We start from the raw sequence: 48,218 nt of genomic DNA on the forward strand, positions 1-48,218 counted from the left end.
GACGATCTGGCCGCGCACCGGCTGGCCGCCGAGAACGGGCTGGCGACGGCGACGGTCGCCGTCACCGGGGCGTCGGGATTCCACTTCCGCTCGTCGTCCCCTCCGGCGGGGCGGCGGACCAACCGGATGACGCGATGGCCGCCGGTGCTCAGAAACGCCGTCAACGCCGAACCGACCAGGCCCGACGCCCCGGTGACGGCGACCGTCGCCGTCGCCAGCCCGTTCTCGGCGGCCAGCCGGTGCGCGGCCAGATCGTCGGCCAGCTGGCGGTGCCGGTAGGTGAACATGGGGCGCAGTAACGCGGCCGGTACCGGCGTTTCCACCCGGTCGATGACCCTGGTGCGGCCGCCACCGACGTCCTCGAAATCGTGGGTGTGCCGCCAGCGCACCGCGGTTCGCGCCGGCAGCGCGGCCAGCCCGTCACCACCGATGGCGTCGACGAAGCGCCGCGGCGGGTCGTAGCCGTCCGGCTGGTGCACGGCGACCCAGCGCAGGCCGCCCGGTAGCGCCAACGTGGCCCGGCCGTCCCTGAGCGAGGTGGCCTCGGTGACCAGCCGCATGGGCTGCCACGGCGGCGAGAGTCGGGTAAACGCGCCCGGTCTGGCGTGCCAGGCGAAGACGTCGGCGATCGGCGCGTCGACCACGCTCGAGTATTCCAGCCCCATACTGCAGGTTAGCGGTTCGGCAGGGCGTGTTCGACGATGGGCATGCGCGCGTGCGGCTGGCGCTCGGCGCGCTTGGCGGCCAGATACACCTGCGCCGTCTCCTGCGCCACGGTCTTCCAGTCGAAGGCCGAGGTGAGCCGCTCGCGGGCGGCGTGGGCGCGTCGCTGCGCGGCCTCCGGATCATCGAGCACGGACCGCACGGCCGCGGCCAGCCCGGCGACGTCGCGGGGCGCGCACGACACCCCGGTCCGGCCGTTGATCACCGCCTCGCCCAGGCCGCCGATGTTGGAGGTCACCAGCGGGGTGCCCGCCGCGGCGGCCTCCAGCGCGACGATCCCGAACGGCTCGTAGTGGCTGGGCAGCACCGCGGCGTCGGCCCGATGCAACACCGGGAGCAGCGCCGCGTGGTCGAGGTGTCCGGCGAACCGGATTGCCTTGAGCACCCGATGCTTTCGGGCCTGCTCGATGAGCCACTCCTGCTGGGTGCCCTCCCCGGCGATGGTCAGAGTGGTCCCGGGATGGGTGCGCCGGATCCGTGGCAGGGCGGCGATGACGTCGTGCACGCCCTTCTCGTACTCGAGCCGCCCGAGGTACAGCAGCTCGGCGGGCCCGGTGCGCGGCCGACGCTCGGCGAAGGGCCAGCGCGCGGCGTCGATACCGTTGCGGATGACCGTGATTCCGGCCAGGCCGGGACCGAACAGTTCGGTGATCTCGTCGGCCATCGACGCCGAACACGTGATCAGCGAATCGGATTCGCGCACCAGCCACGACTCGACGGCGTGCACCTGCCGGCTGATCGCGCCGGACACCCAGCCGGAGTGCCGCCCGGCCTCGGTGGCGTGGACGGTGGAAACCATTGGCACGTCGTAGAACTGGGCGAGGGCGATCGCGGGATGCGCCACCAGCCAGTCGTGCGCATGCACTACGTCGGGGCGCCACGGCCGTGTACTGCCGCGCTTCTTCAGCGACAGCCCGGCCCGGATCATGGAATGACCCATCGCCAGTGTCCACGCCATCATGTCGGCGCCGAAGGAGAACTCGTGCGGGTCTTGCGCGGCCGCGACAACCCGGACACCGTCGACCACCTCGTCGGACGACGGGTGCGTGCTGGGATCGGTGCCCGACGGGCGGCGGGACAGCACGACGACCTCGTGACCGGCCGCGGCCAGCGCGGTCGACAGGTGGTGCACGTGCCGGCCGAGGCCGCCGATCACCACCGGTGGGTATTCCCACGACACCATCAGGATCTTCACGCGGCCCACCACCTCATCGGGGCAGCCTGCGCGCGTCCAGCGCGCCGAACAGGCCGTCGGCGCGGTTCCAGCCCTCGGCCAGCCGGCCGGCGGTGTCCCGCCGCCCGGACGCCAGCGCCCCGGCGATCTCGCGGGTGGCGTGGGCGTGCAGATGCGCACGGTAGCGCGCGTAGTCGGCGGCCGAATCCTTGCTCACCATGAACGGCCAGTCGCTGGAGACCGTGAGCAGGGTCTCGCGCAGGATCTGATCGGCCACGTGGTCGCGGGGGAGCGGCCCGTCCAGCGACGCCCGCTGCGACAACGCCTTGTCCACTGTGCTGAGCGCCATGTCCACCACTTCGGCGTTGAGCTGGACCAGGTCGGCCACCTTGTCGCCGGCCCACACCTGCCAGTCCTTGCCGGAGCCCCACGAACTGGGCGGCAATGCCACTGCGCGCCCGACGAATCCGTCGGTGATGGCGTCGCTCAGCGTGCCCACCCGCACGCCGGCGGCGGGCAGGGCGCGCAGCACCCGCGCCAGCCACGTCGGGCCCTCGTACCACCAATGGCCGAACAGTTCGGTGTCAAAGGCGGCCACCACGTGGGCCGGCCGCCCGATCCGTTCGGATTCGCTCGCCAGCCGGTTGCGGACCACGTCGACGAAGTCGGCGACATGGACGTCGACCGCATGATCGGCGCGCTCGGGGTCGTAGGGCGCCTTCGCCTCCGACGGCACGTTGCGGCCGGTCACCCGCGCCGGTTTCAGCCCGGTGAGGTGGTCGTAGGTGTGGAAATCGCGGTAGGCGGCGTGCCCCGGGTAGCCCGATTTCGGCGACCAGACCCGGTAGCTGACCTGCAGGTCGCGCCCGAACGCGACCACGTCGGTGTCGCCGACCGGCCGGCCCAGGGCGGTGTCGCCGTGCAGTGACGGGCCGTCGACCATGAAGTGGGTGACACCCGCGGCCGCATAACCGTCCTCCAGACCGGGGGCGTACGCGCATTCGGGCGCCCAGATGCCGCTCGGGCGGTGCGCCATCCGCTGGACAGGGTCGGCCAGCCCCTCGCTCAGGGCGAACTCGCGAAGCCGCGGCGCGAGCAGCGGCTGGAACGGGTGGGCCAGCGGTCCGCCGAGCAACTCCACCGTGCCGGCGTCGATCAGGGCGCGCAACAGCGGGCTGCCGCCGTGCCGCCATTGGGTGGCGAACTCGTCGAGCGCCCGATCTGCTTCGGCGCATTCGCGAATACCCAAGGTGCGCAACGCTTCCGGCGTGCAGGACTGGAAACCGGCCGACTTCGACCGGGGCGCGGACCGCACGCTGGCGGCCTCGGCCGCCCGCAGCCGCCAGTTGGCCAGCCAGTGGTGCATTCCGTCGAGGCAGTACGGATCGTCGAGCTGCGCGTTCACCACCGGAGTGACGCCGAGGGTCACCACCCCGCGGCGATCCTCGTCGGCCAGCGCGGTCAGCACCCGCATCAGCGGCAGGTAGGCCGCCGCCCACGACTGGTAGAGCCACTCCTCGCCGACCGGCCACCGCCCGTGATGGGCCAGCCACGGCAGGTGGGTGTGCAGGACCAGGGTGAACATGCCGGGCACCGGGTCGAGCGAATCGCTCACGGCGCAACCGCGATTGCGATCAGGTCCAGGCTGTCGTCGATGTCACGGCGGCCGTCCTCGACGATGTCGAAGTCGTCGGTGGTCACCGCGGCGACGTCGGCAGCCAGCTCGGGCGGCCAGGGCTTGCCGGCCATCGCGAGCTCGATCTGCGCGTCGATGATGGAGCCGCCGTGGCGGGCGTCCAACTCCCGCAGCCGCGGACCGTGAAACACCCCGGAGACCGCTACGTCGCGAAAGCCGGCGTCGACCAACAACTGGGTCAGCTCACCGGCGTTGAGTTCGCGGGTGTGGAACGGGTTGATCGGGGTGTCGCGGCCCGGGGAGAACGTGATCCGGTTCGGTGTGGACACCATCAGCAGCCCGTCGCGACGCAGCACCCGCGCGCATTCGGCCACGAATTGTGCCTGATCCCACAGATGCTCGATGACTTGGAAGTTGACCACAATATCCACCGACGCGTCGGGCAGCGGAAGCTCGGCCAGGTTCGCCCGCATGACCTCCACCCGCGGGTAGCGGGCGCGCACGTGCGCCACGGCCGCCTCGTCGTAATCCACGGCCACGACCCGGCGGGCGACGCCGGCGATCAGGTCGGCGCCATACCCCTCGCCACAGCCGGCCTCGAGCACCTCGCGGCCCGCGCACAGCCCGCCCAGTCGCTGGTAAACCACCTGATGGCGGCGGAACCAGTAGTTTTCGACGTCCAGGTCCGGAATGGTGCGCTCGCCGGTCAACATCAGGACGGGGTCAGCCGCCGGCGTCGGATCGCCGAGGCTGTGCCGGGGTACGTCGGGGACGGTTGCGCTCATCGCATAGGCAGGCTAACGCGAAGTGTCGGATTCGCGAACCGGGAACGAGGCGCCCCCGGTCGCCGACGGTAGACACGCCGCAAGAACGTGCAGTACGACCCGCTATGGTGTGACTGCAGGCTGCACAAAGTTACCCGGTAGTAACACGACCGTGCGCTGCTAAACGCGTACTGAAAGTCTCGTGGTCGACTGCTGCGAGACTCCTTCGAGGAGGACGAACCACACTCATGACGAACATCGTGGTCCTGATCAAGCAGGTCCCAGACACCTGGTCGGAACGCAAGCTGAACGACGGCGACTACACGCTGGACCGCGAGGCCGCCGACGCGGTACTGGACGAGATCAACGAGCGCGCCGTCGAAGAGGCCTTGCAGATCCGTGAGCGGGAAGGCGGCGAGGGGTCGGTGACCGTGCTGACCGCGGGCCCCGAACGCGCCACCGAGGCGATCCGCAAGGCGCTGTCGATGGGCGCCGACAAGGCCGTCCACCTCAAGGACGACGGCATGCGCGGTTCCTGCGTGGTGCAAACCGCCTGGGCGCTGGCGCGCGCGCTGGGCACCATCGAGGGCACCGAGCTCGTCATCGCCGGTAACGAGTCCACCGACGGCTCGGGCGGTGCGGTGCCGGCGATCATCGCCGAGTACCTGGGCCTTCCGCAGCTGACCCACCTGCGCAAGCTGTCGATCGAGGGCGGCAAGGTCACCGGCGAGCGCGAGACCGACGACGGCGTCTTCAGCCTCGAGGCCACCCTGCCCGCGGTGGTGAGCGTGACCGAGAAGATCAACGAGCCGCGCTTCCCGTCCTTCAAGGGCATCATGGCCGCGAAGAAGAAAGAGGTGACGGTGCTGACCCTCGCCGAGATCGGGGTCGAAAGCGACGAGGTCGGCCTCGAGAACGCCGGCTCGAAGGTGCTGTCGTCGACGCCCAAGCCGCCGAAGACCGCGGGTGAGAAGGTCACCGACGAGGGCGAGGGCGGTAACCAGATCTCCCAGTACCTGGTCGCCCAGAAGATCATCTAGTCGAGCACCCATCCCACAGACGAGAAGAGCGAAGAAACCATGGCTGAAGTTTTGGTGCTCGTTGAGCACGCCGAAGGCGCCCTGAAGAAGGTCACCTCCGAATTGATCACCGCCGCCCGCCCGCTGGGCGAGCCGGCCGCCGTCGTCGTCGGCAAGCCCGGCACGGCCGCGCCCCTGATCGACGGTTTGAAGGAGGCGGGCGCCGCCAAGATCTACGTCGCCGAGTCCGACGACGCCGAGAACTACTTGATCACCCCGGTGGTCGACGTGCTGGCCTCGCTCGCCGAGTCGAACGCTCCGGCGGCCGTGCTGCTGGCCGCCAACGCCGACGGCAAAGAGGTCGCGGGCCGGCTCGCCGCCCGGATCGGATCCGGCCTGCTGGTCGACGTGGTCGGCGTCCAGGAGGGCAACAAGGCGGTGCACTCCATCTTTGGTGGCGCGTTCACCGTCGAGTCGCAGGCCAACGGCGACACCCCGGTCATCACGGTCCGCGGCGGCGCCATCGACGCCGAGCCGCAGGCCGGTGCCGGCGAGCAGGTCACCGTCGAGGTACCGGCGCCCGCCGAGAACGCCACCAAGATCACGGCCCGTGAGCCGGCGGTCGCCGGTGACCGGCCGGAGCTCACCGAGGCCTCGATCGTGGTGTCCGGTGGCCGCGGCGTGGGCAGCGCGGAGAACTTCAGCGTGGTCGAGGCGCTGGCCGACTCGCTGGGCGCCGCCGTCGGTGCGTCGCGCGCCGCGGTCGACTCCGGTTACTACCCGGGCCAGTTCCAGGTCGGTCAGACCGGCAAGACGGTGTCGCCCCAGCTCTACATCGCGTTGGGGATTTCCGGGGCCATCCAGCACCGCGCGGGCATGCAGACCTCGAAGACCATCGTCGCGGTCAACAAGGACGAAGAGGCGCCCATCTTCGAGATCGCCGACTACGGCGTGGTGGGCGACCTGTTCAAGGTCGCCCCGCAGCTGACCGACGCCATCAAGGCACGCAAGGGCTGAGTTCCTCGGCTTGGGAGCCCCCGGCGCCGCGGCGCCGGGGGCTCTTGCGTCTCGAGGCTTGGGACTGTGTCCGCAGCGGGTACTGGCTGCTGGAATTTGATAGCGCGGGCGCTATCAAATTCCAGAGTCGGGAAGTGGTCCTGAAGCCGACTACCGCGCCCGGTCAGCGTCGCGTCGATGCGAGGTCACACCCCAGGCCGGTTCGGTGAACCCGAAATGTCTTCCGCCCGAGGGCATCCGGACCGCAGAGTTGGAAAGCCGTTCAATCGGACGTCGGTCGCCGACGCGCAGCCCGCTCGCCGGGACCCTGGCTGCCGCTCGAGAGCGCCAGTGCCGCACGGGTTTTCGATGCCGAGCGTCGCGCATCCTGGGCGCGTTGCCGGACGACGCGGGCCGATTCGCGCGTTTCTCGTGCCTGCGCGATGACGTTTCCCAGCGGGGGCGGGGTCACCGCTTGGTCGGCGGCGCGGCGCCGGACGCGGGCGCGGTGCGATTTCTGCCGGCACGCCCCGCTGCAATAGCGCGCGTCGGCCCGGCCATGAAACGCCGTGCCACATTCCCAGCAGTGCAACCGGCCAGCGACCATAACGGCATGTTACGCCTAACTGTAACGCTCAGCAACATCTGCGCCGTGACGGCTTTGCGCTGGTAAGGTGACCTCTACCGGCAGATCAAGGCTGAACCCCAACGGTAATTCCGCTCGTCAGCAAACATTTTCGCATCCGGGGTTCGCCTCCACTACCTGGCACCGGGCATCGGTCTGAAGAAAGTCGGGAGATGCGCGAAGACGAGTGTGGATCGGCTTTTGGGCTCCGCCGCCCGGACTTTCTGAGCCGGATGCATGAGCAGCTCGACGAATTGGCCGCCGAACGCCAGCAGATGGCGCAGCTGCTCCAGGTAGCGATCGAGATCGGCTCCGATCTCGAGCTCGACGCGATACTGCACCGCATCGTGGCCGCCGCGATAGGCATGACCGGTGCCCGCTACGGCGCCATCGGGGTGTGGGGGCCCGAGGGAACTCTGGCGTCCTTCGTACACAGTGGGATGGCCGCGGATACCGTGCGGCGGGTCGGTCATCTGCCGGTGGGCAAAGGGCTGCTTGGTGCCCTGCGCGACCGTACAGAGCCGTTGCGCGTGGCCGAGCTGTCCGACCATTCGACGGCCGTGGGGTTCCCGGAGCACCACCCGCCGATGCGGGCGTTCCTCGGCATGCCCATCATCATCCGCGGCGTGGTGTTCGGCAGCCTCTACGTCACCGACGACCGGCCCGGCCGCTGCTTCTGCGAGGCCGACGAGGTCACCGTCCGGGCGCTCGCGTCGGCGGCATCGGTGGCCATCGACAATGCCCGCTTGTTCGACCGGGTCCGCGCGGGCGCCCGGTGGACCGACGCCAGCCGCGAGATCAGCAACGCCCTGCTGTCCGAGTCGGGCCCCGGCGTGCAACCTCTGCAACTGATCGTCGAGCGCGCCGCCGAGCTGACGGACGCCGAGCAGGCGATCGTCCTCGTTCCGACCGACCCCGACCGGCCCAACGACGACCGCCTCGTCGTGTCCGCGGCGGTCGGCCTGCACGCGGATCAGGTTCTGGGGCAAGAGATCCCGATCGACGGGTCCACCACCGGCGAGGTGTTTCGGGCCGGCTGGCCGCTGCTCACCGAGACATTTCGGCGTCCCATCCCGGCGTTCACCGACGTAGGCGAGCGACCCGCGATCCTGATGCCGCTCAGATCCGACCAGCAGACGTTGGGCGTGATCGTGGTGGCCCGTAACACCGATGCGGAGCCCTTCGACGAAACGCATCTCGACCTGGTTCGCGACTTCGCCGACCACGCGGCGATCGCCCTCACGCTGGCGACCGAACGGCGGAACGCGCGGGAGTTGAGCGTGCTGGTCGACCGGGAACGCATCGCCCGCGATCTGCACGACCAGGTGATCAGCCGCGTCTTCACCGTCGGGATGGACCTGCAGGGCGTCGTGGCCCGGCTTCGTTCACCGCAACTCGCTTCGCGGCTGACCAGATCCGTCAACGAGTTGCAGAACGTCATCGACGACATCCGGCGCACCGTCTTCGATCTCCAGCGCCCGCAGGCCCGGCGGCGCACGCTCGCCGAGCGCGTCCAAGACGCGATCGCGCGCCTCGCCGACGACGACAATCAGGGGACGACGCTGCGCATGGCGGGGACGATGACCGCGGTGAGCGACGAACTCGCCGAACACGCCGAAGCCGTCGTCAACGAGGCGCTCAGCAACGCTGTGCGGCACTCGGGGGCCGGGGCCATCGCCGTCGAGGTCACCCTCACCGACGAGCTGCTGCTCGAGATCACCGACGACGGGTGCGGGATTCCCGCCAATGGCCACCGCGCCGATGGTCTGGACGACATCGCCCGCCGTGCCAAAGACCTCGGCGGTGACTGCGCGATCACCAGTCCGCCCGGCGGCGGCACACGCGTCCGCTGGAGCGCGCCACTGCGGACTTCCTGACCCGGGCTCTGGAGGGGGAGCCCGGGTCAGCCCGCTCTCGCGACCACATTTCGTCACCTGACGTGCACGGACACGTCACAGCCACGATGCCGACTCGCTCATCGGCTACGCAACGTTGGTTGACATGAGCATTGCTTCTGTCCTGATTCCCAGCGACAAGGCCGAAGGCGCGACGGCGGCGTCGGCCGCCGGGCCGCACTACTCGCTCCTGCTGTCCACCGACGCCAGCATGATCGAGGCGGCGCAGCGGCTACGGTATGAAGTCTTTTCCACCACGCCCGGCTTTGCACTGCCGACGAACGACGGCGAACGACGGGATGTCGACAGGTTCGACGAGCACTGCGACCACCTCCTGGTCCGCGACGACAGCACCGGCGAACTGGTGGGTTGCTACCGGATGCTGGCGCCGGCGGGCGCGATCGCGGCCGGGGGCCTCTACACCGCGACGGAGTTCGACATCCGCGCTTTCGACCCGATCAGGCCGTCGCTGGTGGAGATGGGACGCGCGGTGGTGCGCGAGGGCCACCGCAACGGCGGCGTCGTGCTGCTCATGTGGGCCGGCATCCTGGCCTACCTCGACCGCTACGGCTACGACTACGTGACCGGCTGCGTGTCGGTGCCGGTCTGCGGGGACGCCGACGACCCGGAGAATCGGGTTCCGGGCCGCCAGCTGCGGGGCGTCCGCGACTTCATCCTGGACCGCCACGCCGCACCGGCGCAGTACCGGGTGCGCCCGCACCGGCCGGTGGTCGTGGACGGCAAGGCGCTCGACGACATCCCGGCGCCCGCTCGCCCGTCGGTCCCGGCGCTGATGCGCGGTTACCTGCGGCTGGGCGCGCAGGTGTGCGGTGAGCCCGCGCACGACCCCGCCTTCGGGGTTGGCGATTTCTGCGTCCTGCTCGACAAAGGGCGCGCCGATACCCGATATCTCAAGCGGCTGCGGTCGGTGTCGGCGGCCTCGCAGATGGCCGGCGGCGACCGATGAACGCGCCCGCCCGCACCGGGCACCCCTGGCTGCCGCGCGCGACGTGTGACGCCGGTTGTGTGGGTCTCTGCGACGTGACCGCGTCATCGAGGCTTCTGGTGGCGCTGCGGGTCACGCTTCGCGTCATGCTGGCCCTGCTGCTGGCGCCGGGGGTGGCGCTGCTGGCGGTGCCGCTGCCCGGCCGCACGCGCGTGCAGCGCATCTACTGCCGGATGGTGTTGCGCTGCTTCGGCATCCGGATCACGGTGACCGGTAGCCCGATTCGCAACCTGCGCGGGGTTCTGGTGGTCAGCCCGCACATGTCCTGGCTCGACGTCTTCGCCATCGGCTCGGTGTTGCCGGGGTCGTTCGTCGCCCGGGCCGATATGTTCACCGGGCCCGCAACGGGCATCGTGGCCCGCATCCTGAAGATCATCCCGATCGAGCGGTCCAGTCTGCGGTTGTTGCCCGCGGTGGTCGACACCGTCGCCCGCCGGCTGAGCGGCGGCCAGACCGTCGTGTGCTTCCCGGAGGGCACCACCTGGTGCGGTCGGGACGGCGGGGCGTTCTATCCCGCGATGTTCCAGGCCGCGATCGACGCCGGCCGTCCGGTGCAGCCACTTCGGCTGACCTACCACCACGTCGACGGCAGCGTCTCGACCGTGCCGGCCTTCGTCGGCGACGAGACCCTGGTCGGATCCATCCGCCGGCTGCTGACCGTGCGACGCACGCTGGCGCGGGTGCACGTCGAATCCCTGCAGCTCCCGGGGACGGATCGGCGAGCGCTGGCGAGCCGCTGCCAGTCGGTGGTGGGCGGCACAGCCGCCCGGCCCGCCCGGCGCGGACGCGTGCTGCTGGCCTCTTAGCCAAATGGTGGCGACCCGCAGCGCCCGGCAACGCCGCGCTTGCGATCGCCACTAGCCAAACGGTGGCGACCCGCAGCGCCCGGCAACGCCGCGCTTGCGATCGCCAGTAGGCCCGGTGGAACTTTCACCTGCCGGTATCGTGGGTCGCGTCATGGTCTACCTCGATCACGCCGCTACCACGCCGATGCACCCCGCCGCCGTCGAGGCGATGGCGGCGGTGCTCGGCACCGTCGGCAACGCCTCCTCGCTGCACACCAGCGGCCGGACGGCGCGGCGGCGCATCGAGGAATCCCGCGAGCTCATCGCCGACCGGCTGGGCGCCCGCCCGTCGGAGGTCATCTTCACCGCGGGCGGCACTGAAAGCGACAATCTGGCGGTCAAGGGCATCTACTGGGCCCGCCGCGACGCCGAACCGCGCCACCGCCGCATCATCACCAGCGAGGTCGAACACCACGCCGTGCTGGACTCGGTCAACTGGCTCGTCGAACACGAGGGCGCCGAGGTGACCTGGTTGCCGACCGCCGCCGACGGTTCGGTCTCGGCCACCGCGCTGCGCGAGGCGCTGCGCAGCCACGACGATGTCGCGCTGGTGTCGGTGATGTGGGCCAACAACGAGGTCGGCACCGTCATGCCGGCCGCCGACCTCGCCGCCGTCGCGGCCGAGTTCGGGGTTCCGATGCACAGCGACGCCGTGCAGGCGGTGGGGCAGTTGCCGGTGGACTTCGCCGCCAGCGGGCTCTCGGCGATGAGCGTTGCCGCGCACAAGTTCGGTGGTCCTCCCGGGGTGGGCGCGCTGCTGGTGCGCCGCGACGTGGCGTGTGTGCCGCTGGCGCACGGTGGCGGACAAGAGCGTGACATCCGTTCCGGCACCGCCGACGTCGCCGGTGCGGTCGGCATGGCGGCCGCGGCCCGGATCGCGGTGGACGGCATCGAGGCGAACAGCGCGCGGCTCCGGGCGTTGCGTGACCGGCTGATCGACGGGGTGCTCGCGGGCATCGACGACGTCAGCCTCAACGGCGCCCGCGACCCGTCCCCCGCAAGCGGGAGGTACCCCCAGCGGTTGCCCGGCAATGCACACTTCACGTTCCCTGGCTGCGAAGGCGATGCGTTGTTGATGTTGTTGGACGCCAACGGCATCGAATGCTCGACCGGGTCGGCGTGCACCGCGGGCGTCGCGCAGCCGTCGCACGTGCTGCTCGCGATGGGTGCAGACCCCACCAGCGCCCGCGGATCCTTGCGGATGTCCTTGGGTCACACCAGCGTCGACGACGATGTGGATGCGGTGTTGCAGGTGCTGCCCGCGGCGGTGGACCGCGCCCGCCGCGCCGCACTGGCCGCCGCGGGGGCTCCCTAAGTGAAGGTCCTCGCCGCGATGAGTGGCGGCGTCGACTCGTCGGTCGCCGCCGCCCGCATGGTCGACGCCGGACACGACGTGGTCGGCGTGCATCTGGCGTTGTCGGCCACGCCCGGCACGCTGCGGACGGGTTCGCGCGGGTGCTGCTCGAAAGAAGATGCCTCGGACGCGAGCCGCGTCGCCGATGTGCTCGGAATCCCTTTCTACGTCTGGGATTTCGCCGAGCGGTTCCAAGCCGACGTGATCGACGATTTCGTGTCCTCCTACGCGCGCGGCGAAACGCCCAACCCGTGCGTGCGGTGCAATCAGCGGATCAAGTTCTCCGCCCTGTCGGCGAAAGCGGTTGCGCTGGGCTTCGACACCGTGGCCACCGGCCACTACGCCAGGCTGTCCGGTGGGCGGCTCCGCCGCGCGGTTGACCACGACAAGGACCAGTCCTACGTGCTCGCCGTGCTGACCGCCGAGCAGCTGCGCCACGCCACGTTCCCCATCGGTGACACCCCCAAGGCGCAGATTCGTGCCGAAGCGGCCCGCCGCGGCCTCGCGGTCGCGGAGAAACCCGACAGCCACGACATCTGTTTCATTCCCTCGGGGAATACCCGAGCCTTCCTCGGCGAGCGCATCGCGGTCCGGCGCGGCGCCGTCGTCGGCGCTGACGGCACGGTGCTCGCCGAGCACGACGGCGTGCACGGTTTCACCATCGGCCAGCGCAAGGGCCTGGGCATCGCCGGCCCTGGCCCCGACGGCGGCCCGCGCTACGTGACGGCGATCGACGCCGACACCGCGACCGTACGGGTGGGAGAGGCGGCCGACCTCGAGGTGCGTGAGTTGCGCGGGCGCGAGCCGGTCTTCACCGGGGGACGGCCGCCATCGGGCCCCGTCGAGTGCGCGGTCCAGGTCCGGGCACACGGTGAAACCGCCGACGCGGTAGCGGAATTGGTCGGCGACGAGCTGGTCGTGCGGTTGCGCGTCCCGCTGCGCGGCGTCGCTCCGGGCCAGACGCTGGTGCTGTACCGCCCGGACCCGGACGGTGACGAAGTGCTCGGCAGCGCCACCATCGCCGCTACCGCACGCTAAGCCGGTACGTTCGCGACGATGTTCGTCATCACGATGTCGGACACCGATTGCGCAAAGCCGCAGAACGTGACCTCCAGGATGGCCACCGACCGCAGCCGGTAGTCGCGGCCGCAGCCACCGGGCCGCAGATGCAGCGAGCCGGCGTCGGCCTTCCAGTCGCCGACGTATTGCTGGCCACCCGAGCCGTCGGCGCAATCCCCGACCGTGGTCACCAAGGCGCCGAAGGCGCGCCGTGCGGTGTCGACGTCCCGGTAGGCCGCGGCGCCCTCGGAGATCAGCGCCCCATCGGGCGGGTCCTGGAACGTCGTCTTGTGGAACTCCTCGACATCCGGGCCGAACGTGGCGGTCTCGGCGTAGATGAACCGGCATTCGCGCGGCGTGGTGTCGGCGAGGGCGTCGATGTCCACCGGCCTGGTGCCGTCCATGGACGGGATGATCGTCAGGTGCTCCCCGGCGCCGGTGATCGCGCGCATCCGCGACTGGTCCAAGAGGATCGTGTCGACGTTCACCCCCTGCACCGCCCTGCGGGGGGAACCGAATCCCGCCACCGCGGCGCCGTCCACCACCCGGGTGCACGCGGCAGCCAGCACCACTACCGCCCACAGCAGCAGCGGCCGCGCCCATCTCGCCATCCGCGACACGTTTCGTACCCTTCTCGCGGTTGAACCTACCCGTGCGGTGGCGCGACAGACACCCCTGGTCAACGGCGTGGCGGGTCAGGTCGAATACGGTTGGGCGGGTGAGTGTTATCCCGCACCCCTTCGCGAGGGCCAGCGGCATCGGGTCGTGGCCCGGCATCAAGCCGCGGGAGGCCGCCGAGGTCGTCGTCGGTGAGTTGGCCGACGCGTTGTCGCACATCGTCGAGCTGCCGGCCCGCGGAGTGGGCGCCGACATGCTCGGACGGGCCGGCGCGCTGCTGATCGACGTGGCCATCGACACCGTGCCGCGCGGCTATCGGGTCGCCGCGCGGCCGGGTGCGGTCACCCGCCGCGCCGCCAGTCTCCTCGAGGAGGACATGGACGCGTTGGAAGAGGCCTGGGAGGTGGCCGGCCTGCGTGGTGGCGACCGCGTGGTCAAGGTGCAGGCTCCCGGGCCGATCACCCTGTCGGCCGAGCTGGAGCTGGCCAACGGCCATCGGGCGATCACCGACCCCGGCGCCGTGCGCGATCTGGCGGCGTCGCTGGCCGAAGGCGTCGCCGCCCACCGCGCGGCGCTGGCGCGCCGGCTCGAGACGCCGGTGGTGGTGCAGTTCGACGAGCCGTCGCTGCCGAACGCGTTGGGCGGGCGGCTGACCGGTGTGACGGCGCTGAGCCCGGTGGCGCCGCTGGACGAAGCGGTGGCCTTAGCCCTGCTCGACGACTGCGTCGCCACGGTGGGAGGCGCGGCGGTGTTGCACAGCTGTGCCGCGGAGTTGCCGTGGAAGATGTTGCAGGGCAGCCAAATCGGTGCGGTGTCGGTGGATGCGAGCACCTTGGTGGCGGCGGATCTCGACGGTATGGCCGGGTTCGTCGAATCGGGCCGCACGATCATGCTGGGGGTGGTGCCCAGCAGCGCTCCGGAGCGGTGCCCGTCGGCCGAAGAGGTGGCGGCCGCCCTGGTCGGGGTGACCGATCGCCTTGGCTTCGGGCGCTCGGCGCTGCGCGACCGCATCGGCGTCACCCCGGCGTGTGGCCTGGCCGGCGCGACGCCGGAATGGGCCCGCCTGGCGATCGGGCTGGCCCGTGAGGCGGCCGAGGCATTCGCGGGGGACCCGGACGCCATCTGATAGGCAACCAAATAGTTGCGCTTTTCGTGGTGCCGTGGTGGACTCATATGCAACCGGGAGGTTGCATATGAGGATTGAGAAGCGCGTATTGCTGCACGCGCCGTTGGAGCGGGTATGGCGGGCCATCAGCGACGCCGACGAGTTTGGCCGCTGGTTCGGAGTCCGCTTCGACGGGCCGTTCGTCGCCGGGACTTCGGTCGGCGCGGTGATCCATCCGACAACGGTCGACGACGAGGTCGCCAGTCGGCAGGAGCCACACACCGGAGTAGAAAGCACCTGGCACATCGTCGCCGTCGAGCCGCAGCGGCGGTTCGCCTATCGGTGGCACCCCTTCGCCGTCGACCCGGACGCCGACTACGGCCAGGAGCCGACCACGCTGGTCGAGTTCACGCTGTCGGAAACGCCCGACGGCGTGCTGCTCACCATTACCGAGTCCGGATTCGAGGACATTCCCGAAGCGCGCCGCCCTTCCTCCTTCGAGGCCAACTCCGAGGGGTGGGCGATCCAGACGGATCTGGTGCGCAGGTATCTGCAAGAAGCCCGCGAATGAGCGGGCGCGTCGCGGTGGGCGCGCCGCTCTTCGACGCGCTCGGTGACCCGAACCGGCTGCGCATCATCGTGCGGCTCTGCGATCTTGGCCCGAGCTCGACGTCACAGCTCACCAGCGTCATACCCGTCAGCCGCCAGGCTGCCAGCAAGCACCTGCAGCTGCTGGAATCGGCGGGTTTGGTGACCAGCAGCAGGCGCGGTCGCGAGCGAGTCTGGGCGGTGCGGACAGCCCCCTTGGCCCAGGCCAGTGACTACCTCACCGCCTTGTCGCGTCGGTGGGATGCGGCGGTGGACCGGCTGCGGGCATACGTGGAGGACTGAGTCCGGGTGTCGCCGCGCTCGGATAGCCTGCGAGGGTGAGCTCAGCAGAAGCTGATCCGGTGTCGCCCGAGGTGCGGCGGCAGTGGCAGGAACTGGCCGGCGAAGTCCGCGAACACCAGTTCCGCTACTACATCAAGGACGCGCCGATCGTCTCCGACGCCGAATTCGACAGGATGTTCAACGAGCTTCTGGCGCTCGAGGAACGGTATCCGGAGCTGCGTGTCCCCGATTCCCCGACCCAGTTGGTCGGTGGCGCCGGCTTCGCGACCGACTTCACCGAGGCCGAGCACCTGGAGCGGATGCTGAGCCTCGACGACGTCTTCGACCGCGACGAGTTGGTCGCTTGGAGTAACCGCGTCGAGACCGAGATCGGCCGCGATCCCCACTACCTGTGTGAACTCAAGATCGACGGGGTGGCGTTGTCGCTGGTGTACCGCGACGGCCGGCTGGAACGCGCCGCCACCCGGGGCGACGGCCGGGTCGGCGAGGACGTGACGCTCAACGCGCGCACCATCGACGATGTGCCCGAGCGGCTCACCGCCACTGCGGATTTGCCGATTCCTACCGTGCTGGAGGTGCGTGGCGAGGTCTTCTTCATGCTCGCCGATTTCGAGGCGCTCAACGCCAGCCTGGTCGAGGACGGCAAGGCGCCGTTCGCCAATCCGCGTAACAGCGCGGCCGGTTCGCTCCGTCAGAAGAACCCGGCGGTCACCGCCCGGCGCAAGCTGCGGATGATCTGCCACGGCATCGGCCGCACCGACGGGTTCGCGCCCAAGACGCTGCACGAGGCCTACACGGCCCTTAAGGCCTGGGGTCTGCCCGTGGCCGAACAGACCGCGCGGGTGTGTGGCCTTGCCGCGGTGGAGGACCGGATCGGCTACTGGGGCGAGCACCGCTACGAGATTGATCACGAAATCGACGGCGTCGTAGTCAAAGTCGACGACTTCTCGCTGCAGCGCCGGCTGGGGACGACGTCGCGGGCGCCGCGCTGGGCCGTCGCCTACAAGTACCCGCCACAGGAGGCGCAGACCAAATTGCTCGACATCCGGGTCAACGTCGGGCGCACCGGTCGCGTCACGCCCTTCGCCTTCATGACGCCGGTGAAGGTGGCGGGGTCGACGGTGGGGCTGGCCACGCTGCACAACGCCAGCGAGGTCAAGCGCAAGGGCGTGCTGATCGGCGACACGGTGATGATCCGCAAGGCCGGCGACGTGATCCCCGAGGTGCTGGGTCCCGTCGTCGACCTCAGGGACGGGTCCGAACGCGAATTCGTCATGCCCACAACGTGTCCCGAATGCGGTACCCCGCTGGCCCCCGCCAAGGAGGGTGACGCCGACATCCGCTGTCCCAATGCCCGGTCCTGCCCGGCGCAGTTGCGCGAGCGCGTCTTTCACGTCGCCGGGCGCGGGGCGCTCGACATCGAGGGGCTGGGTTACGAGGCGGCCACCGCACTGTTGAAGGCGGGGGTGATCGCCGATGAGGGCGACCTGTTCACCCTCACCGAGGACGACCTGCTGCGCACCGAGCTCTTCCGGACCAAGGCCGGCGCGCTGTCCGCCAACGGCAGGCGACTGCTCGACAACCTGGACAAGGCCAAGACGGTGGCACTGTGGCGCGTCCTGGTGGCGCTGTCGATCCGGCATGTCGGACCGACCGCCGCGCGCGCCCTGGCCACCGAATTCGGCAGCCTGGACGCGATCATGTCGGCATCGACCGAGCGGCTGGCCGCGGTCGAAGGCGTCGGGCCGACGATCGCCGCCGCGCTCACCGAGTGGTTCACCGTCGACTGGCACCGCGCGATCGTCGACAAATGGCGGGCCGCGGGGGTGCGGATGGCCGACGAGCGCGACGCCAGCGTTGCCCGCACGCTGGAAGGGCTCACCGTGGTCGTCACCGGTTCGCTGGCGGGCTTTTCGCGCGACGACGCCAAGGAGGCGATCATCGCGCGCGGCGGCAAGGCCGCCGGTTCGGTGTCGAAGAAGACCGACTACGTCGTCGCCGGCGATGCGCCGGGTTCCAAGTACGACAAGGCCGTCGAGCTCGGCGTTGCGGTCCTCGACGAGGACGGTTTCCGGAAGCTGTTGGCCGAGGGGCCGCCGGAAGCTCCGGCGGACTAGGCGATCACGACCTGACCCGAAATTTGGGCCGCACCGCCCAAGCGGCTCTATCGTGGGCGCTATGACCCAGATGGCGGACCCGTGCGCACCGGCGTCACCGTGGTCGCCGCGGGAGGCCGAAATTCTGGCGGTGACCCTGCGCCTGTTGCAGGAGCACGGCTATGACCAGCTGACCGTGGACGCGGTCGCCGGTGCCGCTCGCGCCAGCAAGGCCACGGTGTACCGGCGCTGGCCCTCCAAGGCCGAGCTGGTGTTGGCCGCCTTCATCGAGGGTGTCCGCCAGGTGGCGGTGCCGCCGAACACGGGTACGTTGCGCGGCGATCTGCTGCGACTGGGGGAGACGATCTGCCAGGAGGGCGGCCGGCATGCGAGCACGATCCGTGCGGTGATGGTCGAGGTGTCGCGCCTCCCCGCACTCAACGAGGCCATGCAGCGTCAGTTCCTCGACCAGCGCAAGGCGTTGATCCAGCACGTCTTGAACCAAGCGGTGGACCGCGGCGAAATCCACCCGGGCGCCGTCACCGACGAACTCTGGGACCTGTTGCCCGGCTACCTCATCTTCCGGTCCATCATGCCGGACCGGCCGCCCACCCGTCGCACCGTGCAAGCGCTGGTCGACGGTTTCCTCATCCCGGGTCTGACCAGAACCATCGGGTAACGGCGCGGTCACCCACGGGCAAGCCGTCTTTCGTTGAATGTGTACGCGCGCGTCTCTTGTACAGTACGGTCCCGTACCGTACTGTCATAGCTGTCGATCATGCCCGACCGGTCGGCGGACCCCTCGTGCCGGGGGTTTCGTGTCGCCCGATGATCGAAAGGTGAACGGGTGAAGGGGTTTTCGGTGGCCTCCCTCGTCAAGCGAGGGTGGATGGCGCTGGTCGCGGTGCTGGTCATCGTGCTCGCCGGATTCGCCATCTACCGCCTGCACGGAATCTTCGGCTCACACAACAACGCCTCGGCCAACAGCGGCCTGGCCAACGAAATCGTTCCGTTCAACCCCAAACGGGTGGTGCTCGAGGTCTTCGGCAGGCCCGGCGCAACCGCGACCATCAACTACCTTGATGTCAACGCCCAGCCGCAGCAAGTCAAGGATGCCCCGCTGCCGTGGTCGTTCACGATCACCACGACGGAGCCGGCGGTCCTCGGCAACGTCGTCGCGCAGGGCAACGGGGATAGCCTCGGCTGCCGCATCACCGTCAACGGCGAAGTGAAAGACCAACGCACCGTGAACAAAGTCGACGCCTACACCTTCTGTCTGGACAAATCCGGATGAGCAACCACGAACAGCCGCGGGCCGTTGTCCCCCGCACCATCCGCCGGCTCGCGTTGCCGATCCTGCTGTTCTGGGTGGGGCTGGCCGCAGTCACCAACATCGCGGTGCCGCAGTTGGAAGAGGTTGGGAAGACACACAATGTGGCCCTGAACTCGCCCGACGCCCCGTCGCTCAAGGCAATCAAGCGGATCGGTGAGAAGTTCGGAGAGTTCGACACCGACAGCTCGGCCATGGTCGTACTGGAAGGCGACAAGCCACTCGGCGCGGACGCGCACAAGTTCTACGACGAGATGGTTCGCAGGCTCGAGCAGGACAAGAAGCACGTCGAGCACGTTCAGGACTACTGGGGCGACACCCTCACCGCGGCAGGGTCGCAGAGCAGCGACGGCAAGGCCGCTTACGTTCAGGTGAATCTCGCCGGTAATCAGGGTTCCGCGCTGGCCAACGAGGGCGTAGGCGCCATCCGCGACATCGTCGAGCGTATGAAGCCACCGCCCGGCGTCAAGGCCTATGTGACCGGCGCGGCGCCACTGATCTCCGATCAGTTCGACGTCGGCAGTAAGGGGACCGCGAAGGTCACCACGATCACCGTCGGCGTGATCGCGCTGATGCTGTTCTTCGTCTACCGCTCCGTGCTCACCACCCTGCTGGTCCTAGCCACGGTCCTGATCGAGATGTCGGCCGCGCGCGGCCTCGTCGCGTTTCTCGGAAATGCCGGCGTCATCGGGTTGTCGACCTACGCGACGAACCTGTTGACGCTGTTGGTGATCGCCGCGGGTACCGACTACGCGATATTTTTCGTGGGCCGCTACCAGGAAGCGCGCGGAACCGGCGAGGATCGCGAAAGAGCTTTCTACACCATGTATCACGGCACGACGCACATCGTCTTGGGCTCCGGGCTCACCGTGGCCGGCGCGGTCGCCTGCCTGAGCTTCACCCGGCTGCCGTACTTCCAGAGCCTGGGCATTCCCGCCGCGTTGGGCATCCTCGTCGCGCTTTTCGCCGCGCTCACCCTGGGGCCCGCGATCCTCACCTTGGGCGCCAAGGTGGGCATCTTCGACCCCAAGCGGGCGATCCGAACCCGCGGCTGGCGGCGGATCGGCACCGCCATCGTCCGCTGGCCGGGCGCGGTACTCGCGGCGGCCTGCGCGCTGGCCCTGGTCGGACTCATAGCTTTACCCGGGTACAAGACCAGTTATGACACCCGTCCCTACATGCCCGCCAGCGCGCCGGCCAATGTCGGCTACACCGCCGCGGAGAAGCATTTCTCGCGGGCCCGGCTGGAGCCCGAGTTGTTGATGGTCGAAACCGATCACGACATGCGTAACCCGGAAAGCATGCTCGTCCTGGACAAGGTGGCCAAGGCGGTGTTTCACGTTCCCGGCGTGGCGCAGGTGCAGACGATCACCCGTCCACTGGGCACCCCGCTCGTTCACAGCTCGCTCGCGTTCGTGGTCAGCAATTCCAGCGCGGCGCAGCAGGAAAACCTGACCTACCAACGAGATCGGGCCGAGGATGCCCTCAAGCAGGCCAACGAACTGAACAAGACCATCAACATCCTGAAACAGCAGTACGTGTTGCAGCAGCAGCTCGCCGGCACCACCCACGACGAGACGCAGAGTTTCCACGACACGCTCGGTACGATCCAGGATCTGCGCGACAAGATCGCGAACTTCGACGACTTCTTCCGGCCCATCCGCAGCTACTTCTATTGGGAGAGGCACTGTTACGACATCCCCGTCTGCTTCGCGTTCCGATCACTCTTCGACGCGCTCGACGGCATCGACCAGCTCACAGAGAAGTTCGAAAGCCTCACGGCTTCGCTCGACAAGCTCGACGCGCTGCAGCCGAAACTGGTGGAGCTGATACCACCGCAGATCGACAGCCAGCAGACCAATCGGGATCTGACGCTGGCCAATTACGCCACGCTGTCGGGCATTTACGCCCAGACCGCGGCCGCGATCGACAACGCGACGGCTCTGGGACGGGCCTTCGACGCCGCCAAGAACGACGACACGTTCTACCTGCCGCCCGAGGTCTTCAACAACCCCGACTTCAAGCGCGGGCTCAAACTGTTCCTCTCGCCCGACGGCAAGGCCGCCCGCATGATCGTCACGCACGAAGGCGATCCCGCGACCCCCGAGGGCATTTCGCACATCGACCCGATGGCCAAGGCCGCGCACGAGGCCCTGAAGGGCACGCCGATGGCGGGCGCGGGGGTCTATCTCGGCGGGACCGCCTCGACGTACAAGGACATCCAGGACGGCGCCAAGTATGACCTGATGATCGTGGCGTTCGCGGCGCTGAGCCTCATTCTGCTGATCATGATGATCATCACGCGCAGCCTGATCGCCGCGCTCGTCATCGTGGGCACGGTCGCCCTGTCGCTGGGCGCCTCGTTCGGGTTGTCAGTTCTGGTGTGGCAGTACCTCTTCGGGATCCAGTTGTATTGGGTCGTGCTCGCGCTTGCCGTGATCCTGTTGTTGGCGGTCGGATCCGACTACAACCTCCTGTTGATCTCGCGGTTCAAGGAAGAAATTCATGCCGGCCTGAACACCGGCATCATCCGGGCGATGGCCGGCTCCGGATCGGTGGTCACCTCGGCCGGCATCGTCTTCGCCGTCACCATGTGTGCGTTCGTGTTCAGCGGTTTCCAGGTGCTCGGTCAGATCGGCACCACCATCGGCCTCGGCTTGCTGTTCGACACGCTGATCGTGCGGTCGTTCATGACGCCTTCCGTCGCACGGATTCTGGGTCGGTGGTTCTGGTGGCCCCAACGGGTGCGCCCGCGCCCCGCCAGCACGATGCTGCGGCCGTACGGACCGCGTCCGGCGGTTCGGCAGCTGCTGCTGTGGGAGGACGACGACCCGGTGGTCGCGTCGCCGGCGCGTTAGCTAGCGCAGCATGGTGGCCACGATCCCGGCCAGATAGCCCAGGCGAGCCACCTCCGAGGGCCGGAATTCGGGGCCCGGTCGCCCTAGCACCACCGCCATGTGCGGATCGCCCAGCGGCGCGGCGACCATCGTGGTGTCCATGTCGCGCCACGCCTGCGGCACCCAGTCGCCGGAGCTGTCCAGCGTCGCGGCGCGGTCGATGGGCAGCCACGGGGCGGAAGCCGCCGGCGTCTCGGGCGCACCCGCGCTGACGGCCAGGCGCTCCACCCGATCGCCCGCACTACGCAGCACCGAGCACCAGCTGACGCGCAGCACCCGGGGCGCCTCGTTGGCCAGGGCCTGCAACCGCGACGACTTGTCGACGGCCGCGGCGACGTGGTCGAGCAGCTCCAGCTCCCGATGCGCCTCCAGCAACCCGGTGTGCGGACGCACGCTCTCCACCCGCACACCCGAGAGCGACTCCGCGGCGGTGATCAGCGTGTCCGGCATCGCCCCCGGCGGCAACTCGATCACCAGGTCGTCGATCGCGTAGCCCGAGCTGCGCTCCACCACGTCGAGCGACAAGATGTCGGCGCCCGCGGAGCCGAGCGCCACCGCCAGCGAGCCCAGGCTGCCCGGGCGGTCGACCAGCTCGATGCGCAACAGATAGGACGGCACGGCCAACACTGTGACACAGCCATGTGTCGACGGCATTTCGGCTCGGTACGACGGCCAACGCTCGCCGGGGCCGAGTGCCCGGCGCTCGCCCGAACAAGCGCGTTAGGCTTTCCTGTCGTGTCTCAGATCTCCCGCGACGAGGTGGCGCACCTGGCCCGGCTGTCCCGGCTCGCGCTGACCGACAGCGAGCTGGACAGCTTCGCCGGTCAGCTCGACGCCATCCTGACCCACGTCAGCCAGGTGCAGGCGGTCGACGTCACCGGCGTCGAAGCGACCGGCAACCCGCTCAAGGACGTCAACGTCACCCGCCCGGACGAGCCGACACCCTGCCTCACCCAGGCCGAGGCGCTGGCCGCGGCGCCCGAGGCCGCCGACGGCCGTTTCGCGGTGCCGCAGATCCTGGGAGACAGCGAGTGAACGAGGTCATCCGATCCGACGCCGCGACCCTGGCCGCCCGGATCGCCGCCAAGGAGCTGTCGTCGGTCGAGGTCACGCAGGCGTGCCTGGACCAGATCGCGGCGACGGACGACCAGTACCACGCCTTCCTGCACGTGGCCGCCGACGAGGCGCTGGGGGCGGCGGCGGTGGTCGACGAGGCGGTGGCCGCGGGGGAGCGGCTGCCGTCGGCGCTGGCGGGGGTGCCGCTGGCGCTCAAAGACGTGTTCACCACCGTCGACATGCCCACCACCTGCGGTTCCAAGATCCTCGAGGGCTGGCGTTCCCCGTACGACGCCACCGTCACCACGCGGTTGCGCGCCGCGGGCATCCCGATCCTGGGCAAGACCAACATGGACGAGTTCGCGATGGGTTCGTCGACGGAGAACTCCGCCTACGGCCCCACCCGTAACCCGTGGAACCTCGACCGGGTGCCCGGCGGATCCGGCGGCGGCAGCGCGGCGGCGTTGGCCGCGTTCCAGGCGCCGCTGGCCATCGGATCCGACACCGGCGGCTCCATCCGGCAGCCGGCGGCGCTGACCGCGACCGTCGGCGTCAAACCGACCTACGGCACCGTGTCGCGCTACGGCCTGGTGGCCTGCGCCTCGTCCCTGGACCAGGGCGGCCCGTGCGCGCGCACCGTGCTGGACACCGCGCTGCTGCACCAGGTGATCGCCGGGCATGACCACCGCGACTCCACGTCCGTCGAGGCGGCGGTGCCCGACGTCGTCGGCGCCGCCAAAGCCGGCGCTGCCGGTGACCTGCGCGGCGTGCGCGTGGGGGTGGTCAAGCAGTTGCGCGGGGAGGGCTACCAGCCCGGTGTGCACGCCTCGTTCGAGGCGGCCGTCGAGCGGCTGACCGAGCTGGGTGCCGAGGTGAGTGAAGTCGGCTGCCCCCACTTCGAATACGCGTTGGCGGCCTACTACCTGATCCTGCCGTCGGAGGTGTCGAGCAACCTGGCCCGCTTCGACGCCATGCGCTACGGGCTGCGCGTCGGCGACGACGGGACGCACAGTGCCGAGGAGGTGATGGCGCTGACGCGCGCCGCCGGTTTCGGGCCGGAAGTCAAGCGGCGCATCATGATCGGCACCTACGCGCTGTCGGCCGGTTACTACGACGCCTATTACAACCAGGCGCAGAAGGTGCGCACGCTGATCGCCCGGGACCTCGACAAGGCGTACGAGTCCGTCGACGTGGTCGTGTCGCCCGCGACCCCGACCACCGCCTTCCCGCTGGGCGAGAAGGTGGACGATCCTTTGGCGATGTACCTGTTCGACCTGTGCACGCTGCCGCTGAACCTGGCCGGCCACTGCGGCATGTCGGTTCCGTCGGGGCTGTCGCCGGACGACGGCCTCCCGGTCGGCCTGCAGATCATGGCGCCGGCGCTGGCCGATGACCGGCTGTACCGGGTGGGCGCCGCCTACGAGGCTGCCCGCGGCCCGCTGCCGAGCGCGATCTAGGCGTCTGCTCGGCGCGGCGGACCCGCCGCAGGGCAAGATAAGGGCATGCGGATCGGAGTTCTGACCGGAGGTGGCGACTGCCCGGGGCTGAACGCCGTCATCCGGGCGGTGGTGCGCACCTGCGACGCCCGGTACGGCTCGTCGGTGGTCGGCTTTCAGGACGGGTGGCGCGGGTTGCTGGAGAACCGGCGCATCCAACTGCAGAACGACGACCGCAACGACCGGCTGCTGGCCAAGGGCGGCACGATGCTGGGGACCGCTCGGGTCCATCCCGACAAGTTGCGGGCCGGGCTGGACCAGATCAAGCAGACTCTGGACGACAACGGCATCGACGTGCTCATCCCGATCGGCGGGGAAGGCACCCTGACCGCCGCGCACTGGCTGTCCGAGGAGAACGTTCCCGTCGTCGGGGTGCCGAAGACCATCGACAACGACATCGATTGCACCGACGTCACTTTCGGTCACGACACCGCGCTGACGGTGGCAACCGAGGCCATCGACCGCCTGCACAGCACCGCCGAATCCCACCAGCGGGTAATGCTGGTGGAGGTGATGGGCAGGCACGCCGGCTGGATCGCGCTGAACGCCGGCCTGGCTTCCGGCGCGCACATGACGCTTATCCCCGAACAGCCCTTCGACGTCGAGGAGGTGTGCCGGCTGGTCAAACGTCGCTTCCAGCGCGGAGATTCGCACTTCATCTGTGTGGTGGCCGAGGGCGCCAAACCCATTCCCGGTTCGATCTCTTTGCGCGAAGGCGGAATTGACGAGTTCGGTCACGAGAAGTTCACCGGCGTTGCGGCCCAACTGGGTGCCGAGGTGGAGAAGCGGATCAACAAGGACGTCCGGGTGACCGTGCTGGGCCACGTCCAGCGCGGCGGGACCCCGACGGCCTATGACCGGGTCCTGGCCACCCGGTTCGGCGTCAATGCGGCCGACGCCGCGCACGCGGGGGAATACGGTCAGATGGTGTCGCTGCAGGGGCAGGACATCGGTCGAGTGGCGCTGGCCGACGCCGTGCGCCAGCTCAAGCTGGTGCCCGAAAGCCGCTACGACGACGCCGCCGCCTTCTTCGGCTGACCCCGGCGGGCAAACGGCGGGTGACTCCGGCCTGACCCCGACCCGACTCCGGCCCGACAAGGCCTGAATTTGCCCGGCCTTTGACCTGCCAGGGACGCGTCGGGGAAAATTCGTGGTTTCCCGACGGGTTCCCAGCGGTTATACCGGGGTGGTGAGCAACCGCGGTTCGAGTCGCGGAGTCGTTCAGCACCCCGCGGCGTCGGCGGGGCCACCGGGTCCGCCGGTGCGCCCGCCGCGTACCCCCGGCCGGCGCATCGACGCCGATCCGGCGGCCGCGACGGTGCCGCAGCCCACGCGCGCCGATCCATCAATCCGCAGGCCGCCGATCAGGCCAGCACCCGCCCCGCCAGCACCCGTGCCCGCCCCGGCGTCGCGCGCGCCTTCGCGGCCGCGGCGGGGGCCGCTGCCGGGCGGAATGGCACTGGACGGGCTCGACCAGCAGGCGCGGCAGGACTCCTCCGGGTTCAGCTGGCGCGAAGTCGTCCACCGCGTGACCGGTGTCGACCTTGGCCCCGGCAAAGACGCGCAGTACAAAGAGGACCTGCGCCACCGCATCCGGGTGGCCGTGGGCGGCGCATTCCCGATTGCCGTTCTCAACCTCAAGGGCGGGGTCGGCAAGACGGCGGTGGTGGAGGCGCTGGGGTCGACGTTCGCCGCCGTGCGTCACGACCGGATCATCGCCGTCGACATCGACGCCGGCGACCTGGGGGAGCGGCATGGCCGTCCCAACTCCGTGGGCATGCCCGAGCTGCTCGCCGACAAGGCGGCCACGAATTATGTGGACGTCCGGGCGCACACCTACATGAACAACTTCGGCCTGGAAGTGCTCGGATTGCCCGACTATGCGCACACCGACTGGCGGCTGGAGCGGCACGACGTGGTCAGGGCGTTCTCGCTCTTGCGTAACCACTATGCGGTGGTGTTGGTGGACTGCGCCAAGGCGCTCAATTCGGGTGTGATGGACGCGGTCCTGCCCGAGGCGCGGGCGCTGGTCGTGGTGACCAGCACCTCGATCGACGCGATACGGAAGACCGCTACCACCCTGGATTGGTTGGGCAACAACGGGTATCAACCATTGGTGCGGTCGACGGTACTTGCGATCAACCACGTCGAGCCGGCCAAGCTGGACCTGCTGGCCGCCAGGGAACTCGAGCGGCTGTCCGCCCGCGTCGCCGCGACGGTGGTGCTGCCGTTCGATCGCCACATACATGAGGGCAAGCAGATCGAGCTCGACCGACTGAGCAAGGAAAGTCGCCGCAGCTACCTCGAGATGGCGGCCGTGCTGGCCGACATGTTCGCCGGCCGGGGCGGGGAGCGCAACCGGATCCCGGCGCCCCGCTCGCCGCACTGGCCCTGAGATCGCCCGGTCCCGCCGCGCTCGCGGTCACCACTGGGCTGATGGTGGTGACCCGCTTCGCCCGGCGCCGCCGCGCTCGCGGTCACCACTGGGCTGATGGTGGTGACCCGCTTCGCCCGGCGCCGCCGCGCTCGCGGTCACCACTGGGCTGATGGTGGTGACCCGCTTCGCCCGGCGCCGCCGCGCTCGCGGTCACCACTGGGCTGATGGTGGTGACCCGCTTCGCCCGGCGCCGCCGCGCTCGCGGTCACCACTGGGCTGATGGTGGTGACCCGCTTCGCCCGGCGCCGCCGCGCTCGCGGTCACCACTGGGCTGATGGTGGTGACCCGCTTCGCCCGGCGCCGCCGCGCTCGCGGTCACCACTGGGCTGATGGTGGTGACCCGCTTCGCCCGGCGCCGCCGCGCTCGCGGTCACCACTGGGCTGATGGTGGTGACCCGCTTCGCCCGGCGCCGCCGCGCTCGCGGTCACCACTACGATCGACGGCATGAGTGTTGCTGCCGGCGCCGATCTCATGGACTACGACGACGTCATCGCGCATTTCGACCCGGTACTCGGTCTCGAGGTGCACGTCGAGCTGTCGACCGTCACCAAGATGTTCTGCGGCTGCTCCACCGCCTTCGGCGCCGAACCCAACACCCAGGTATGCCCGGTGTGCCTCGGCCTGCCCGGTTCGCTTCCGGTGCTCAACCGCACCGCGGTGGAGTCGGCCATCCGGATCGGGCTTGCGCTGAACTGCGAGATCGTGCCGTGGTGCCGCTTCGCCCGGAAGAACTACTTCTACCCGGACATGCCGAAGAACTATCAGATTTCCCAATACGACGAGCCGATAGCCATCAATGGATACCTCGAAGCGCCGTTGGACGACGGCACCACCTGGCGGGTCGAGATCGAGCGCGCGCACATGGAGGAAGACACCGGCAAGCTGACCCACCTGGGCAGTGAGACCGGCCGGATCCACGGCGCCACCACCTCGCTGCTCGACTACAACCGCGCCGGCGTGCCGCTGATCGAGATCGTGACCAAGCCCATCGTCGGCGCCGGCGCCCGAGCGCCTCAGATCGCCCGCGCCTATGTCACGGCCTTGCGAGATCTGTTGCGCGCCTTGGACGTATCCGATGTCCGGATGGACCAGGGTTCAATGCGTTGCGATTCCAACGTGTCGCTGATGCCGACCGGAACGACCGAGTTCGGCACCCGCACCGAGACGAAGAACGTCAACTCGCTGAAAAGCGTCGAGGTCGCAGTGCGCTACGAAATGCAGAGGCAGGGCGCCATCCTGGCGTCCGGTGGCCGGATCATCCAGGAAACCAGGCACTTTCACGAAGCGGGGTACACCAGCCCGGGCCGCGCCAAGGAGACCGCGCAGGATTACCGCTATTTCCCCGAACCCGACCTGGAACCGGTCGCGCCCAGCCGGGAACTGGTCGAGCAGCTGCGCCAGACCATCCCGGAGCTGCCGTGGCTGACCCGCAAGAGGATTCAGCAGGATTGGGGCGTTTCCGACGAGGTGATGCGCGATCTGGTCAACGCCGGCGCGGTGGAACTGGTCATCCAGACCGTCAAGCACGGTGCCGCCAGCGAGCAGGCGCGCGCCTGGTGGGGAAACTTCTTGGTGCAGAAGGCCAACGAGGCGAACGTCGGATTGGACGAACTGGCGATCACCCCGGCCCAGGTGGCCGCGGTGATCGCACTCGTCGACGAAGGCAAGCTTTCCAACAAGCTGGCCCGCCAGGTCGTGGAGGGCGTGCTGGCCGGCGAGGGCGAGCCCGAGCAGGTGATGACGTCACGCGGCCTGGAACTGGTGCGCGACGATTCGGTGACCCAGACCGCGGTCGACGAAGCGCTGGCCGCCAATCCCGACGTGGCGGAGAAGATCCGCGGCGGCAAGGTGGCCGCGGCCGGGGCGATCGTCGGCGCGGTGATGAAGGCCACCCGCGGGCAGGCCGATGCGGCTCGCGTGCGCGAACTGGTGCTGGCCGCCTGCGGGCAGGGTTGACGGAAGTCGTTTTCCGCTAGGTCTTGTCGTCGTTGTTGCGCGGGAACCCGCCACCCTGCGGGAACAGCGGGAACACCACGTCGTCGAGCTTCTCGGCGTCCCCGGCGGTCTTGTTGACCGTTGCGCCCCAGACGTTTCCGTCCGGCGACATCCGCAGTGCCCAGGCGTGAGCATGGGTGTCCTTGCGCACCACGTCCGGTTCCCCGGTGACCGCACCCGTCGCCGGTGCCAGCCGCACGGCCACGGTCAGTTTGGTGTTGATCAGGTTGACCAGCACGGTCCCGTCCATCGCCGCGCAGCCCGCCACGCCGGGCTTGTCCGGCCAGGTCCACACCGTGGAGACCTCGGAGGTCTTGGTGATGCGCTGCAAGCGATCCGCCGTCGGCGTGCGATCGGCGACATAGAGCGAGCCGTCCACCGGGTCGATGCACAGGCCGCCGCCGGAGCCGACGCCGGACAGCGCCGTCGTGGGCGGCGCCTGGCCGATGGTGGTCGGCTGCTCGATGCGAAGGACCTTGCCCGCCAACGATTTGGGGTCGGCGGCCGCGGCGGGGTTGCCCGCGTCGCCCGTCATGACCACCAGCGTGGTGGGGCTGGTGAAGATCAGCGCTCCGGTATTGCCGGTGGCGCCTTTGGGAATCCCGGTGAGGATGTCCTTGGGGATGTCGCCGTCGGCCACCCGGATCACCCGGTTGTCGGACGGCGTGCTGATGTAGGCGTACATCAGCCGGTCTTGCGTGTAGGTCGGCGACAGCACGATGTCCATCAGGCCGCCGTCGCCGGACGGGTCGACCGGGATGACGGTCTTCACCTTCGGCTCGGCGCTGACCGAGATCTCCTTGACGGCGCCGGTGGTGCGCTCGGCGACCAGCGCGGTTTTGCTGTCGGGCCCCATGATCAGTCCGCTGGTGCTCTCCAGGCAGCCCTGCATCACGCCCGGCGCCGGGCACGCCTTGGGGAACGGCGTGGGCGGCAACGGCGGCGGCGGGGGAGGCGTCGAGCTGGGTTGGGGCTTGAGTTCCGGGTTGGTGGTGAAGGGCTGCGACTGGGCGTCGTTGAACCGTGCGCACCCACTCGCGAGCAGCACCACCGCGCACAGCGTGGCAAAGCCGCACCGAACCGAGCGCCGTAGTCGCATGACCGACAGGCTACGGACAGGGCGGCCGCCGCCGCCACACGCCCGCGCCTGGCCGCCTGACGTGACGCGTCCGGCACACGTCTCGCGCTCAGGCGACGGCCCGTCCGGCGACCGGAGTCCACCCGCTTCGGACGCCGCCGAGCCGCGGAAAAGGCCGTTCCGGGCCGATCCGGGCGGGTTTGGCGGGCAAACCACCGATTGCCTGGCGAAAGCGCCGCTCAAATCCCCAATTCAGCGGCAAATGCCCTTACCCTGACACGCGTGACCAGTCAATCGAATGACGGACATTGGCAGCGGCCCGGCGAATCCCCGGAGCCGGCCCAGGGACGCCCCGCGACGGCGCGCGTGGTTGACCCAGAAGACGATCTGACGCCCGTCGGTTACCCCGGCGACTTCAACCCCTCGACCGGAACCACCACCGTCATCCCCTACATGGGCGACCACGCCGCCGTGGGCGGGCCCAGGGCGACGGGTTATCACGTGCTCGACCAGCCGGAGCCCCTGCCCTATGTGCAGCCGCAGTCGTCCCGGCACGCGGCCGCCGAGCCCGCCGAGATCGACGGCGACGAACACCACGGCCGGCTGCACGAGGTCGGCCGGCGCGGAACCCAGCATCTGGGTTTGCTGGTGTTGCGGGTCGGCCTCGGTGTCGTGCTGGCCGCCCATGGGTTGCAGAAGCTGTTCGGCTGGTGGGGCGGCTCGGGCGTGGGCGGGTTCAAGAACTCGCTGTCCGACGTCGGCTACCAGCACGCCGACATCCTCGCCTACGTCAGCGCCGGCGGCGAGCTCGTCGCCGGGGTGCTGTTGGTGCTGGGGCTGTTCACCCCGGTGGCCGCGGCCGGTGCGCTGGCGTTCCTGATCAACGGCATGCTGGCCACCATCACCGCGCGGCCGCATCCGCACACCTTCACCTATTTCCTGCCTGACGGACACGAATACCAGATCACCCTAATCATCATGGCGGTCGCGGTCATCCTCTGCGGGCCGGGCCGCTACGGTCTGGACGCGCGGCGCGGCTGGGCCCACCGGCCCTTCATCGGGTCGTTTGTCGCCCTGCTGGTCGGTATCGCCGCCGGCATCGCGGTGTGGGTCATGCTCAACGGGGTCAACCCGATCGCCTGACCCTCACGCATAGGGGTTGGGCACGCGCCCCGAGCTGGCCTCGGTCAGCTGCGGCAGCGTCGCGAACGTGACCGCGGGCAGGCGCACGTCCGCACCGCTCTTGAGGTGCGCGCGGGCCCACGAACCCCGGTGGAAGCGCAGCCCGTCGATCTCATCCCAGTCCACCGTCCGGCTGCTCAGCAGCGTCCGGACGGTCACGCCCCTGTCGTCGGCGACGGTGCGCAACCGGACGATCAGCGCCGAGAGCACCACCGGGATCACCAGCAGCGGCGCCGACGGCGGCCACAGCATCACCGGAATCAGCAACCCGAGGGTCACGAAACCGACGGCCAGGTGAGCGATCGGCGAGACCTTGATCACGACGGGCGTGTGGGAAGACGAACCGGTAGCCACCTGACCATCATTTCACCCGCCACGGGGACCGGATCTCCGCGCGGGCCGACGGCAGCGGGATTTGACTGCTGAGCTGTGCGAAGGCTACCGTCGGACGTTATGGATACCGCCGGACAGCCCGGGATGCTCGTAGTAATTGGTCGGCGCGTTGGTGCCTGACTAGCCTCTCGGCATTTGAAGCTATCCAGACCAACGCGCAACCCTCGTGCAGCAGATGAGCTGTCGGGGGTTTTTTGTTGCCCCGAGCGAGATTCCCAGAGTGAATAAGGAACAAAGACAGTGAGCGCACCCACCAGGCAGCACGCCACACAGCCACAGCGTGCCGCCGACGTCGCCTCCGACGCGGCGGAAACCCCCGCCGCCGCCCCCACCAAAAAGCCGAAACGTGTTGGGCCCGAGAAACTTACCGGCGCCCAGTCCGTGATCCGGTCGCTCGAGGAGATCGGGGTCGAGGTCATCTTCGGCATCCCCGGCGGCGCCGTGTTGCCGGTCTACGACCCGCTGTTCGACTCGAAAAAGCTTCGCCACGTGCTGGTTCGCCACGAGCAGGGCGCCGGCCACGCCGCCAGTGGCTACGCCCACGCGACCGGCAAGGTCGGGGTGTGCATGGCCACCTCGGGGCCCGGCGCCACCAACCTGGTCACGCCGCTGGCCGACGCCCAGATGGACTCGGTGCCCGTCGTCGCCATCACCGGCCAGGTCGGTCGCGCGCTGATCGGCACCGACGCCTTCCAGGAAGCGGACATCTCCGGCATCACGATGCCGATCACCAAGCACAACTTCCTGGTTCGCTCGGGTGACGAGATCCCGCAGGTGATCGCCGAGGCCTTCCACATCGCCTCCTCGGGGCGTCCCGGTGCGGTGCTCGTCGACATCCCCAAAGACGTGCTGCAGGGGCAGTGCACGTTCAGCTGGCCGCCGCGCATGGAACTGCCCGGCTACAAGCCGAACACCAAGCCGCACAACCGGCAGATCCGCGAGGCCGCCAAGCTGATCGCGGAGGCCCGCAAACCGGTGCTGTACGTCGGCGGCGGCGTCATCCGCGGCGAGGCGACCGAGCAGCTGCGCGAACTGGCCGACCTGACCGGCATCCCCGTGGTCACCACCCTGATGGCGCGCGGCGCGTTCCCCGACAGCCATCGGCAGCACATGGGCATGCCCGGCATGCACGGCACGGTCGCCGCGGTGGCGGCGCTGCAGCGCAGCGACCTGCTGATCGCGCTGGGCACCCGCTTCGACGACCGGGTGACCGGAAAACTGGACACCTTCGCCCCGGACGCCAAGGTCATTCACGCCGACATCGATCCGGCCGAGATCGGCAAGAACCGCCACGCCGACGTCCCGATCGTCGGCGACGTCAAAGCCGTCATCATCGAGCTGATCGCGATGCTGCGGCACTACGACATTCCCGGCAACATCGAGATGACCGAATGGTGGGACTACCTGGACGGCGTCCAGTCCACCTATCCGCTGAGCTACGGCCCGCAGAGCGACGGCAGCCTGGGCCCGGAATACGTCATCGAGAAGCTGGGTCAGATCGCCGGCCCGGACGCGGTGTACGTGGCCGGGGTGGGCCAGCACCAGATGTGGGCGGCGCAGTTCATTTCGTATGAGAACCCGCGCACCTGGATCAACTCCGGCGGGCTGGGCACCATGGGATTCGCCATCCCGGCGGCCATGGGGGCCAAGATGGCCCGCCCGGAGGCGGAGGTGTGGGCCATCGACGGTGACGGTTGCTTCCAGATGACCAACCAGGAGCTGGCCACCTGTGCGATCGAAGGCGTGCCGATCAAGGTGGCGCTGATCAACAACGGCAACCTGGGCATGGTGCGCCAGTGGCAGACGCTGTTCTACGAGGAGCGGTACTCGCAGACGGACCTCGCCACGCATTCGCATCGCATCCCCGACTTCGTGAAGCTGGCGGAGGCGCTGGGTTGCGTCGGATTGCGTTGCGAGCGTGAGGAAGACGTCGAGGACGTGATCAATCAGGCGCGCGCGATCACTGACCGTCCGGTGGTGATCGACTTCATCGTCGGCGCGGATGCGCAGGTGTGGCCGATGGTGGCCGCGGGCACCAGCAACGACGAGATCCAGGCCGCCCGCGGCATTCGCCCGCTGTTCGACGACGAGAGCGAAGGGCACGCCTGATGCACACGCACACCCTCTCGGTTCTGGTTGAGGACAAACCCGGTGTGCTCGCGCGCGTGGCGGCGCTGTTCTCCCGGCGCGGTTTCAACATCGAGTCGCTGGCCGTCGGCGCCACCGAGCAGAAAGACATGTCGCGCATGACGATTGTGGTCAGCGCCGAGGAAACCCCGCTCGAGCAGATCACCAAGCAGCTCAACAAGCTGATCAACGTCATCAAGATCGTGGAGCTCGACGAGGGGGCCGCGGTATCGCGCGAGCTGGCGCTGATCAAGGTGCGCGCCGACGCCGGGAGCCGCAGCCAGGTGATTGAAGCGGTGAACCTCTTCCGCGCCAAGGTGATTGACGTTTCACCCGAGGCGCTGACGATCGAGGCGACCGGTGACCGCGGCAAGATCGAGGCGTTGCTGCGGGTGCTGGAGCCGTTCGGGATCCGCGAAATCGTTCAATCGGGAGTGGTGTCGTTGTCCCGCGGTCCGCGCGGCATCACCACGGCCAAGTAACACACAAGGAGATATTCAACAGTGGCACTAGAAATGTTCTACGACGACGATGCAGACCTGTCGATCATCCAGGGCCGCAAGGTCGGCGTCATCGGATACGGCAGCCAGGGGCACGCGCACTCGCTCAGCCTGCGCGACTCCGGCGTGCAGGTGCGGGTCGGCCTGAAGGAGGGTTCGAAGTCGCGGGCCAAGGTCGAAGAGCAGGGCCTCGCGGTCGACACCCCCGCCGAGGTGGCCAAGTGGGCCGACGTCATCATGCTGCTGGCGCCCGACACCGCGCAGGCGGACATCTTCGCCAGCGATATCGAGCCCAACCTCAAGCCCGGAGACGCACTGTTTTTCGGGCACGGGCTCAACATCCATTTCGGACTGATCAAGCCGCCGGCCGACGTCACCGTCGCGATGGTCGCCCCGAAGGGGCCCGGCCACCTGGTGCGCCGCCAGTTCGTCGACGGCAAGGGCGTGCCCTGCCTGATCGCGGTGGACCAGGACCCGACCGGCAAGGGTGAGGCGCTGGCCCTGTCCTACGCCAAGGCCATCGGCGGCACCCGGGCCGGCGTCATCAAGACCACCTTCAAGGACGAGACCGAGACCGATCTGTTCGGTGAGCAGGCCGTGTTGTGCGGTGGCACCGAGGAATTGGTGAAGGCCGGTTTCGACGTGATGGTGGAGGCCGGCTACCCGCCGGAGATGGCCTACTTCGAGGTGCTGCACGAACTCAAGCTGATCGTCGACCTGATGTACGAGGGTGGCATCGCCCGGATGAACTACTCGGTGTCCGACACCGCGGAGTTCGGCGGGTATCTGTCCGGACCGCGCGTCATCGACGCCGGCACCAAGGAGCGGATGCGAGAGATCCTGCGCGACATTCAGAACGGCGAATTCGTCAAGAAGCTGGTTGCCAACGTCGAAGGCGGCAACAAGCAACTGGAGCAGCTGCGCAAGGAGAACGCCGAGCACCCCATCGAGGTGACCGGCAAGAAGCTGCGTGACCTGATGAGCTGGGTCGACCGGCCGATCACCGAGACGGCGTAGGGCGTGGCGCCGAACGTGCACTGAGGGCGAACTTTCGGCGATTTTTCCGCCGTGAGTGCACGTTCGGCGGCTAGGACTCTGCCAGCCGACCGGCGGTCGCCACCACCCGGCGGGCGAGGTGGTCGAGCGCGTTCTGGGTCGCCTCGTCGAATTCGTGGATGTTGTCGTGGGTGGACACCAGGCTCACGCCGTACGGGTTGCCATCGACGAACTTGACCGGATCGGTGTATCCCGGCGGCACGATGATGCCACCGAAATGCATCAGCGTGATGTAGAGCGACAGCAGCGTGGTCTCCTGGCCACCATGCAGGGTGTTGGACGACGTGAACGCCGCGTAGACCTTGTCCGCGAGCTTGCCTTCGGCCCACAGCCCGCCCAGCGAGTCGAGGAAGGCGCGCAACTGTGCGGCGGGAGAGCCGAAGCGAGTCGGTGAACCGAAGATCACCGCGTCGGCCCAGACGATGTCCTCGCCCGTGGCCGCCGGAAGGTCCTTGGTCGCTTCGTAATTCGCGGTCCACGCTGGGTTCTGGGCGAACGATTCCGGGTCACGGGTTTCGGCGACGTGCCGCAGGCGGACTTCCGCGCCCGCCGCCTCGGCCGCGGTCGCGACGCGTCGCGCCATCGCCGTGCCATGCCCGGTGGCCGAATAGTAGATGATCGCGAGTTTGGTCACGAGCGCATCGTAGGGCCGCGGCGGGCCCCGCCCCAAGCGCGCGTCGGCGCAGGTTAGGGCAGTGGCGAGCCCGCCGATGCCCGTCGCTGCCCGTCAAAGCCAGCCGATAGGCTGGCCGGGTGACTCTGCCTGTTGTATTGATCGCCGACAAACTCGCCCAATCGACCGTCGCCGCCCTGGGAGACCAGGTCGAGGTGCGCTGGGTAGACGGGCCGGACCGGGAGAAGCTGCTGGCCGCGGTGCCGGAAGCCGACGCGCTGCTGGTCCGCTCGGCCACCACCGTCGACGCCGAGGTGCTGGCGGCCGCCCCCAAGCTGAAGATCGTCGCGCGCGCCGGTGTCGGGCTGGACAACGTCGACGTGGACGCGGCAACCGAACGGGGCGTCCTGGTGGTCAACGCCCCCACCTCCAACATCCACAGCGCCGCCGAGCACGCGTTGGCGCTGCTCCTGGCCGCCGCCCGGCAGATCCCGGCTGCCGACGCCTCGCTGCGTGAGCACACCTGGAAGCGGTCGTCGTTCAACGGCACCGAGGTCTTCGGCAAGACGGTCGGCGTCGTGGGGCTGGGCCGCATCGGGCAGTTGGTTGCCCAGCGGCTGACGGCCTTCGGCACCCACCTCATCGCCTACGACCCCTATGTTTCGCCGGCCCGGGCCGCGCAGTTGGGCATCGAACTGCTGCCGCTCGACGACCTCCTCGCCCGCGCCGACTTCATCTCGGTGCACCTGCCGAAGACGCCCGAGACGGCGGGCCTGATCGGCAAGGAGGCGCTGGCCAAGACCAAACCGGGCGTCATCATCGTCAACGCCGCCCGTGGCGGGCTGATCGACGAGGCCGCGTTGGCCGAAGCGGTCAGCAGCGGACACGTCCGCGCGGCCGGTATCGACGTCTTCGCGAAGGAGCCGTGCACCGACAGCCCGCTGTTCGAGCTGCCGCAGGTGGTGGTCACACCGCATCTGGGCGCATCCACCTCCGAGGCGCAGGACCGGGCCGGCACCGACGTCGCGGAAAGCGTGAAACTCGCTCTGGCCGGCGAATTCGTTCCCGACGCGGTCAACGTCGGCGGTGGCGTGGTCAACGAAGAGGTGGCGCCCTGGCTGGACCTGGTGCGCAAGCTCGGCGTGCTGGCCGCCTCGCTGGCCGACGGGCCGCCGGTCTCGGTGTCGGTGCAGGTGCGCGGCGAGCTGGCCTCCGAAGACGTTGAGGTGCTGAAGCTTTCGGCCCTGCGGGGGCTGTTCTCGGCGGTGGTCGAGGGCCCGGTCACTTTCGTCAACGCGCCGGCGCTGGCCGAAGAACGCGGCGTCACCGCCGAGCTCACCACGGCCTCGGAGAGCCCGAACCACCGCAGCGTCGTCGACGTGCGCGCCGTCACCTCCGACGGCTCGGCCGTCAACGTGGCCGGCACGCTGTCCGGGCCGCAGTTGGTGGAAAAGATCGTGCAGATCAACGGCCGCAACTTCGATCTGCGCGCCCGGGGCACCAACCTGGTGATCAACTACGTCGATGCGCCCGGCGCGCTGGGCAAGATCGGCACCCTGCTCGGCTCGGCGGGCGTGAACATCCAGGCCGCTCAACTCTCCGAGGATGCCGAGGGTCCCGGGGCGACCATTCTGCTGCGGCTGGACCAGGACGTGCCGGGCGAGGTGCGCTCGGCGATCGGCGCCGCGGTGGGCGCCAACAAGCTTGAGGTGGTCGATCTGTCGTGAAACTCGCTGTTATCGGCGGCGACGGTATCGGGCCGGAAGTGACGGCCGAGGCACTCAAGGTCCTTGACGCGGTGCTGCCCGGCGTGGAGAAGACGGATTACGACTTGGGGGCGCGGCGTTTTCACGCCAGCGGTGAGCTGCTGCCGGAATCGGTGCTCGCCGAGCTGCGCCAGCACGACGCCATCCTGCTCGGCGCGATCGGCGATCCGTCGGTGCCCAGCGGCGTGCTGGAGCGGGGTCTGTTGCTGCGCCTGCGTTTTGAGCTGGATCATCACGTCAACCTGCGGCCGGGCCGGCTCTATCCCGGTGTGAGCAGCCCGTTGGCCGGAGACCCGCACATCGACTTCGTGGTGGTCCGCGAGGGCACCGAAGGCCCCTACACCGGTACCGGCGGCGCGATCCGCACCGGGACGCCGCACGAGGTGGCCACCGAGGTGAGCCTGAACACCGCCTTCGGTGTGCGCCGCGTGGTGGCCGACGCCTTCGAGCGCGCCCGGCGCCGTCGCAACCACCTGACGCTGGTGCACAAGACCAACGTGCTGACCTTCGCCGGGAAGCTGTGGTCGCGGATCGTGGCCGAGGTCGGGGCGGACTACCCGGACGTCGAGGTCGCCTACCAACACATCGACGCCGCCACCATCTTCATGGTCACCGACCCGGGACGCTTCGACGTGATCGTCACCGACAATCTGTTCGGTGACATCATCACCGACTTGGCGGCGGCGGTGTGCGGCGGAATTGGGTTGGCCGCCAGCGGCAATATCGATGCCACCCGGACCAACCCGTCGATGTTCGAGCCGGTGCACGGCAGCGCGCCCGACATCGCCGGTCGGGGTATAGCCGATCCGACCGCGGCCATCATGTCGGTGTCGTTGCTGCTCGCCCATCTCGGGGAGGACGACGCCGCTAGGCGGGTGGATCGGGCCGTTGAGGCCTATCTGGCAACACGTGGGAACGGGCGGCTTGCCACCAGCGAAGTCGGCGAACGGATTGCCTCCGGGCTGTAGTTTCCAGCCCGGGCGGGAGCAACCGCGCCGGCACCAGCGGCACCGCGACCGCCGGGAAGAGTCCGCACAATATCCATGCGTTCGGGTATTTCGCGGCGGTTATCAACGCCCCGAACAGCGGCGGGGCGGCGGCCGCGAACACCCGCTGGGTGGTGTTCTGAATGCCCAGGGCGCGCCCGCTCCAGAACGGCCCGGCGTATTCGGTGATGGCCGTGGCCTCCAAACCGTTGTCCAGCACGGCGATCACCGAGATCGCGACCATCAGGGGCGCCTGAAAACTCGAACTCAGAACGTCGGCCCAGGCCAGGAGGAAGAGGGTGACGGCGGCGGCCGCCGCGATGAGGCGGACCGGCCGCATTCGAGAGCCGATACGGTCGGACCAACGGCCCACCCAGACGCGGCCGAGCGCGCCCAGCAGCTGGGAAAGGGTGACGAGACTGCCTGCGGCCGCCACCGACCAGTGCAGGTTCTTGATCAGCCACACCAGCATGAAGGTGACGGTCACCGTCTGCGGAACCATCAACAGCCCGGCTACCGTGTGAATTCGCCACAGCGCCAACGACCGTCGGTAGGGGTTGGCGAGTTCGGAATCGCTGGCCTTCTCCCTGGGCTTGCGGGGCGGGTCGATGATGCCGACCGCGCTCGCCGCCGCTCCCAAAGCGCACGCCAAGGCCGTGAACTTCAGCCCCGCAGCCGGCCCGTGCTCGCCCAGCTCGGGAATCACCAGCGCTCCCAGGGCTATTCCGAGGGGCTGCGCGGTTTGGCGGAATCCCATGGCCAAACCGCGTTGCTGCGGCGGGAACCACGCCGAGACCAACCGCCCGCCGGCGGTGTTGCAGCTGGCCGCCGCCATGCCCCCGAGAAACAAGTAGACGGCCATCAGCACCATCGAATGCGTCGACGCCGCGGCGTAGGCCGCCGCCGCGGTGAGCGCCAAACCCGCTGCCATGACCTCCCGCTCGCCCACGCGGTCCAGCACGTACCCCCACGGCACCAGCGTGACCACCATGCCCCAGCTCGGCATCGACGACAGCAGACCGGCTTCCCCGAGCGGGATTCCGCGCGCCGCTTGGAGCGAGGGGATCAAGAACGCGATGCCGTTGATGAAGAGGAAGGAACTCGCGGTGGCGACCAGCGACACGACCATGATGGACCAGCGGGCGCCCGCGCCCAGCTCACGCGTGGTGGCCGGCCCCGTATGCATCCTTCATGCTCGCATATTCGCCGGAAACCGCTGGTGATGTTCGCGGGGCCGCTGCCGATGCGATGACCCGACCGGCCATCAGTAGGCTCAACGAAATGCGCCTTGGTCGAATCGCCAGCCCGGACGGTGTCGCCTTCGTCAGCATCGAGGGCGACCTCGCCGATCCCGCCGCGATGGTCGCCCGCGAGATCGCCGAGCATCCCTTCGGCACGCCGAACTTCACCGGCCGGTCATGGCCGCTGCCCGATGTGCGGCTGCTGGCCCCGATACTGGCCAGCAAGGTGGTCTGCATCGGCAAGAATTACACCGATCACATCGCGGAAATGGCCGAACTCACCGGGCCGGCGGCGCCGGATCCGATCATCTTTCTCAAGCCCAACACGGCCATCATCGGCCCGAACGTGCCGATTCGCTTGCCCGCCAACGCATCACCGGTGCATTTCGAGGGGGAGCTGGCTGCCGTCATCGGGCGGCCCTGCAAGGACGTCTCCGCCGCTCAGGCCGCGGACAGCATTCTCGGTTACACCATCGGGAACGACGTGTCCGCGCGTGACCAACAGAAGTCCGATGGCCAATGGACCCGCGCCAAAGGGCACGACACCTTCTGCCCGGTGGGGCCGTGGATCGTCACCGACGTCGACCCGTCGGATCTCGAGATACGAACCGAGGTCAACGGCGAAGTGAAGCAACACAGCCGGACCTCGCTGATGATCCACGACGTCGGCGCGATCGTCGAATGGATCTCGGCCGTGATGACCCTGCTGCCCGGCGACCTCATCCTCACCGGGACGCCCGCAGGAGTCGGTCCGATCGAGCATGGCGACACCGTCTCCATCACCATCGAAGGGATCGGAACGCTCACCAATCCCGTGCTCCGTAAGGGAAAGCCGTGACAGCCGAAACGAAAGTCCGCGTCAGGTTCTGCCCGTCGCCCACGGGCACCCCGCATGTCGGCATGGTCCGCACCGCGCTGTTCAACTGGGCCTATGCCCGGCACACCGGGGGCACCTTCGTCTTTCGCATCGAGGACACCGACGCCGAACGCGACAGCGAGGAAAGCTATCTGGCCCTGCTCGACGCGCTGCGCTGGCTCGGCCTCGACTGGGACGAGGGCCCCGAGGTCGGCGGACCCTACGGCCCCTACCGGCAGTCGCAGCGCAAGGAGATCTACCGCGACGTGGTGGCCCAATTGCTCGAAGCCGGTGAGGCCTACTATGCGTTCTCCACGCCGGAAGAGGTTGAGGCGCGCCACATCGCGGCGGGCCGCAATCCCAAACTGGGGTACGACAACTTCGACCGGCACTTGACCGATGCCCAGCGCGCCGCGTTCCTGGCCGAGGGCCGCAAGCCGGTGGTGCGGCTGCGGATGCCCGACGAGGACCTCGCCTGGGACGACCTGGTGCGCGGGACCACCACCTTCGCCGCGGGCAGCGTGCCGGACTTCGCGCTGACCCGCGCCAACGGAGATCCGTTGTACACCTTGGTCAACCCGTGTGACGACGCGCTGATGAAGATCACCCACGTGCTGCGTGGCGAGGACCTGCTGCCCTCGACGCCGCGCCAGATCGCGCTGTACCAGTCGCTGATCCGGGTCGGCGTCGCCGACCGCGTCCCGGAGTTCGCCCACCTGCCAACGGTATTGGGAGAGGGCACCAAGAAGCTCTCCAAGCGGGACCCGCAGTCGAATCTGTTCGCCCACCGCGACCGTGGCTTCATCCCGGAAGGGTTGCTCAATTACCTTGCGTTGCTGGGTTGGGCCATCGCCGACGACCGTGACCTGTTCAGCCTCGACGAGATGGTAGCCGCCTTCGACGTCGTCGACGTCAATTCCAACCCGGCGCGGTTCGACCAGAAGAAGGCCGACGCGCTCAACGCCGAGCACATCCGGATGCTCGAGCCGGCGGATTTCGCGGGTCGGCTGCGCGACTACTTCGACGCCCACGGCCATCGGCTCGGGTTGGATGACGCCGCCTTCGCCATCGCCGCCGACCTGGTGCAGACCCGCATCGTCGTGCTCGCAGACGCGTGGGACCTGCTGAAGTTCCTCAACGACGACGAATACGCCATCGACCCCAAGGCCGCGGCCAAGGAGCTCGGCGCGGACGCGGCCGCGGTGCTCGACGCCGCGCTTGCCGCGCTGGAGGGTGCCGCGGACTGGACCACGGCGCACATCGAGTCCGCCCTCAAGGCCGCGCTCATCGAAAATCTGGGCCTCAAACCACGCAAGGCGTTCGGTCCGATCAGGGTTGCCGCCACGGGAACGACGATCAGCCCGCCGCTGTTCGAATCGCTGGAGCTGCTGGGCCGTGACCGCAGCCTGCTGCGGTTACGCGCCGCGCGGGAAGCAGTCGGCCGTTAGGTGGGGGCCGCTTAAGGCCTCGCGGACCTCGCGTGCGGATTGTGTGCCGAGTCTTTGGTAGTCTGCACTGCGGCTCACAAAGCCGACAACGGTTGGCGGCGGCGGTCTTCCGAGCGGAGCGATATGGCTCGGAGTGGGCGTTGACCAGCGGTTTTAGGCAGCCGATGGGGTATGGTGTAATTGGCAACACAGCTGATTCTGGTTCAGCCATTCTAGGTTCGAGTCCTGGTACCCCAGCAAAACGTCACCACCTCAAGCGATTAGGTGGGCTTCTGAGTGTGAGCTATGCTGGCACTCCGGATCGTGTCTGGCCCCGTCGTCTAGCGGCCTAGGACGCCGCCCTCTCACGGCGGTAGCGTGGGTTCGAATCCCATCGGGGCTACAAACAACTATTGACCGGTCCCCAGCACGGCCGGGGCCGTGGAGCCACCCACCGGCATCGCCGGCAGCCCGAGTTTGCGATGGTCCCACGAGCGGGCGCGCCGCGCGACGATACGCACGCAGACGCGCTTGTTCATCATCTGCTCGACGAAGGGCTTCATCTCGTCGCTGTACGGGCCTGTGTAGCGCTCGAACACGCTGACGCCGACCCGGTGCGAGACGTCGGGATCATCGACGATCTCCGCGACGCCTTCGAATGACACTCCGCGCAACGTGTCGTAGGTGTCGCCGTCCTCGATCAGGAAGCTCACCCGCGGATCGCGTTTGAGGTTGACCGCCTTCTGCGACTTGACCTTGGTCTCGAGCCAGATCTCGCCGTCCACGACGGCGTACCACATCGCGGTCAGGTGCGGCTGGCCGTCGGGGCCGATGGTGGCCAGCGTCCCGGTGCGGCTCTTGACGACGAAGTCGGCGATCTCGTCTTCCGACATGACGATGCTCGCGCGCTGATTGGTTCCCATGGCGGTCAGTCTGTCAGGCCGCCCGGCGACGTTGCGTGCTGGTCGCCGAGACGCTTCTCGCGCGCGACGTTTCAGAGCCGGCGGGTGAGCGCCTCGGCCGCGGAAATCAGGTCCGCGGCCCAGCGCGCCCCCGGACGCCGGCCGATCCGGTCGACGGGTCCCGACACCGAGATCGCGGCGACGACGGCTCCGCGGCCGTCGCGCACGGGAACCGACACGCTCGCCACCCCGGGCTCTCGCTCGGCCACGCTTTGCGCCCAGCCACGGCGGCGCACTTCGGCCAGCGTGCGCTCGGTGAACTTCGCCGACGGCAGCACCGCCTTTTGCGTCGCAACGTCGCTGTGGGCCAGCAGCACCTTGGCGCCCGAGCCCGCCGTCATCGGCAAGCGCGCCCCGACCGGGACCGTATCGCGAAGGCCCGCAGTGGGTTCCAGGGCTGCCACGCAGACCCGTGTGGTGCCCTCGCGGCGGTACAGCTGCACGCTCTCCCCGGTGGTCTCGCGGAGCAGGGGAAGCACCCCCGCGCTGGCGGCCAGCAGCGGGTCGTTGACATGGGCGGCGAGCTCGGTGACGGCCGGGCCGAGTCGCCAGCGCCCCTCGTCGTCACGCGCCAGCAGGCGATGGACTTCCAGCGCGGCGGCCAACCGGTACGCGGTGGCCCTGGGCAATCCGGTCCGCTCGCACAGTTCGGCCAACCCGCAGGGGGATTGGGCGATCGTGTGCAGGATGCCGACGGCTTTGTCGAGAACCCCGATGCCGCTATGCTGTCTCACAAGGAGATACTAGCGTCTCGCATTCTGAGATCACAGCCCATGGTCGATCCGCGAGCCGCGCTTGAGGGGAATCGAGGCGAATTTCAGATGGGATCCGGCAAGCCGCGCACCCTGGCCGAAAAGGTGTGGGACGACCACGTTGTGGATAAAGGGAGCGCTCCGGAACAAGGAGGGGCGCCCGACCTGATCTACATCGACCTGCATCTGGTGCACGAGGTCACCAGCCCACAGGCTTTCGACGGGCTACGCATGGCCGGACGAGCGGTGCGGCGGCCCGATCTGACGCTGGCCACCGAGGATCACAACGTGCCCACCATCGACATCGACAAGCCGATCGCCGACCCGGTGTCGCGCACCCAGGTCGAGACGTTGCGCCGCAACTGCGCCGAATTCGGTGTTCGGCTCTACCCGATGGGCGACATCGAGCAGGGCATCGTGCATGTCGTCGGGCCGCAATTGGGCCTCACCCAACCGGGAATGACGATCGTCTGTGGTGATAGTCACACGTCGACGCACGGTGCGTTCGGCGCACTGGCGATGGGCATCGGCACCTCGGAGGTCGAGCATGTGCTGGCGACCCAGACGTTGCCGCTGCGGCCGTTCAAGACCATGGCGGTCAATCTCGACGGCGAACTGCCCGCCGGCGTGACGGCCAAGGACATCATTCTCGCCTTGATCGCCAAGATCGGCACCGGTGGCGGGCAGGGGCACGTCATCGAATACCGCGGCAGCGCCATCGAATCGCTGTCGATGGAAGGCCGGATGACGATCTGCAACATGAGCATCGAGGCCGGCGCCCGGGCTGGCATGGTGGCGCCGGACGCGACCACCTACGAATTCCTTCGCGACAAGCCGCACGCGCCGCAGGGTGCGCAATGGGACGCGGCGATGCGCTATTGGCAGCAGCTGCACACCGACCCCGGCGCCGCCTTCGACACCGAGGTCCACCTCGACGCGGCATCGCTGAGCCCGTTCGTGACCTGGGGCACCAACCCCGGGCAGGGCGTGCCGCTGGCCGGGGCCGTGCCTGACCCGGAGCTGATGACGGGCGACGCCGAGCGACAGGCCGCCGAGAAAGCGTTGGCTTACATGGACCTTCGTCCGGGCACTCCGATGCGTGACATCGCGGTCGACACCGTGTTCGTGGGCTCTTGTACCAACGGTCGTATCGAAGACCTGCGGGTGGTCGCCGACGTGCTGCGCGGCCGCAAGCTGGCTCCCGGGGTGCGGATGCTCGTGGTGCCCGGGTCCATGCGGGTGCGCGCCCAGGCCGAAGCCGAAGGGCTGGGCGAGGTTTTCACCGCCGCGGGTGCCGAATGGCGACAGGCGGGCTGCTCGATGTGTCTGGGGATGAATCCGGACCAGCTGGCGCCGGGGGAGCGTTGCGCGGCGACCTCCAACCGCAACTTCGAAGGGCGCCAGGGCAAGGGCGGCCGGACGCATTTGGTGTCTCCGGCCGTTGCCGCCGCGACCGCAGTTCGCGGCACATTGTCCGCCCCGGCCGATTTGAACTGACGTAATCGAGAAGAACGGATGACCATGGAAGCATTTCACACCCACACCGGTATCGGTGTGCCGTTGCGGCGGTCCAATGTCGACACCGATCAGATCATTCCCGCGGTGTATTTGAAGCGCGTCACCCGAACCGGTTTCGAGGACGGGCTGTTCGCCAGCTGGCGCTCGGATCCGTCATTCATCCTCAACCTCAGTCCCTTTGACCGGGGGTCGGTCCTGGTCGCCGGGCCCGATTTCGGCACCGGCTCGTCGCGCGAGCACGCCGTGTGGGCGCTGATGGACTACGGGTTCCGGGTGGTCATCTCGTCTCGATTCGGTGACATCTTCCGGGGCAACGCCGGCAAGGCCGGGCTCTTGGCGGCCGAAGTCTCCCAAGACGGCGTGGAACTGCTTTGGAAGCTCATCGAGCAGAGCCCGGGACTGGAAATCACTGCCAATCTTCAAGATCGAAATATCACCGCGGGAACGACGGTGTTGCCGTTCAAGATTGACGACCACACGGCCTGGCGACTCCTCGAAGGACTCGACGATATAGCCCTTACGCTGCGGAAACTCGACAAAATCGAGTCATACGAGGCCGCCTATCCGCAGTGGAAACCGCGCACTCTGCCCGCCTCCTGAACGGTCGAGAAGGGCGGAATTTCTTCTCGCTCACCTAACTAAACCGGCCCGATTTCCAAGTGCCCCCACCGGTCAAGGGCGGCAACCGGATTGCGAAACCGCCGATTGTCCGACCCTGAAATTGCGCGTGGCTCTTGGAAATTTGCTGGGTGAGGGTTTACCGTGTGCTCTAGTCGGTTCAAATCGAGGACCACTAGCGTCGGAGGGATTGGATGAATAAGGCAGAGCTCATTGATGTGCTCACACAGAAATTGAACACCGACCGTCGGCAGGCGACCGCCGCCGTCGAGAACGTCGTCGACACCATTGTGCGTGCGGTGCACAAGGGCGACAGTGTGACGATCACCGGGTTCGGTGTGTTCGAGCAACGGCGTCGCGCGGCCCGGGTGGCCCGCAACCCGCGTACCGGCGAGACGGTGAAGGTGAAGCCGACCTCCGTCCCGGCGTTCCGGCCCGGTGCTCAATTCAAAGCGGTTGTCTCTGGCGCACAGCGTCTCCCGTCGGAAGGACCTGCAGTGAAGCGTGGTGTAGTGGCAAGCGGCGCGGCCAAGAAGACCGCGGCGAAGAAGGCTCCCGCCAAGAAGGCCGCGGCGAAGAAGGCCGCTCCCGCCAAGAAGGCTCCGGTCAAGAAGGCGGCGACCAAGGCTCCGGTCAAGAAGGCCGCAACCAAGGCCCCGGCCAAGAAGGCCGCGACCAAGGCTCCGGTCAAGAAGGCGGCGACCAAGGCCCCGGCCAAGAAGGTCGTGGCGAAGAAGGCCGCCACCAAGGCTCCCGCCAAGAAGGCCGCGGCAAAGAGGCCGGCCAGCAAGGCTCCGGCCAAGAAGGCCACCGCGCGCCGCGGTCGCCGTTAAGTCAACAGTCACGCTCTAGACGCGAATACCCTTCGGGTGGCAGCGATGCGCCCGAAGGGTATTTGCGTGTTATGCCCGCACGTTGGCGGCCAGCGCCCCGCCGATGTGATCGGCTGCCACCAGTCGACCGCCCGACAGTGACAGCACCCAGGCGCTGCCCTTGTGGTTGCGCGACTTGTCGGGGCGCACCCCGTCTCGCGCGCACCACCAGGCGATCAGGTCCGGGATCACCTTGCCCTGTGTGCAAATGACCGGCGTCCCTTGCTGCTCGGCGATGGCCAGCATCCGGTTGCGGGCGCGTTTGGGACTCTTGGCGTAGGCCTCCTCGGTGAGGGCGGGCTCGTTGTGTACGGCGACGCCCAATTCCGCGGCGAGCGGTTCCACCGTCTGGTGGCAGCGCAGGCGGTCGGCCGCGTACACGTCGGTGGCGCCGAAGGCCAGCAGCTGCGGAACCAGCGCCTCGGCTTGCGCACGGCCCCGCTTGTCCAGCGGCCGCTGGGTGTCGTCGCCTTTGAAGCGCGATTTCCGGCCGGCGGTGCCGTGCCGGACCACGAGCACGGTATGCGTGTCAGCCGGATGTTTCATGAAGTGGCGCAACATTTTTCGATCATGCGAATAGGTGAGCATGTTCAGGGCGTCCGGCACCGGCACCCACACCAATTCGTCAACCTCGTTACCGGGGGTGAAGTCGCCGCCGGTGCTGCGCGCCGCCCAGTAGTAGACCTTCTTGACGCCCGCCTCGATCGGGTAGCTCACCATGTCCAGCCGCCTGCCCAGCACGCCGTGCTGGCCCGTCTCCTCGCACACTTCGCGGACCGCGGCGACGGGCGCCGTCTCGCCCGGGTCCACTTTGCCCTTGGGCAGTGACCAGTCGTCGTAGCGGGGACGGTGGATCACCGCGATCTCGAGGCCGGGGTTGGACGAGTCAGTCGGCCGCCACAAGACCGCTCCGGCGGCGTACACGATGCGGCTTCCCGAACGCCGAGCGGTGGACGAACTCTTGGTCGGCAACTCAACTCCTGCAGGTCAATTCGGTCGGGCCGAGCGCGTATCGCGGTGCGGCCGGAAAACAACCGTAATTCACCACGCAGAAGGTTACGGAGTGCGGTGCCGCTCCATCAACGACACTTGGTGATCGCGTACGCTGTGGCCGTCCTGCGGCGACGCGATCCACTGCCCGTCGGGTCCCAGCTCCCAGCACCGGGTGGACGGATCCAGCGCGGACATGATGCACCGCAACCTCGACCGGCGCGTCGAGGCGCTCGTTCAGGTCAAGGACCCGAGGCCGTTCT

At 68.7% G+C, this 48,218-nt stretch carries 43 protein-coding genes, 2 tRNA genes and 2 pseudogenes; 33 read left to right on the plus strand and 14 right to left on the minus strand.

Annotated elements, in window-relative coordinates; translation table 11 throughout:
• The 4 genes from A5713_RS07445 to A5713_RS07460 form a co-directional block, all read right to left on the minus strand.
• Positions 1-665: NAD-dependent epimerase/dehydratase family protein (locus tag A5713_RS07445; RefSeq protein ID WP_369804381.1), on the minus strand; the 665-nt coding region annotated here is incomplete at its 3' end.
• A gap of 8 nt (positions 666-673) precedes the next feature.
• Positions 674-1,918, minus strand: coding sequence for a glycosyltransferase family 4 protein (locus tag A5713_RS07450; protein WP_068094219.1), 1,245 nt, complete (start codon positions 1,916-1,918; stop codon positions 674-676).
• A 13-nt stretch (positions 1,919-1,931) separates the two neighbouring features.
• Positions 1,932-3,482: a 1,4-alpha-glucan branching protein domain-containing protein gene (locus tag A5713_RS07455; protein ID WP_369804383.1), complete on the minus strand. Its 1,551-nt coding sequence runs from the start codon at positions 3,480-3,482 to the stop codon at positions 1,932-1,934.
• 26 nt (positions 3,483-3,508) lie between these two features.
• Positions 3,509-4,318 carry a bifunctional 2-polyprenyl-6-hydroxyphenol methylase/3-demethylubiquinol 3-O-methyltransferase UbiG gene (locus A5713_RS07460; protein WP_067924980.1) on the minus strand — a complete coding sequence of 270 codons (810 nt, stop codon included), beginning with the start codon at positions 4,316-4,318 and terminating at the stop codon, positions 3,509-3,511.
• A 227-nt stretch (positions 4,319-4,545) separates the two neighbouring features.
• On the opposite strand from A5713_RS07460, the gene A5713_RS07465 reads away from it, so the two are divergent.
• The 7 genes from A5713_RS07465 to mnmA all read left to right on the plus strand — a co-directional run bounded on the left by A5713_RS07465 (position 4,546) and on the right by mnmA (position 13,075).
• Positions 4,546-5,337 carry an electron transfer flavoprotein subunit beta/FixA family protein gene (locus A5713_RS07465; protein WP_068094146.1) on the plus strand — a complete coding sequence of 264 codons (792 nt, stop codon included), beginning with the start codon at positions 4,546-4,548 and terminating at the stop codon, positions 5,335-5,337.
• Positions 5,338-5,376: 39 nt separating this feature from the next.
• Positions 5,377-6,333, plus strand: coding sequence for an electron transfer flavoprotein subunit alpha/FixB family protein (locus tag A5713_RS07470; protein ID WP_067917194.1), 957 nt, complete (start codon positions 5,377-5,379; stop codon positions 6,331-6,333).
• An 837-nt stretch (positions 6,334-7,170) separates the two neighbouring features.
• Entirely contained in the window at positions 7,171-8,814 is a 1,644-nt protein-coding gene (locus tag A5713_RS07475; RefSeq protein WP_231980274.1) for a GAF domain-containing protein, read from the plus strand.
• Between the two features lie 124 nt (positions 8,815-8,938).
• Positions 8,939-9,799 carry a GNAT family N-acetyltransferase gene (locus A5713_RS07480; protein WP_068094155.1) on the plus strand — a complete coding sequence of 287 codons (861 nt, stop codon included), beginning with the start codon at positions 8,939-8,941 and terminating at the stop codon, positions 9,797-9,799.
• Positions 9,796-10,644, plus strand: a complete 849-nt coding sequence (locus A5713_RS07485) for a 1-acyl-sn-glycerol-3-phosphate acyltransferase (protein ID WP_068094158.1) — start codon at positions 9,796-9,798, stop codon at positions 10,642-10,644. Before A5713_RS07480 ends, A5713_RS07485 begins: the two co-directional genes overlap by 4 nt.
• A 151-nt stretch (positions 10,645-10,795) precedes the next feature.
• Positions 10,796-11,998, plus strand: coding sequence for a cysteine desulfurase family protein (locus tag A5713_RS07490; protein WP_068094161.1), 1,203 nt, complete (start codon positions 10,796-10,798; stop codon positions 11,996-11,998).
• The gene (gene mnmA / locus A5713_RS07495) at positions 11,999-13,075 is read left to right on the plus strand and encodes a tRNA 2-thiouridine(34) synthase MnmA (protein WP_068094163.1); all 1,077 of its coding nucleotides are present in this window, start codon (positions 11,999-12,001) and stop codon (positions 13,073-13,075) included.
• On the opposite strand, the gene A5713_RS07500 is transcribed toward mnmA, so the two are convergent.
• Positions 13,072-13,707, minus strand: coding sequence for a sensor domain-containing protein (locus A5713_RS07500; protein ID WP_068094166.1), 636 nt, complete (start codon positions 13,705-13,707; stop codon positions 13,072-13,074). The two genes, mnmA and A5713_RS07500, sit on opposite strands and share 4 nt — an antisense overlap.
• Positions 13,708-13,823: 116 nt before the next feature.
• On the opposite strand from A5713_RS07500, the gene A5713_RS07505 reads away from it, so the two are divergent.
• The 7 genes from A5713_RS07505 to A5713_RS07535 all read left to right on the plus strand — a co-directional run bounded on the left by A5713_RS07505 (position 13,824) and on the right by A5713_RS07535 (position 21,994).
• Positions 13,824-14,840, plus strand: a complete 1,017-nt coding sequence (locus A5713_RS07505; protein ID WP_068094222.1) for a methionine synthase — start codon at positions 13,824-13,826, stop codon at positions 14,838-14,840.
• Positions 14,841-14,907: 67 nt separating this feature from the next.
• Positions 14,908-15,390: an SRPBCC family protein gene (locus tag A5713_RS07510; RefSeq protein WP_068094170.1), complete on the plus strand. Its 483-nt coding sequence runs from the start codon at positions 14,908-14,910 to the stop codon at positions 15,388-15,390.
• Positions 15,387-15,710: a helix-turn-helix transcriptional regulator gene (locus A5713_RS07515; RefSeq protein WP_067923383.1), complete on the plus strand. Its 324-nt coding sequence runs from the start codon at positions 15,387-15,389 to the stop codon at positions 15,708-15,710. The genes A5713_RS07510 and A5713_RS07515 overlap by 4 nt, the downstream gene beginning before the upstream one ends.
• A 35-nt stretch (positions 15,711-15,745) precedes the next feature.
• On the plus strand, positions 15,746-17,827 hold the full coding sequence (gene ligA, locus A5713_RS07520; protein ID WP_068094173.1) for an NAD-dependent DNA ligase LigA: 2,082 nt from the start codon (positions 15,746-15,748) through the stop codon (positions 17,825-17,827).
• Between the two features lie 49 nt (positions 17,828-17,876).
• Entirely contained in the window at positions 17,877-18,485 is a 609-nt protein-coding gene (locus A5713_RS07525; RefSeq protein ID WP_102419896.1) for a TetR/AcrR family transcriptional regulator, read from the plus strand.
• A gap of 183 nt (positions 18,486-18,668) precedes the next feature.
• The gene (locus tag A5713_RS07530) at positions 18,669-19,100 is read left to right on the plus strand and encodes an MmpS family protein (RefSeq protein WP_369804382.1); all 432 of its coding nucleotides are present in this window, start codon (positions 18,669-18,671) and stop codon (positions 19,098-19,100) included.
• On the plus strand, positions 19,097-21,994 hold the full coding sequence (locus tag A5713_RS07535) for an RND family transporter (RefSeq protein WP_068094179.1): 2,898 nt from the start codon (positions 19,097-19,099) through the stop codon (positions 21,992-21,994). Before A5713_RS07530 ends, A5713_RS07535 begins: the two co-directional genes overlap by 4 nt.
• Here A5713_RS07535 and A5713_RS07540 read toward each other — a convergent pair whose 3' ends face one another.
• A complete protein-coding gene (locus tag A5713_RS07540) occupies positions 21,995-22,651 on the minus strand; it encodes an amino acid-binding protein (protein WP_102419894.1) in 657 nt (218 codons plus the stop codon).
• 117 nt (positions 22,652-22,768) lie between these two features.
• On the opposite strand from A5713_RS07540, the gene gatC reads away from it, so the two are divergent.
• The 5 genes from gatC (at position 22,769) to gatB (ending at position 28,979) form a co-directional block, all read left to right on the plus strand.
• Positions 22,769-23,068 (plus strand): Asp-tRNA(Asn)/Glu-tRNA(Gln) amidotransferase subunit GatC, encoded by a 300-nt coding sequence (gene gatC, locus A5713_RS07545; RefSeq protein WP_067918254.1) that lies wholly within the window; start codon positions 22,769-22,771, stop codon positions 23,066-23,068.
• Positions 23,065-24,546, plus strand: a complete 1,482-nt coding sequence (gatA, locus tag A5713_RS07550) for an Asp-tRNA(Asn)/Glu-tRNA(Gln) amidotransferase subunit GatA (RefSeq protein WP_068094182.1) — start codon at positions 23,065-23,067, stop codon at positions 24,544-24,546. Before gatC ends, gatA begins: the two co-directional genes overlap by 4 nt.
• A gap of 45 nt (positions 24,547-24,591) precedes the next feature.
• The gene (locus A5713_RS07555) at positions 24,592-25,623 is read left to right on the plus strand and encodes an ATP-dependent 6-phosphofructokinase (RefSeq protein ID WP_067917218.1); all 1,032 of its coding nucleotides are present in this window, start codon (positions 24,592-24,594) and stop codon (positions 25,621-25,623) included.
• Between the two features lie 151 nt (positions 25,624-25,774).
• A complete protein-coding gene (locus A5713_RS07560; RefSeq protein WP_231980275.1) occupies positions 25,775-26,980 on the plus strand; it encodes a MinD/ParA family protein in 1,206 nt (401 codons plus the stop codon).
• A 487-nt stretch (positions 26,981-27,467) separates the two neighbouring features.
• Entirely contained in the window at positions 27,468-28,979 is a 1,512-nt protein-coding gene (gatB, locus tag A5713_RS07565) for an Asp-tRNA(Asn)/Glu-tRNA(Gln) amidotransferase subunit GatB (RefSeq protein WP_068094187.1), read from the plus strand.
• Between the two features lie 16 nt (positions 28,980-28,995).
• On the opposite strand, the gene A5713_RS07570 is transcribed toward gatB, so the two are convergent.
• The gene (locus tag A5713_RS07570) at positions 28,996-30,117 is read right to left on the minus strand and encodes a sorbosone dehydrogenase family protein (RefSeq protein WP_067917224.1); all 1,122 of its coding nucleotides are present in this window, start codon (positions 30,115-30,117) and stop codon (positions 28,996-28,998) included.
• 261 nt (positions 30,118-30,378) lie between these two features.
• Here A5713_RS07570 and A5713_RS07575 point away from each other — a divergent pair, with 261 nt between their 5' ends.
• Complete coding sequence (locus A5713_RS07575; protein ID WP_068094191.1) at positions 30,379-31,239, plus strand: DoxX family protein; 861 nt, start codon at positions 30,379-30,381, stop codon at positions 31,237-31,239.
• Positions 31,240-31,242: 3 nt separating this feature from the next.
• Here the strand turns inward: A5713_RS07575 and A5713_RS07580 are convergent, their stop codons facing one another.
• Positions 31,243-31,599, minus strand: coding sequence for a PH domain-containing protein (locus tag A5713_RS07580; protein WP_068094193.1), 357 nt, complete (start codon positions 31,597-31,599; stop codon positions 31,243-31,245).
• Positions 31,600-31,911: 312 nt separating this feature from the next.
• Between A5713_RS07580 and A5713_RS07585 the strand changes: the two genes are divergently transcribed.
• From A5713_RS07585 to ilvC, 3 genes are read left to right on the plus strand one after another with little or no spacing between them, the layout of a single operon-like run.
• The gene (locus A5713_RS07585; protein ID WP_068094196.1) at positions 31,912-33,780 is read left to right on the plus strand and encodes an acetolactate synthase large subunit; all 1,869 of its coding nucleotides are present in this window, start codon (positions 31,912-31,914) and stop codon (positions 33,778-33,780) included.
• Complete coding sequence (gene ilvN / locus A5713_RS07590; RefSeq protein ID WP_067918895.1) at positions 33,780-34,280, plus strand: acetolactate synthase small subunit; 501 nt, start codon at positions 33,780-33,782, stop codon at positions 34,278-34,280. Before A5713_RS07585 ends, ilvN begins: the two co-directional genes overlap by 1 nt.
• Positions 34,281-34,313: 33 nt before the next feature.
• The gene (gene ilvC, locus A5713_RS07595) at positions 34,314-35,315 is read left to right on the plus strand and encodes a ketol-acid reductoisomerase (RefSeq protein ID WP_082972833.1); all 1,002 of its coding nucleotides are present in this window, start codon (positions 34,314-34,316) and stop codon (positions 35,313-35,315) included.
• Between the two features lie 70 nt (positions 35,316-35,385).
• Here the strand turns inward: ilvC and wrbA are convergent, their stop codons facing one another.
• The gene (gene wrbA, locus A5713_RS07600) at positions 35,386-35,988 is read right to left on the minus strand and encodes an NAD(P)H:quinone oxidoreductase (RefSeq protein WP_068094200.1); all 603 of its coding nucleotides are present in this window, start codon (positions 35,986-35,988) and stop codon (positions 35,386-35,388) included.
• A gap of 119 nt (positions 35,989-36,107) precedes the next feature.
• Between wrbA and serA the strand changes: the two genes are divergently transcribed.
• Positions 36,108-37,694 carry a phosphoglycerate dehydrogenase gene (gene serA, locus A5713_RS07605; RefSeq protein ID WP_068094203.1) on the plus strand — a complete coding sequence of 529 codons (1,587 nt, stop codon included), beginning with the start codon at positions 36,108-36,110 and terminating at the stop codon, positions 37,692-37,694.
• Complete coding sequence (locus A5713_RS07610) at positions 37,691-38,701, plus strand: 3-isopropylmalate dehydrogenase (RefSeq protein WP_068094207.1); 1,011 nt, start codon at positions 37,691-37,693, stop codon at positions 38,699-38,701. Before serA ends, A5713_RS07610 begins: the two co-directional genes overlap by 4 nt.
• On the opposite strand, the gene A5713_RS07615 is transcribed toward A5713_RS07610, so the two are convergent.
• Complete coding sequence (locus A5713_RS07615; protein ID WP_068094209.1) at positions 38,601-39,905, minus strand: MFS transporter; 1,305 nt, start codon at positions 39,903-39,905, stop codon at positions 38,601-38,603. The two genes, A5713_RS07610 and A5713_RS07615, sit on opposite strands and share 101 nt — an antisense overlap.
• Positions 39,906-40,000: 95 nt before the next feature.
• Here A5713_RS07615 and A5713_RS07620 point away from each other — a divergent pair, with 95 nt between their 5' ends.
• The 4 genes from A5713_RS07620 (at position 40,001) to A5713_RS07635 (ending at position 42,646) form a co-directional block, all read left to right on the plus strand.
• A complete protein-coding gene (locus A5713_RS07620; RefSeq protein ID WP_068094210.1) occupies positions 40,001-40,798 on the plus strand; it encodes a fumarylacetoacetate hydrolase family protein in 798 nt (265 codons plus the stop codon).
• Positions 40,795-42,264, plus strand: coding sequence for a glutamate--tRNA ligase (gene gltX / locus A5713_RS07625; RefSeq protein ID WP_082972834.1), 1,470 nt, complete (start codon positions 40,795-40,797; stop codon positions 42,262-42,264). The genes A5713_RS07620 and gltX overlap by 4 nt, the downstream gene beginning before the upstream one ends.
• 165 nt (positions 42,265-42,429) lie before the next feature.
• Positions 42,430-42,501: transfer RNA gene (locus tag A5713_RS07630), tRNA-Gln, on the plus strand.
• 72 nt (positions 42,502-42,573) lie between these two features.
• Positions 42,574-42,646 (plus strand) — tRNA-Glu (locus A5713_RS07635).
• Positions 42,647-42,653: 7 nt separating this feature from the next.
• Here A5713_RS07635 and A5713_RS07640 read toward each other — a convergent pair.
• Together A5713_RS07640 and A5713_RS07645 are read right to left on the minus strand one after the other, a co-directional pair.
• Positions 42,654-43,166 (minus strand): pyridoxamine 5'-phosphate oxidase family protein, encoded by a 513-nt coding sequence (locus tag A5713_RS07640; RefSeq protein WP_068094215.1) that lies wholly within the window; start codon positions 43,164-43,166, stop codon positions 42,654-42,656.
• 71 nt (positions 43,167-43,237) lie between these two features.
• Entirely contained in the window at positions 43,238-43,939 is a 702-nt protein-coding gene (locus A5713_RS07645) for an IclR family transcriptional regulator (RefSeq protein ID WP_068094216.1), read from the minus strand.
• Positions 43,940-44,026: 87 nt separating this feature from the next.
• Between A5713_RS07645 and leuC the strand changes: the two genes are divergently transcribed.
• The 3 genes from leuC to A5713_RS07660 all read left to right on the plus strand — a co-directional run bounded on the left by leuC (position 44,027) and on the right by A5713_RS07660 (position 46,926).
• A complete protein-coding gene (gene leuC / locus A5713_RS07650; RefSeq protein ID WP_067918886.1) occupies positions 44,027-45,454 on the plus strand; it encodes a 3-isopropylmalate dehydratase large subunit in 1,428 nt (475 codons plus the stop codon).
• Between the two features lie 24 nt (positions 45,455-45,478).
• Complete coding sequence (leuD, locus tag A5713_RS07655) at positions 45,479-46,075, plus strand: 3-isopropylmalate dehydratase small subunit (protein WP_068059593.1); 597 nt, start codon at positions 45,479-45,481, stop codon at positions 46,073-46,075.
• A 212-nt stretch (positions 46,076-46,287) separates the two neighbouring features.
• Positions 46,288-46,926, plus strand: coding sequence for an HU family DNA-binding protein (locus A5713_RS07660; protein WP_067918885.1), 639 nt, complete (start codon positions 46,288-46,290; stop codon positions 46,924-46,926).
• 69 nt (positions 46,927-46,995) lie between these two features.
• On the opposite strand, the gene A5713_RS07665 is transcribed toward A5713_RS07660, so the two are convergent.
• Positions 46,996-47,937 carry an NUDIX hydrolase gene (locus A5713_RS07665; RefSeq protein WP_067918884.1) on the minus strand — a complete coding sequence of 314 codons (942 nt, stop codon included), beginning with the start codon at positions 47,935-47,937 and terminating at the stop codon, positions 46,996-46,998.
• An 84-nt stretch (positions 47,938-48,021) separates the two neighbouring features.
• Positions 48,022-48,150 (minus strand): annotated as a pseudogene (locus tag A5713_RS29090) (hypothetical protein); the annotation flags it as partial.
• Between A5713_RS29090 and A5713_RS29655 the strand changes: the two are divergent.
• Positions 48,143-48,218 (plus strand): annotated as a pseudogene (locus A5713_RS29655) (hypothetical protein); the annotation flags it as partial. The pseudogenes A5713_RS29090 and A5713_RS29655 sit on opposite strands and share 8 nt — an antisense overlap.

The sequence above is a fragment of the Mycobacterium sp. E2497 genome (genome assembly GCF_001668695.1).
In the GTDB taxonomy this organism is placed as follows: Bacteria; Actinomycetota; Actinomycetes; order Mycobacteriales; family Mycobacteriaceae; genus Mycobacterium.

Bases quoted from the DNA above. Each gene is read 5' to 3' on its own strand.
- A5713_RS07455 (WP_369804383.1), bottom strand. From the start codon at position 3,482: ATGTTCACCCTGGTCCTGCACACCCACCTGCCGTGGCTGGCCCATCAC.
- A5713_RS07460 (WP_067924980.1), bottom strand. From the start codon at position 4,318: ATGAGCGCAACCGTCCCCGACGTACCCCGGCACAGCCTCGGCGATCCG.
- A5713_RS07465 (WP_068094146.1), top strand. From the start codon at position 4,546: ATGACGAACATCGTGGTCCTGATCAAGCAGGTCCCAGACACCTGGTCG.
- A5713_RS07470 (WP_067917194.1), top strand. From the start codon at position 5,377: ATGGCTGAAGTTTTGGTGCTCGTTGAGCACGCCGAAGGCGCCCTGAAG.
- A5713_RS07475 (WP_231980274.1), top strand. From the start codon at position 7,171: ATGCATGAGCAGCTCGACGAATTGGCCGCCGAACGCCAGCAGATGGCG.
- A5713_RS07480 (WP_068094155.1), top strand. From the start codon at position 8,939: ATGAGCATTGCTTCTGTCCTGATTCCCAGCGACAAGGCCGAAGGCGCG.
- A5713_RS07485 (WP_068094158.1), top strand. From the start codon at position 9,796: ATGAACGCGCCCGCCCGCACCGGGCACCCCTGGCTGCCGCGCGCGACG.
- A5713_RS07490 (WP_068094161.1), top strand. From the start codon at position 10,796: ATGGTCTACCTCGATCACGCCGCTACCACGCCGATGCACCCCGCCGCC.
- A5713_RS07500 (WP_068094166.1), bottom strand. From the start codon at position 13,707: ATGGCGAGATGGGCGCGGCCGCTGCTGCTGTGGGCGGTAGTGGTGCTG.
- A5713_RS07510 (WP_068094170.1), top strand. From the start codon at position 14,908: ATGAGGATTGAGAAGCGCGTATTGCTGCACGCGCCGTTGGAGCGGGTA.
- A5713_RS07515 (WP_067923383.1), top strand. From the start codon at position 15,387: ATGAGCGGGCGCGTCGCGGTGGGCGCGCCGCTCTTCGACGCGCTCGGT.
- A5713_RS07535 (WP_068094179.1), top strand. From the start codon at position 19,097: ATGAGCAACCACGAACAGCCGCGGGCCGTTGTCCCCCGCACCATCCGC.
- A5713_RS07555 (WP_067917218.1), top strand. From the start codon at position 24,592: ATGCGGATCGGAGTTCTGACCGGAGGTGGCGACTGCCCGGGGCTGAAC.
- gatB (WP_068094187.1), top strand. From the start codon at position 27,468: ATGAGTGTTGCTGCCGGCGCCGATCTCATGGACTACGACGACGTCATC.
- A5713_RS07570 (WP_067917224.1), bottom strand. From the start codon at position 30,117: ATGCGACTACGGCGCTCGGTTCGGTGCGGCTTTGCCACGCTGTGCGCG.
- ilvN (WP_067918895.1), top strand. From the start codon at position 33,780: ATGCACACGCACACCCTCTCGGTTCTGGTTGAGGACAAACCCGGTGTG.
- ilvC (WP_082972833.1), top strand. From the start codon at position 34,314: ATGTTCTACGACGACGATGCAGACCTGTCGATCATCCAGGGCCGCAAG.
- A5713_RS07615 (WP_068094209.1), bottom strand. From the start codon at position 39,905: ATGCATACGGGGCCGGCCACCACGCGTGAGCTGGGCGCGGGCGCCCGC.
- A5713_RS07620 (WP_068094210.1), top strand. From the start codon at position 40,001: ATGCGCCTTGGTCGAATCGCCAGCCCGGACGGTGTCGCCTTCGTCAGC.
- A5713_RS07640 (WP_068094215.1), bottom strand. From the start codon at position 43,166: ATGGGAACCAATCAGCGCGCGAGCATCGTCATGTCGGAAGACGAGATC.
- leuC (WP_067918886.1), top strand. From the start codon at position 44,027: ATGGGATCCGGCAAGCCGCGCACCCTGGCCGAAAAGGTGTGGGACGAC.
- leuD (WP_068059593.1), top strand. From the start codon at position 45,479: ATGGAAGCATTTCACACCCACACCGGTATCGGTGTGCCGTTGCGGCGG.
- A5713_RS07660 (WP_067918885.1), top strand. From the start codon at position 46,288: ATGAATAAGGCAGAGCTCATTGATGTGCTCACACAGAAATTGAACACC.